Annotated in this window: 44 protein-coding genes, 3 rRNA genes and 1 pseudogene (1 of these 48 running past the window's edge); 35 read left to right on the top strand and 13 right to left on the bottom strand. The window is 71.4% G+C overall.

What is annotated here, in order from left to right; genetic code table 11:
- The 13 genes from eccD to ABD946_RS30505 form a co-directional block, all read left to right on the top strand.
- Positions 1 to 1,126: type VII secretion integral membrane protein EccD (gene eccD, locus ABD946_RS30445; RefSeq protein ID WP_345288772.1), on the top strand; the 1,126-nt coding region annotated here is incomplete at its 5' end.
- A gap of 150 nt (positions 1,127 to 1,276) precedes the next feature.
- Entirely contained in the window at positions 1,277 to 1,567 is a 291-nt protein-coding gene (gene rpsO / locus ABD946_RS30450; RefSeq protein WP_345288773.1) for a 30S ribosomal protein S15, read from the top strand.
- 425 nt (positions 1,568 to 1,992) lie between these two features.
- Entirely contained in the window at positions 1,993 to 4,203 is a 2,211-nt protein-coding gene (locus ABD946_RS30455; protein WP_345288774.1) for a polyribonucleotide nucleotidyltransferase, read from the top strand.
- 98 nt (positions 4,204 to 4,301) lie between these two features.
- Positions 4,302 to 5,681, top strand: a complete 1,380-nt coding sequence (locus ABD946_RS30460; RefSeq protein ID WP_380149487.1) for a M16 family metallopeptidase — start codon at positions 4,302 to 4,304, stop codon at positions 5,679 to 5,681.
- Positions 5,682 to 5,711: 30 nt separating this feature from the next.
- Positions 5,712 to 6,449: a 4-hydroxy-tetrahydrodipicolinate reductase gene (gene dapB, locus ABD946_RS30465; RefSeq protein WP_345288776.1), complete on the top strand. Its 738-nt coding sequence runs from the start codon at positions 5,712 to 5,714 to the stop codon at positions 6,447 to 6,449.
- A gap of 7 nt (positions 6,450 to 6,456) precedes the next feature.
- Complete coding sequence (locus ABD946_RS30470; RefSeq protein WP_345288777.1) at positions 6,457 to 6,918, top strand: tetratricopeptide repeat protein; 462 nt, start codon at positions 6,457 to 6,459, stop codon at positions 6,916 to 6,918.
- Positions 6,915 to 7,637: an FAD-dependent thymidylate synthase gene (gene thyX, locus ABD946_RS30475; protein WP_345288778.1), complete on the top strand. Its 723-nt coding sequence runs from the start codon at positions 6,915 to 6,917 to the stop codon at positions 7,635 to 7,637. Before ABD946_RS30470 ends, thyX begins: the two co-directional genes overlap by 4 nt.
- 238 nt (positions 7,638 to 7,875) lie before the next feature.
- On the top strand, positions 7,876 to 8,775 hold the full coding sequence (gene dapA, locus ABD946_RS30480; RefSeq protein WP_345288779.1) for a 4-hydroxy-tetrahydrodipicolinate synthase: 900 nt from the start codon (positions 7,876 to 7,878) through the stop codon (positions 8,773 to 8,775).
- A gap of 172 nt (positions 8,776 to 8,947) precedes the next feature.
- Complete coding sequence (locus ABD946_RS30485) at positions 8,948 to 10,633, top strand: ribonuclease J (protein ID WP_345288781.1); 1,686 nt, start codon at positions 8,948 to 8,950, stop codon at positions 10,631 to 10,633.
- A 433-nt stretch (positions 10,634 to 11,066) separates the two neighbouring features.
- Positions 11,067 to 12,589: ribosomal RNA gene (locus tag ABD946_RS30490) — 16S ribosomal RNA — on the top strand.
- Between the two features lie 270 nt (positions 12,590 to 12,859).
- Positions 12,860 to 15,981 (top strand): 23S ribosomal RNA (locus ABD946_RS30495).
- 87 nt (positions 15,982 to 16,068) lie between these two features.
- Positions 16,069 to 16,185, top strand: a 5S ribosomal RNA gene (rrf, locus tag ABD946_RS30500).
- The 16S, 23S and 5S rRNA genes sit together here, the layout of an rRNA operon.
- A 62-nt stretch (positions 16,186 to 16,247) precedes the next feature.
- Complete coding sequence (locus ABD946_RS30505; RefSeq protein ID WP_345288782.1) at positions 16,248 to 17,087, top strand: phosphatase PAP2 family protein; 840 nt, start codon at positions 16,248 to 16,250, stop codon at positions 17,085 to 17,087.
- A 25-nt stretch (positions 17,088 to 17,112) separates the two neighbouring features.
- Here the strand turns inward: ABD946_RS30505 and ABD946_RS30510 are convergent, their stop codons facing one another.
- From ABD946_RS30510 to ABD946_RS30520, 3 genes are read right to left on the bottom strand one after another with little or no spacing between them, the layout of a single operon-like run.
- Complete coding sequence (locus ABD946_RS30510) at positions 17,113 to 17,820, bottom strand: response regulator transcription factor (RefSeq protein ID WP_345288783.1); 708 nt, start codon at positions 17,818 to 17,820, stop codon at positions 17,113 to 17,115.
- Positions 17,821 to 17,845: 25 nt separating this feature from the next.
- Positions 17,846 to 19,492: a sensor histidine kinase gene (locus ABD946_RS30515; RefSeq protein WP_345288784.1), complete on the bottom strand. Its 1,647-nt coding sequence runs from the start codon at positions 19,490 to 19,492 to the stop codon at positions 17,846 to 17,848.
- 46 nt (positions 19,493 to 19,538) lie between these two features.
- A complete protein-coding gene (locus ABD946_RS30520) occupies positions 19,539 to 20,597 on the bottom strand; it encodes an SDR family oxidoreductase (RefSeq protein WP_345288785.1) in 1,059 nt (352 codons plus the stop codon).
- A gap of 104 nt (positions 20,598 to 20,701) precedes the next feature.
- Here ABD946_RS30520 and ABD946_RS30525 point away from each other — a divergent pair, with 104 nt between their 5' ends.
- The gene (locus ABD946_RS30525; protein WP_345288787.1) at positions 20,702 to 21,613 is read left to right on the top strand and encodes a LysR family transcriptional regulator; all 912 of its coding nucleotides are present in this window, start codon (positions 20,702 to 20,704) and stop codon (positions 21,611 to 21,613) included.
- An 82-nt stretch (positions 21,614 to 21,695) separates the two neighbouring features.
- Entirely contained in the window at positions 21,696 to 22,844 is a 1,149-nt protein-coding gene (locus ABD946_RS30530; protein ID WP_345288788.1) for a YncE family protein, read from the top strand.
- 11 nt (positions 22,845 to 22,855) lie between these two features.
- Here the strand turns inward: ABD946_RS30530 and ABD946_RS30535 are convergent, their stop codons facing one another.
- The 4 genes from ABD946_RS30535 to ABD946_RS30550 all read right to left on the bottom strand — a co-directional run bounded on the left by ABD946_RS30535 (position 22,856) and on the right by ABD946_RS30550 (position 27,829).
- Complete coding sequence (locus tag ABD946_RS30535; protein WP_345288789.1) at positions 22,856 to 23,713, bottom strand: hypothetical protein; 858 nt, start codon at positions 23,711 to 23,713, stop codon at positions 22,856 to 22,858.
- Complete coding sequence (locus tag ABD946_RS30540; protein WP_345288790.1) at positions 23,710 to 24,258, bottom strand: SigE family RNA polymerase sigma factor; 549 nt, start codon at positions 24,256 to 24,258, stop codon at positions 23,710 to 23,712. The genes ABD946_RS30535 and ABD946_RS30540 overlap by 4 nt, the downstream gene beginning before the upstream one ends.
- Positions 24,259 to 24,447: 189 nt before the next feature.
- Positions 24,448 to 25,002 (bottom strand): GPR1/FUN34/YaaH family transporter, encoded by a 555-nt coding sequence (locus tag ABD946_RS30545; protein ID WP_345288791.1) that lies wholly within the window; start codon positions 25,000 to 25,002, stop codon positions 24,448 to 24,450.
- Positions 25,003 to 25,297: 295 nt separating this feature from the next.
- Positions 25,298 to 27,829 carry a SpoIIE family protein phosphatase gene (locus tag ABD946_RS30550; RefSeq protein WP_345288793.1) on the bottom strand — a complete coding sequence of 844 codons (2,532 nt, stop codon included), beginning with the start codon at positions 27,827 to 27,829 and terminating at the stop codon, positions 25,298 to 25,300.
- Between the two features lie 503 nt (positions 27,830 to 28,332).
- On the opposite strand from ABD946_RS30550, the gene ABD946_RS30555 reads away from it, so the two are divergent.
- The 9 genes from ABD946_RS30555 (at position 28,333) to ABD946_RS30595 (ending at position 41,173) form a co-directional block, all read left to right on the top strand.
- Positions 28,333 to 32,835 (top strand): HAMP domain-containing protein, encoded by a 4,503-nt coding sequence (locus tag ABD946_RS30555; protein ID WP_380149865.1) that lies wholly within the window; start codon positions 28,333 to 28,335, stop codon positions 32,833 to 32,835.
- A 259-nt stretch (positions 32,836 to 33,094) separates the two neighbouring features.
- Entirely contained in the window at positions 33,095 to 33,715 is a 621-nt protein-coding gene (locus ABD946_RS30560) for a response regulator (protein WP_345288838.1), read from the top strand.
- Positions 33,716 to 33,948: 233 nt separating this feature from the next.
- Positions 33,949 to 36,597, top strand: a complete 2,649-nt coding sequence (locus ABD946_RS30565; protein WP_345288795.1) for a DNA translocase FtsK — start codon at positions 33,949 to 33,951, stop codon at positions 36,595 to 36,597.
- A 217-nt stretch (positions 36,598 to 36,814) separates the two neighbouring features.
- Complete coding sequence (locus ABD946_RS30570) at positions 36,815 to 37,657, top strand: helix-turn-helix domain-containing protein (protein ID WP_345288796.1); 843 nt, start codon at positions 36,815 to 36,817, stop codon at positions 37,655 to 37,657.
- Positions 37,658 to 37,729: 72 nt separating this feature from the next.
- Positions 37,730 to 39,178, top strand: a complete 1,449-nt coding sequence (rimO, locus tag ABD946_RS30575) for a 30S ribosomal protein S12 methylthiotransferase RimO (RefSeq protein WP_345288797.1) — start codon at positions 37,730 to 37,732, stop codon at positions 39,176 to 39,178.
- Complete coding sequence (pgsA, locus tag ABD946_RS30580) at positions 39,175 to 39,789, top strand: CDP-diacylglycerol--glycerol-3-phosphate 3-phosphatidyltransferase (protein WP_345288798.1); 615 nt, start codon at positions 39,175 to 39,177, stop codon at positions 39,787 to 39,789. Before rimO ends, pgsA begins: the two co-directional genes overlap by 4 nt.
- Positions 39,786 to 40,262 carry a CinA family protein gene (locus ABD946_RS30585; RefSeq protein ID WP_345288799.1) on the top strand — a complete coding sequence of 159 codons (477 nt, stop codon included), beginning with the start codon at positions 39,786 to 39,788 and terminating at the stop codon, positions 40,260 to 40,262. Before pgsA ends, ABD946_RS30585 begins: the two co-directional genes overlap by 4 nt.
- A gap of 238 nt (positions 40,263 to 40,500) precedes the next feature.
- Positions 40,501 to 40,872 (top strand): helix-turn-helix domain-containing protein, encoded by a 372-nt coding sequence (locus tag ABD946_RS30590; protein ID WP_345288800.1) that lies wholly within the window; start codon positions 40,501 to 40,503, stop codon positions 40,870 to 40,872.
- Positions 40,873 to 40,900: 28 nt separating this feature from the next.
- Positions 40,901 to 41,173, top strand: a complete 273-nt coding sequence (locus ABD946_RS30595; protein ID WP_345288801.1) for a hypothetical protein — start codon at positions 40,901 to 40,903, stop codon at positions 41,171 to 41,173.
- A gap of 150 nt (positions 41,174 to 41,323) precedes the next feature.
- Here the strand turns inward: ABD946_RS30595 and ABD946_RS30600 are convergent.
- Positions 41,324 to 45,957 (bottom strand): annotated as a pseudogene (locus ABD946_RS30600) (ATP-dependent helicase).
- Positions 45,958 to 46,231: 274 nt separating this feature from the next.
- Here ABD946_RS30600 and ABD946_RS30605 point away from each other — a divergent pair.
- The 3 genes from ABD946_RS30605 to ABD946_RS30615 all read left to right on the top strand — a co-directional run bounded on the left by ABD946_RS30605 (position 46,232) and on the right by ABD946_RS30615 (position 49,400).
- Positions 46,232 to 47,764: a S8 family serine peptidase gene (locus ABD946_RS30605; RefSeq protein WP_345288802.1), complete on the top strand. Its 1,533-nt coding sequence runs from the start codon at positions 46,232 to 46,234 to the stop codon at positions 47,762 to 47,764.
- Between the two features lie 79 nt (positions 47,765 to 47,843).
- Complete coding sequence (locus ABD946_RS30610) at positions 47,844 to 48,038, top strand: DUF3046 domain-containing protein (protein WP_345288803.1); 195 nt, start codon at positions 47,844 to 47,846, stop codon at positions 48,036 to 48,038.
- A gap of 21 nt (positions 48,039 to 48,059) precedes the next feature.
- Positions 48,060 to 49,400 carry an AI-2E family transporter gene (locus tag ABD946_RS30615; protein WP_380149837.1) on the top strand — a complete coding sequence of 447 codons (1,341 nt, stop codon included), beginning with the start codon at positions 48,060 to 48,062 and terminating at the stop codon, positions 49,398 to 49,400.
- 50 nt (positions 49,401 to 49,450) lie between these two features.
- Here ABD946_RS30615 and ABD946_RS30620 read toward each other — a convergent pair whose 3' ends face one another.
- A complete protein-coding gene (locus tag ABD946_RS30620; protein ID WP_345288804.1) occupies positions 49,451 to 50,122 on the bottom strand; it encodes an HNH endonuclease family protein in 672 nt (223 codons plus the stop codon).
- 214 nt (positions 50,123 to 50,336) lie between these two features.
- Between ABD946_RS30620 and recA the strand changes: the two genes are divergently transcribed.
- On the top strand, positions 50,337 to 51,449 hold the full coding sequence (recA, locus tag ABD946_RS30625; protein WP_345288805.1) for a recombinase RecA: 1,113 nt from the start codon (positions 50,337 to 50,339) through the stop codon (positions 51,447 to 51,449).
- A 31-nt stretch (positions 51,450 to 51,480) separates the two neighbouring features.
- Positions 51,481 to 52,197 carry a regulatory protein RecX gene (locus tag ABD946_RS30630; RefSeq protein WP_345288806.1) on the top strand — a complete coding sequence of 239 codons (717 nt, stop codon included), beginning with the start codon at positions 51,481 to 51,483 and terminating at the stop codon, positions 52,195 to 52,197.
- Positions 52,198 to 52,210: 13 nt separating this feature from the next.
- Here the strand turns inward: ABD946_RS30630 and ABD946_RS30635 are convergent, their stop codons facing one another.
- The 3 genes from ABD946_RS30635 to ABD946_RS30645 are packed head-to-tail and all read right to left on the bottom strand — an operon-like array spanning position 52,211 to position 53,440.
- A complete protein-coding gene (locus ABD946_RS30635) occupies positions 52,211 to 52,405 on the bottom strand; it encodes a DUF397 domain-containing protein (RefSeq protein WP_345288807.1) in 195 nt (64 codons plus the stop codon).
- Positions 52,406 to 52,416: 11 nt separating this feature from the next.
- On the bottom strand, positions 52,417 to 52,617 hold the full coding sequence (locus ABD946_RS30640) for a DUF397 domain-containing protein (protein ID WP_345288808.1): 201 nt from the start codon (positions 52,615 to 52,617) through the stop codon (positions 52,417 to 52,419).
- The gene (locus ABD946_RS30645; RefSeq protein ID WP_345288809.1) at positions 52,604 to 53,440 is read right to left on the bottom strand and encodes a helix-turn-helix domain-containing protein; all 837 of its coding nucleotides are present in this window, start codon (positions 53,438 to 53,440) and stop codon (positions 52,604 to 52,606) included. The genes ABD946_RS30640 and ABD946_RS30645 overlap by 14 nt, the downstream gene beginning before the upstream one ends.
- A gap of 120 nt (positions 53,441 to 53,560) precedes the next feature.
- Here ABD946_RS30645 and ABD946_RS30650 point away from each other — a divergent pair, with 120 nt between their 5' ends.
- The 6 genes from ABD946_RS30650 to ABD946_RS30675 all read left to right on the top strand — a co-directional run bounded on the left by ABD946_RS30650 (position 53,561) and on the right by ABD946_RS30675 (position 57,519).
- Entirely contained in the window at positions 53,561 to 53,782 is a 222-nt protein-coding gene (locus tag ABD946_RS30650) for a hypothetical protein (protein WP_345288810.1), read from the top strand.
- A gap of 15 nt (positions 53,783 to 53,797) precedes the next feature.
- Complete coding sequence (locus tag ABD946_RS30655; RefSeq protein WP_345288811.1) at positions 53,798 to 54,118, top strand: hypothetical protein; 321 nt, start codon at positions 53,798 to 53,800, stop codon at positions 54,116 to 54,118.
- A gap of 107 nt (positions 54,119 to 54,225) precedes the next feature.
- Positions 54,226 to 55,554, top strand: coding sequence for a ribonuclease Y (gene rny, locus ABD946_RS30660; protein ID WP_345288812.1), 1,329 nt, complete (start codon positions 54,226 to 54,228; stop codon positions 55,552 to 55,554).
- Between the two features lie 107 nt (positions 55,555 to 55,661).
- Entirely contained in the window at positions 55,662 to 56,204 is a 543-nt protein-coding gene (locus ABD946_RS30665; RefSeq protein ID WP_345288813.1) for a hypothetical protein, read from the top strand.
- A gap of 41 nt (positions 56,205 to 56,245) precedes the next feature.
- Positions 56,246 to 56,809 carry a sigma-70 family RNA polymerase sigma factor gene (locus tag ABD946_RS30670; protein ID WP_345288841.1) on the top strand — a complete coding sequence of 188 codons (564 nt, stop codon included), beginning with the start codon at positions 56,246 to 56,248 and terminating at the stop codon, positions 56,807 to 56,809.
- A complete protein-coding gene (locus tag ABD946_RS30675; protein ID WP_345288814.1) occupies positions 56,806 to 57,519 on the top strand; it encodes an anti-sigma factor family protein in 714 nt (237 codons plus the stop codon). The genes ABD946_RS30670 and ABD946_RS30675 overlap by 4 nt, the downstream gene beginning before the upstream one ends.
- A 28-nt stretch (positions 57,520 to 57,547) precedes the next feature.
- Here the strand turns inward: ABD946_RS30675 and ABD946_RS30680 are convergent, their stop codons facing one another.
- Positions 57,548 to 57,671 carry the end of a response regulator gene (locus ABD946_RS30680; protein ID WP_345288815.1) on the bottom strand. It continues 524 nt past the right edge of the window, so the window shows 124 of its 648 coding nt (coding positions 525-648); its start codon lies beyond the right edge, outside the window; its stop codon occupies positions 57,548 to 57,550.

A 57,671-nucleotide genomic window follows, 5' to 3' on the forward strand; every position in this document is an offset into this window, starting at 1 on the left:
CTTCTGGAGCCCGGAGCTGATGCGCTCCTTCGGCCTGATCGGGGCGGGCGTGCTGCTCACCCTGCTCGGCTTCGCGCTCTGGTTCGCCGACCTCCGGCACGACATGCACGGCCTGCCCGGGATCCTGGCCGGCGTCACCGCCGTGGTGCTGGTCGCCTTCGCCGGCGTCCGCGCCCGGGTGTACCAGGACCACGACGCCGCCCTCGCGCTCGGCCTCGGCGCCCTGCCGCACACCCTGATCGCCGGCAGCGGCATCGTCGCGGTGGCCACCGTCGGCGACGGCCCCGGCCGTCTCCAGCTGCTGGTCGGCTGCGTCGCCGTCCTGGTGGTCTCGGTCCTGTTGGTCGGCATGCTCCCGGAGAAGGACTCGGCCTTCGTGGCCTCCGCCTTCCTGGCCGCCTCCGGCACCCTGGCCTCCTTCGCCGCCGTCCTGCTCTCCGACACCCCCGCCACCGACATCGCCGCCGTCACCGGCGTCGCGGCCGTCGCGGCCGTCGGCTTCCTGCCCGCGCTCTCCGCCCGCTTCGCCCGCCTGCCCGTCGGCTTCAACGCCCCCGGCCAGACCCGCACCCGCGGCAGCTCCTACGCCGAGGAGGCCGCCGCCTCCGAGACCGTCCAGTACGAGCGGATCGCCCACCAGGCCCGCCGCGGCCACGAGGTGCTGGTCGGCCTGGTCGGCGGCTGCGCCGCCACCGTGATCGGTGCCTGCACCGTGCTCGGCTTCAGCGACCGGCAGTGGGGCGAGCTGCTGGCCCTGGCCATCGGCATCGCCACCATGCTGCGGGCCCGCCTGTTCCGCTACACCGGCCAGGTCTTCGCCCTCACCATCGCCGGCCTGATCAGCCTGGCGCTGCTGATCATCGGGCTCTCGCTGCACACCCCGCAGTTCATCCTCACCTCCACCACGTCCTCCTCGGTGGACCTGCGGACGGTCTGGCTCTCCGCCTCCATCGCGGCCGGCGCGGCCATCCTCACCGGCATCGCCCTGGTCGTCCCCCGCCTGGGCGTCTCCCCCTTCTGGGGCCGCATCCTGGACATGGTCGACGGCCTGACGCTGGTCGCCCTGGTCCCGCTCGCCCTGGCGGTCCTCGACGTCTACGGCCTGATCCGCGGCGCCACCGGCTGACCGCGACCCGCTGACGAGGCCCCACCGCGCCCGTCGTCACCCCTGCGGCAAGGGGCGGCGGCGGGCGCTGGTACTCTTGGTCAGTCCGAGTTCAGTCAGACCCCTGTGTCGTCTACCAAGGGTCACTCGGAAAACCTTGAAGGAGATGCCGTGGCTCTCGCCGCTGACGTCAAGAAGCAGATCTTCGCCGAGTTCGGCCAGAAGGAGGGCGACACCGGCTCTCCCGAGGTTCAGGTCGCGATGCTCTCCCGCCGGATCTCGGACCTGACCGAGCACCTCAAGTTCCACAAGCACGACCACCACTCGCGTCGTGGCCTGCTGATCCTGGTCGGCCAGCGCCGCCGCCTTCTCCAGTACCTGGCCAAGAAGGACATCGAGCGCTTCCGTACCCTGGTGGACCGCCTCGGCATCCGCCGCGGTGCCGCCGGCGGCGCCCGCTAAGACCGCTGCAAGGGGCGGCTCCCCGACACCGGGGAGCCGCCCCTCGCTGCATACCCGAACGAGAACGGCGCACCCCGCCGCACCGCACGCGTCCTAATGACGAGCTCGGTAGGGTGTGAATTTGTAAAGTGAGGGGCATGCCCGGTCATGGTGCCGACACGACGTCGGCCCGACCCAGGCAACAAACGCACTCACCCAGCGGGGAGAAGGGCCTCAAACGGAGGCCGCCCGCATCCGGAGGAGCGTCCAGACGCGACCGCCGACCAGGCCCGAGAGGCGCCGGTCCTCGGTAGTGGCCCCCGGGAGTCCCCACCGCGGGAAGCCCCGGAGGCTTCGATCGAAGACCGGCCCGAACTGCCCAGGGCCGCCGGCAGACAGCAGCGCTGACGCTCCTCCGGGAACGTACGAAAGAGGAGATCTTCCAGGTGGAAGAGAACGTGTTCTACGCCGAGGCCGTCATCGACAACGGCAGCTTCGGCACCCGCACCATCCGTTTCGAGACCGGCCGCCTGGCCCGTCAGGCCGCCGGCTCCGCCGTGGCCTACCTGGACGACGACACCATGGTGCTGTCGGCCACCAGCGCCTCCAAGCAGCCGAAGGAGCACTTCGACTTCTTCCCGCTGACGGTGGACGTCGAGGAGCGGATGTACGCCGCGGGCCGCATCCCCGGCTCGTTCTTCCGTCGTGAGGGCCGGCCCTCCGAGGACGCGATCCTCACCTGCCGCCTGATCGACCGCCCGCTGCGCCCGTCCTTCGTCAAGGGCCTGCGCAACGAGGTCCAGGTCGTCTGCACCGTCATGGCGCTCAACCCGGACCACCTGTACGACGTGGTGGCCATCAACGCCGCCTCGGCCTCCACCCAGCTCGCGGGCCTGCCGTTCTCCGGCCCGATCGGTGGCGTCCGCGTCGCGCTGATCAAGGGTCAGTGGGTGGCCTTCCCGACCCACTCCGAGCTCGAGGACGCCGTCTTCGACATGGTCGTGGCCGGCCGCACCCTGCCGGACGGCGACGTCGCGATCATGATGGTCGAGGCCGAGGCCACCACCAAGACCATCACCCTGGTGGGCGAGGGCGCCGAGGCTCCGACCGAGGAGGTCGTGGCCGCCGGTCTCGAGGCCGCCAAGCCGTTCATCAAGGTGCTCTGCGCCGCCCAGGCGAAGCTGGCCGCCCAGGCCGCCAAGCCCACCGGCGAGTTCCCGGTCTTCCTGGACTACCAGGACGACGTGCTGGCCGCCCTGACCACCGCCGTCAAGGGCGAGCTGGCCAAGGCGCTCACCATCGCCGGCAAGACCGAGCGCAACAACGAGATCGACCGCATCAAGGGCATCGCCGCCGAGAAGCTCCTGCCGGAGTTCGAGGGCCGCGAGAAGGAGATCGGCGCCGCCTACAACGCGCTGACCAAGAAGATCGTCCGCGAGCGCGTCATCACCGACAAGGTGCGCATCGACGGCCGCGGCGTCACGGACATCCGTACGCTGGCCGCCGAGGTCGAGGCGATCCCGCGCGTGCACGGCTCCGCCCTGTTCGAGCGCGGCGAGACCCAGATCCTGGGCGTCACCACGCTGAACATGCTCCGCATGGAGCAGCAGCTCGACACGCTCTCCCCGGAGACCCGTCGCCGCTACATGCACAACTACAACTTCCCGCCGTACTCGGTCGGCGAGACCGGCCGCGTCGGTTCGCCGAAGCGCCGCGAGATCGGCCACGGCGCGCTGGCCGAGCGGGCGATCCTGCCCGTGCTGCCGACCCGCGAGGAGTTCCCCTACGCGATCCGCCAGGTCTCCGAGGCGCTGAGCTCCAACGGCTCCACCTCGATGGGCTCGGTCTGCGCCTCGACCATGTCGCTGCTGAACGCGGGTGTCCCGCTGAAGGCCGCCGTGGCCGGCATCGCGATGGGCCTGATCTCGCAGGAGATCGACGGCGAGACCCACTACGTCACGCTGACCGACATCCTCGGTGCCGAGGACGCGTTCGGCGACATGGACTTCAAGGTCGCCGGTACCCGCAACTTCATCACCGCGCTGCAGCTGGACACCAAGCTCAACGGCATCCCGGCCTCCGTGCTGGCCGCCGCGCTGAAGCAGGCCAAGGACGCCCGCCTGCACATCCTGGACGTCATGAACGAGGCGATCGACGCCCCGGACGAGATGTCGCAGTACGCGCCGCGCATCATCACGATCAAGATCCCGGTGGACAAGATCGGTGAGGTCATCGGCCCCAAGGGCAAGATGATCAACCAGATCCAGGAGGACACCGGCGCCGAGATCACGATCGAGGACGACGGCACCATCTACATCGGTGCCAGCGACGGTCCGGCCGCCGAGGCCGCCCGCACCACGATCAACCAGATCGCCAACCCGACCATGCCGGAGGTCGGCGAGCGTTACCTGGGCACCGTGGTGAAGACCACGACCTTCGGTGCGTTCGTGTCGCTCATGCCGGGCAAGGACGGCCTGCTGCACATCTCGCAGATCCGCAAGCTCGCCGGTGGCAAGCGCGTGGAGAACGTCGAGGACGTGCTGGCCGTCGGCGCCAAGGTCCAGGTCGAGATCGCCGAGATCGACCCGCGCGGCAAGCTCTCGCTGATCCCGGTCGTCGAGGGCGAAGAGGGCGACGCCGCCCCCGCCGCCGAGTAGTAACGCTTAACCCAGGGGCGCGAGGAACCGCGCGACCAGCCGTGCACTATCCGCACTGGTTGGTCGGCCGCGCAGTTCCTCGCGCCCCTGGTTCGTGCATGGTTCCGACTGAGAGGTACTACCCCGTGGCCCAGGCCAGCGCGGCGCAGCAGCGCCCCGGCTCCACCCGGACCCTGCTCAAGGGCGTGGACGGCGCCGGCACCGTGCGCCGCACCGTCCTCCCCGGCGGTCTGCGGGTCGTCACCGAGACCCTCCCGACGGTCCGCTCCGCGACCTTCGGCATCTGGGTCGGCGTCGGCTCCCGGGACGAGACCCCGGCGCTGAACGGCGCCACCCACTACCTGGAGCACCTGCTCTTCAAGGGCACCGCCCGCCGCACCGCGCTGGAGATCTCCGCCGCGCTGGACGCGGTCGGCGGCGAGATGAACGCGTTCACCGCCAAGGAGAACACCTGCTACTACGCGCGGGTGCTCGACACCGACCTGCCGCTGGCCATCGACGTGGTCTGCGACATGCTCACCGGCTCGCTGATCCGGCCCGAGGACGTGGAGGCCGAGCGCGGCGTCATCCTCGAGGAGATGGCGATGGCCGAGGACGACCCGGGCGACGTGGTGCACGACCTGTTCGCCAAGGTGATCTACGGCGACACCCCGCTGGGCCGCCCGATCCTCGGCACCCAGGAGACGGTCACCAACCTGACCCGCGATCAGATCGCCGGGTTCTTCCACCGCCGCTACAAGCCCGAGCAGCTGGTGGTCGCCGCGGCCGGCAACCTCGACCACGCGACCGTGGTCCGGCAGGTCCGCAAGGCCTTCGCCCCGGTCCTGGCCCGCTCGGCCGGCCACCCCGCCGAGGTCCGCAAGGGCGTCCGCGCGCTGCGCACGGCCGGCAAGGTCGAGGTGCTCAACCGCCCGACCGAGCAGGCCCACCTGGTGCTGGGCGTGCCCGGCGTGCCGCGCCACGACGAGCGCCGCTGGGCCCTCGGGGTGCTCAACGCCGCGCTCGGCGGCGGGATGAGCTCGCGGCTGTTCCAGGAGGTCCGGGAGAAGCGCGGGCTGGCCTACTCGGTCTACTCGTACTCCTCCTCCTACGCCGACAGCGGCCTGTTCGGCATCTACGCCGGCTGCCAGCCCAAGCGGGTCGAGCAGGTGCTGGAGATCTGCCGCGAGGAGCTCGCCAAGGTGGTCGCCGAGGGCATCACCGAGGAGGAGCTGCGCCGCGCGATCGGCCAGATCTCCGGCTCCACCGTGCTCGGCATGGAGGACACCGGCTCGCTGATGAACCGGATCGGCAAGGCCGAGATCAGCTACGGCCAGCACCTGTCGGTCAGCGAGATGCTGGAGCGGATCGCCGCGGTCACCCTGGACGAGGTCCACGCGGTGGCCCGGGACGTGCTCGGCGCGCACCGGCCCTCGCTCGCACTGATCGGCCCGATCAACCAGAAGCGGGCCGACGCGCTCGCCGCCCTGCTCGCCTGACCATCCCGTTGGCCTGAGAGGACATCTGACATGACGTCTGTCGCCGTGATCGGCGCCACCGGCCGGATCGGCTCGGAGGCGGTCAAGGCCGTCACCGCCGCCCCGGACATGGAGCTGACCGCCGCGCTCAACCGCTCCTCCTCGCTGGAGGAGCTCAAGGGCGCCGAGGTCGCGGTCGAACTCACCCACCCCGACGCGGTGATGGCCAACCTGGAGCACTGCGTCCGCAACGGCATCCACGTGGTCACCGGCACCACCGGCTGGACCGAGGAGCGGCTGGCCACCCTGCGCGGCTGGCTGGCCGAGGCCCCCGGGGTCGGCGTGCTGATCGCCCCGAACTTCTCCATCGGCGCGGTGCTGTCGATGAAGTTCGCCCAGCAGGCGGCCAAGTACTTCGAGACCGTTGAGGTCGTCGAGCTGCACCACGACCACAAGGCGGACGCCCCCAGCGGCACCGCCACCCGCACGGCCCAGCTGATCGCCGCCGCCCGGGAGGAGGCCGGCCTGCCCCGGCAGTCCGACCCGACCACCCACGGCCTGCCCGGCGCCCGCGGCGCCGACGTGGACGGCGTCCCGGTGCACTCGGTCCGGCTGCGCGGCCTGCTGGCGCACCAGGAGGTGCTGCTCGGCGACACCGGCGAGACCCTGACGATCCGTCACGACTCGCTGCACCACAGCTGCTTCATGCCGGGCATCCTGCTCGGCGTGCGCAAGGTGGCCGAGCACCCGGGGCTGACCTTCGGCCTCGAGCACTTCATGGAGCTCTGAACACGGCATGACCTCCCGCACCGGCTTCTTCCTGCTCTCGGCGGCGCTGCTGCTGGTCTCGCTGATCTGCATGGGCGAGGGCGTCCAGCTGATCGCCACCGGCAAGCCGCTCGGCATCGGCCTCGGCGTCTGCGCCTTCGTCGTCCCGGCGATCGGGGTCTGGTTCCTGCGCCAGACCATGCGGTTCGGGAAGGCCAGCGAGCGGCTCGCCAAGGAGCTGGAGGCCGAGGGGGGCCTCCCGGTGGACGAGCTGCGCCGTACCGCCGGGGGGCGGATCGACCGGGCGTCGGCCGACGAGGTGTTCGCCCGCCGCAAGGCGGAGGCGGAGGCGGCACCGGGGGACTGGCGGGTGTTCTTCCGCCTGGCGGTGGCGTACGCGGACGCGGGTGACACGCCACGGGCCCGCAAGGCCATGCAGCACGCGATCAAGCTGCACGGGAGCAACGAACCGATTGGGAGCAAGAGTTGAGCAGCGAAGTGAAGTTCCGGGACGACGTGACGGTGCAGCTGGTGCGCAGCGCCGCCGCCGACTCGGACGTCATCTGGGCCGCCCGGGTCTCCACCGCGGGTGAGCAGTCGCTGGAGGCACTGGCCCAGGACCCGGAGAAGTCGGCCGGCCTGATCAACTTCCTGATGCGGGACCGCCACGGCACCCCCTTCGAGCACAACTCGATGACCTTCTTCATCAGCGCGCCGATCTTCGTCTTCCGCGAGTTCCACCGGCACCGCAGCGGCTGGTCGTACAACGAGGAGTCCGGCCGCTACCGCAACCTGGAGCCGGTCTTCTACGTGCCCGGCGCCGACCGCAAGCTGGTCCAGCAGGGCCGCCCGGGCCGGTACGAGTTCGTGGACGGCACTCCCGAGCAGCAGAGCCTGGTGAACGAGCGGATGGAGGAGGCCTACCGGGCCTCGTACACCGCCTACCAGGAGATGCTGGAGGCCGGCGTCGCCCGCGAGGTGGCCCGGGCCGTGCTGCCGGTCGGCCTGTTCTCCTCGATGTACGCCACCTGCAACGCCCGCTCGCTGATGCACTTCCTCTCGCTGCGGACCAAGAAGGAGAACGCCACCGTGCCGTCCTTCCCGCAGCGCGAGATCGAGATGGTCGCCGAGGGCATGGAGGCGGCGTGGGCCGAGCTCATGCCGCTCACCCATGCGGCCTTCGAGAAGCACGGCCGCGTGGCCCCCTGACCTGGGCCGACGGGCATAGGAGTGGCATGTCCGGCATGTCTGGATTGCGGTGATTCTGAGCGCTCCCTAGGCTCAGGTCACGGATTCCGGTGCTGCTCGAACCCCCGAGCGAGTAGCACCGGAATCCCATGCCGGGACCGGAACGGACGGCTGACGGGCCGTCAGTACCACGCCACACCTGTCCGAACCCTGGACCGCTCCGGATACCCCCGGGGTGCCTACGAGTAGTTTTGGACACATGGCTCCGACCTCCACCCCCCAGACGCCTTTCGGCCGGGTCCTGACCGCGATGGTCACCCCGTTCACCGCCGACGGCGCGCTCGACCTCGACGGCGCCCAGCGCCTCGCCACCCACCTGGTGGACTCCGGCAACGACGGCCTCGTGGTCAACGGCACCACCGGCGAGTCCCCCACCACCAGTGACGCGGAGAAGGCCCAGCTGGTCCGCGCCGTCGTGGAGGCGGTCGGTGACCGGGCGCACGTCGTCGCCGGGGTCGGCACCAACGACACCCACCACAGCGTCGAGCTGGCCCGCCAGGCCGAGGCCGCGGGCGCCCACGGCCTGCTGGTGGTCACGCCGTACTACAACAAGCCCCCACAGGAGGGCATCTACCGGCACAACGTGGCGATCGCCGACGCCACCGGACTGCCCGTGATGCTCTACGACATCCCCGGCCGCTCCGGCGTCGCGATCAGCACCGAGACCCTGGTCCGCCTCGGCGAGCACCCCCGGATCGTCGCCAACAAGGACGCCAAGGGCGACCTGGGCGAGGCCTCCTGGGCCATCGCCCGCTCCGGCCTCGCCTGGTACTCCGGCGACGACATCCTGAACCTGCCGCTGCTCTCGGTCGGTGCGGTCGGCATCGTCAGCGTGGTCGCCCACGTGGTGGCCGGCGAGCTGCGCGCCATGCTCGACGCCTTCCGCGAAGGCGACGTGGCGAAGGCCACCGCGATCCACCAGAGCCTGCTGCCGGTGTTCAGCGGTATGTTCCGCACTCAGGGCGTGATCCTCACCAAGGCCGCGCTCGACCTGCAGGGCCACCCGGCCGGGCCGCTCCGCCTGCCGCTGGTCTCCGCCACCGAGGAGGAGATCGCGCGGCTGAAGGAGGATCTCGCCGCCGGCGGGGTACACCTGTAAACGACAAGACGTGCGCGCCCCGGCTCGCCGGGCCTCCCGAGGCCTGCCGCTGGACCGGACCGAAGGCGCGAGGCATCAGACCTGGCAAGTAGGAAACCATCGAAGCACGCACGCCACGTGTCAGCAGGGGAGGACCCCCGGGGCATGTGGCGTGCGTCGTAAGGAGAGTCTTTTGAGCCACCCTCACCCCGACCTCGGCACGCCCCCGGCCCTCAAGCCCGGCGCCATCCGGATCACCCCGCTCGGCGGCCTCGGCGAGATCGGCCGCAACATGACCGTGCTGGAGCACGCGGGCCGGCTGCTGATCATCGACTGCGGCGTGCTCTTCCCCGAGGACGAGCAGCCCGGCGTCGACCTGATCCTGCCGGACTTCAGCTCCATCCGGGACCGCCTCGACAAGATCGACGGCATCGTCCTGACGCACGGTCACGAGGACCACATCGGTGCCGTCCCGTACCTGCTCCGGGAGAACCCCGACATCCCGCTGATCGGCTCCAAGCTGACCCTCGCGCTGATCGAGGCCAAGCTCGCCGAGCACCGGATCCGCCCGTACGTCCTGGAGGTCAAGGAGGGCGACCGCGAGCGGATCGGCCCCTTCGACTGCGAGTTCATCGCGGTCAACCACTCCATCCCGGACGCCCTGGCCGTCGCCGTCCGCACCCCGGCCGGCATGGTCGTCGCCACCGGTGACTTCAAGATGGACCAGCTCCCGCTGGACGGCCGCCTCACCGACCTCCCGGCCTTCGCCAAGCTGGCCGAGGAGGGCATGGACCTGCTGCTGGTGGACTCCACCAACGCCGAGGTCCCCGGCTTCATCCCGCACGAGCGCGACATCTCCGCGGCGCTGCGCAACGTCTTCGCCAGCGCGGAGAAGCGCATCATCGTGGCCTCCTTCGCCAGCCACGTGCACCGCATCCAGCAGGTGCTGGACGCCGCGCACGAGCACAAGCGCAAGGTCGCCTTCGTCGGCCGCTCGATGGTCCGCAACATGGGCATCGCCCGTGACCTCGGCTACCTCAAGGTGCCGGGCAACATGATCGTCGACGTGAAGACCCTGGACGACCTGCCGGACAAGGACGTCGTCCTGGTCTGCACCGGCTCCCAGGGCGAGCCGATGGCGGCGCTGTCCCGGATGGCCAACCGCGACCACCAGATCCGGATCGTCGAGGGCGACACCGTCATCCTCGCCTCCTCGCTGATCCCGGGGAACGAGACCGCGATCTACCGCGTCATCAACGGCCTGACCCGCTGGGGCGCCAACGTCGTCCACAAGGGCAACGCCAAGGTGCACGTCTCCGGCCACGCCTCGGCCGGCGAGCTCCTGTACTTCTTCAACATCTGCAAGCCGAAGAACCTGATGCCGGTCCACGGCGAGTGGCGCCACCTGCGCGCCTGCGCCGACCTCGGCATCAAGACCGGCGTCCCGAAGAACCGCACCGTGATCGCCGAGGACGGCGTCGTGGTCGACCTCGAGAACGGCGTCGCCAAGATCGTCGGCAAGGTGCAGGCCGGCTACGTGTACGTCGACGGTTCGTCGGTCGGCGACATCACCGAGGCCTCGCTGAAGGACCGTCGGATCCTCGGCGAGGAGGGCTTCATCTCGGTCTTCGTGGTGGTCGACTCCAACAGCGGCAAGATGGTGAGCGGCCCGACCATCCAGGCCCGCGGCTCCGGCATCGACGACGGCGCCTTCGCCCCCGTGGTGGCCCGCCTCCAGGAGGCCCTGGAGAAGTCGGCCGGCGACGGGGTCCTGGAGGTCCGCCAGGTCCAGCAGCTGGTCCGCCGCACCATCGGCAAGTGGGTGGCGGACAACTACCGCCGCCGTCCGATGATCGTTCCGGTGGTCGTGGAGGTCTAGACCTCTCGGTTTGACTTGGGGCAGCCCGGTGCGTAACGTTCTCCGGGTTGCCCCAAGCGGCCGAAAGAACTTCTCCGAGTGAAATCGGGAAGGAAAAACGGCCCGAAGAACTCTGGTAGAGTTCGGGAGCGCCGAAAGGCGAAGAGCGAAATCGGAAAGCGAAACTCCGGGAAATCGGAGCGGAAGACATCTGATAAGCTCGAAACACGAACGAAGTGCCCGGAGGGCCCGCTGGAAGGCGGACCGAAGGAAGCCACCGTTCCTTGAGAACTCAACAGCGTGCCAAAAGTCAACGCCAGATATGTTGACATCCCCGGCCTCACCTTCTGGTGGGGTTGGAGATTCCTTTAAAGTAAGATACTAGCGAGGACGCAGTGCGCAGGATCACCCTATTCCGGTGGTTGCTGTGCCGCTCTTCCGAGGTGCGAAAGCATTCACGGAGAGTTTGATCCTGGCTCAGGACGAACGCTGGCGGCGTGCTTAACACATGCAAGTCGAACGGTGAAGCCCTTCGGGGTGGATCAGTGGCGAACGGGTGAGTAACACGTGGGAAATCTGCCCTGCACTCTGGGACAAGCCCGGGAAACTGGGTCTAATACCGGATATGACCTTCTTCCGCATGGTTGAAGGTGGAAAGCTCCGGCGGTGCATGATGATCCCGCGGCCTATCAGCTTGTTGGTGGGGTAATGGCCTACCAAGGCGACGACGGGTAGCCGGCCTGAGAGGGCGACCGGCCACACTGGGACTGAGACACGGCCCAGACTCCTACGGGAGGCAGCAGTGGGGAATATTGCACAATGGGCGAAAGCCTGATGCAGCGACGCCGCGTGAGGGATGACGGCCTTCGGGTTGTAAACCTCTTTCAGCAGGGAAGAAGCGCAAGTGACGGTACCTGCAGAAGAAGCACCGGCTAACTACGTGCCAGCAGCCGCGGTAATACGTAGGGTGCGAGCGTTGTCCGGAATTATTGGGCGTAAAGAGCTCGTAGGCGGCTTGTCACGTCGGGTGTGAAAGCCCGGGGCTTAACCCCGGGTCTGCATTCGATACGGGCAGGCTTGAGTGTGGTAGGGGAGATCGGAATTCCTGGTGTAGCGGTGAAATGCGCAGATATCAGGAGGAACACCGGTGGCGAAGGCGGATCTCTGGGCCATTACTGACGCTGAGGAGCGAAAGCGTGGGGAGCGAACAGGATTAGATACCCTGGTAGTCCACGCCGTAAACGTTGGGAACTAGGTGTTGGCGACATTCCACGTCGTCGGTGCCGCAGCTAACGCATTAAGTTCCCCGCCTGGGGAGTACGGCCGCAAGGCTAAAACTCAAAGGAATTGACGGGGGCCCGCACAAGCAGCGGAGCATGTGGCTTAATTCGACGCAACGCGAAGAACCTTACCAAGGCTTGACATATGCCGGAAACGTCCAGAGATGGGCGCCCCCTTGTGGTCGGTATACAGGTGGTGCATGGTTGTCGTCAGCTCGTGTCGTGAGATGTTGGGTTAAGTCCCGCAACGAGCGCAACCCTTGTTCTGTGTTGCCAGCATGCCTTTCGGGGTGATGGGGACTCACAGGAGACTGCCGGGGTCAACTCGGAGGAAGGTGGGGGACGACGTCAAATCATCATGCCCCTTATGTCTTGGGCTGCACACGTGCTACAATGGTCGGTACAAAGGGCTGCGATGCCGCGAGGCGGAGCGAATCCCAAAAAGCCGGCCTCAGTTCGGATTGGGGTCTGCAACTCGACCCCATGAAGTTGGAGTTGCTAGTAATCGCAGATCAGCATGCTGCGGTGAATACGTTCCCGGGCCTTGTACACACCGCCCGTCACGTCACGAAAGTCGGTAACACCCGAAGCCGGTGGCCTAACCCTTGGGAGGGAGCCGTCGAAGGTGGGACCAGCGATTGGGACGAAGTCGTAACAAGGTAGCCGTACCGGAAGGTGCGGCTGGATCACCTCCTTTCTAAGGAGCACATAGCCGGATGTGAGCGAATGTCTCACACGGTTGCTCATGGGTGGAACGTTGACTATTCGGCACACTAGGTAGGCCCTGTTAGTACTGCTTCGGCGTGGAACACAGGACACCATCTGGTGTGTCGGGCACGTTGTTGGGTCCTGAGGGAACGGAAGTTGCCTCGAGGATGCCGGCCTCATGCGAGGTGTTCTGTAAGGAACATCGAGTTTGGGTGTCTGGTCGTTGTTTGAGAACTGCACAGTGGACGCGAGCATCTGTGGCCAAGTTTTTAAGGGCGCACGGTGGATGCCTTGGCACTAGGAACCGATGAAGGACGTGGGAGGCCACGATAGTCCCCGGGGAGCCGTCAACCAGGCTTTGATCCGGGGGTTTCCGAATGGGGAAACCCGGCAGTCGTCATGGGCTGTCACCCGCACCTGAACACATAGGGTGTGTGGAGGGAACGAGGGGAAGTGAAACATCTCAGTACCCTCAGGAAGAGAAAACAACCGTGATTCCGGGAGTAGTGGCGAGCGAAACCGGATGAGGCTAAACCGCGTTGGTGTGAGACCCGGCAGGGGTTGCCATCGTGGGGTCGTGGGAAAGTTCTTCAGTCGTCTGCCGGCGGCTGGGCGAGTCAGAAACCGTATGGATAGTCGAAGGACATGCGAAAGGTCCGGCGTAGAGGGTAAGACCCCCGTAGACGAAATCTGTGCGGCTCGCTTGAGCTTCTCCCAAGTAGCACGGGGCCCGAGAAATCCCGTGTGAATCTGGCGGGACCACCCGTTAAGCCTAAATATTCCCTAGTGACCGATAGCGGATAGTACCGTGAGGGAATGGTGAAAAGTACCGCGGGAGCGGAGTGAAATAGTACCTGAAACCGTGTGCCTACAAGCCGTGGGAGCGTCGGATGTGCAGCTTGCTGTGCATCTCGTGACTGCGTGCCTTTTGAAGAATGAGCCTGCGAGTTTGCGGTGTGTAGCGAGGTTAACCCGTGTGGGGTAGCCGTAGCGAAAGCGAGTCCGAATAGGGCGGTTGAGTTGCATGCCCAAGACCCGAAGCGGAGTGATCTAGCCATGGGCAGGTTGAAGCGGAGGTAAGACTTCGTGGAGGACCGAACCCACCAGGGTTGAAAACCTGGGGGATGACCTGTGGTTAGGGGTGAAAGGCCAATCAAACTCCGTGATAGCTGGTTCTCCCCGAAATGCATTTAGGTGCAGCGTCACGTGTTTCTTGCCGGAGGTAGAGCACTGGATAGGCGATGGGCCTCACCGGGTTACTGACCTTAGCCAAACTCCGAATGCCGGTAAGTGAGAGCGTGGCAGTGAGACTGTGGGGGATAAGCTCCATGGTCGAGAGGGAAACAGCCCAGAACACCGACTAAGGCCCCTAAGCGTGTGCTAAGTGGGAAAGGATGTGGAGTCGCAGAGACAACCAGGAGGTTGGCTTAGAAGCAGCCACCCTTGAAAGAGTGCGTAATAGCTCACTGGTCAAGTGATTCCGCGCCGACAATGTAGCGGGGCTCAAGTACACCGCCGAAGTCGTGTCATTGCAGCTATAGGGCCAACGCCTGCTGTGATGGGTAGGGGAGCGTCGTGTGCCGGGTGAAGCAGCGGAGGAATCCAGTTGTGGACGGTTCACGAGTGAGAATGCAGGCATGAGTAGCGATACAAGAGTGGGAAACTCTTGCGCCGATTGACCAAGGGTTCCTGGGTCAAGCTGATCTGCCCAGGGTAAGTCGGGACCTAAGGCGAGGCCGACAGGCGTAGTCGATGGACAACGGGTTGATATTCCCGTACCCGCTTTGAAGCGCCAACGCTGAACCAGGTAATGCTAAGACCGTGAAGCCGCCCCGGAGCCTTCGGGCAAAGGGGAGTGGTGGAGCCGTCGAACCAAGTCTGTAGTAGGTGAGCGATGGGGTGACGCAGGAAGGTAGTCCAGCCCGGGCGGTGGTTGTCCCGGGGTAAGGGTGTAGGCCGAGTGGTAGGCAAATCCGCCACTCATTAAGGCTGAGACCTGATGCCGAGCCGATTGTGGTGAAGTGGATGATCCTATGCTGTCGAGAAAAGCCTCTAGCGAGTTTCATGGCGGCCCGTACCCCAAACCGACTCAGGTGGTCAGGTAGAGAATACCGAGGCGTTCGGGTGAACTATGGTTAAGGAACTCGGCAAAATGCCCCCGTAACTTCGGGAGAAGGGGGGCCGGAACTGGTGATGGGATTTGCTCCTTGAGCTGGGGCTGGCCGCAGAGACCAGCGAGAAGCGACTGTTTACTAAAAACACAGGTCCGTGCGAAGCCGTAAGGCGATGTATACGGACTGACGCCTGCCCGGTGCTGGAACGTTAAGGGGACCGGTTAGTCTAGTTTCGGCTAGGCGAAGCTGAGAACTTAAGCGCCAGTAAACGGCGGTGGTAACTATAACCATCCTAAGGTAGCGAAATTCCTTGTCGGGTAAGTTCCGACCTGCACGAATGGCGTAACGACTTCTCGACTGTCTCAACCATAGGCCCGGTGAAATTGCATTACGAGTAAAGATGCTCGTTTCGCGCAGCAGGACGGAAAGACCCCGGGACCTTTACTATAGCTTGATATTGGTGTTCGGTTCGGCTTGTGTAGGATAGGTGGGAGACTTTGAAACCCAAACGCCAGTTTGGGTGGAGTCGTCGTTGAAATACCACTCTGGTCGTGCTGGATGTCTAACCTGGGTCCGTGATCCGGATCAGGGACAGTGTCTGGTGGGTAGTTTAACTGGGGCGGTTGCCTCCTAAAGAGTAACGGAGGCGCCCAAAGGTTCCCTCAGCCTGGTTGGCAATCAGGTGTTGAGTGTAAGTGCACAAGGGAGCTTGACTGTGAGACCGACGGGTCGAGCAGGGACGAAAGTCGGGACTAGTGATCCGGCGGTGGCTTGTGGAAGCGCCGTCGCTCAACGGATAAAAGGTACCCCGGGGATAACAGGCTGATCTTCCCCAAGAGTCCATATCGACGGGATGGTTTGGCACCTCGATGTCGGCTCGTCGCATCCTGGGGCTGGAGTAGGTCCCAAGGGTTGGGCTGTTCGCCCATTAAAGCGGTACGCGAGCTGGGTTTAGAACGTCGTGAGACAGTTCGGTCCCTATCCGCTGTGCGCGTAGGAGTGTTGAGAAGGGCTGTCCCTAGTACGAGAGGACCGGGACGGACGAACCTCTGGTGTGCCAGTTGTCCTGCCAAGGGCATGGCTGGTTGGCTACGTTCGGGAGGGATAACCGCTGAAAGCATCTAAGCGGGAAGCCTGCTTCGAGATGAGCACTCCCACCTCCTTGAGAGGGTAAGGCTCCCAGTAGACGACTGGGTTGATAGGCCGGATGTGGAAGCCCTGTAAGGGGTGGAGCTGACCGGTACTAATAGGCCGAGGGCTTGTCCTCAGTTGCTCGCGTCCACTGTGTTGTTCTGAAACAACGACCCCACCCCGTTTGGTCACGGGGGTGGTGCGGTTGACAGTTTCATAGTGTTTCGGTGGTCATAGCGTGAGGGAAACGCCCGGTTACATTCCGAACCCGGAAGCTAAGCCTCACAGCGCCGATGGTACTGCAGGGGGGACCCTGTGGGAGAGTAGGACGCCGCCGAACAATCATTCAAGAGAAGCCCCCTGACGATTCGTCAGGGGGCTTTTCTGCGTTAACCTTCGCCAATGCAGAACCTGACCCTTACCTGGCAGACCTCCGGCACTGCCGGCGTCGCGCTGTTCGGTGCGGCGTACGCGGCCAAGCGATGGTGGGGGAAGCCGGGGCTGGGGGTGGCCTGTCGGGAGGCGGGGACGCTGCTGGCGCTGTTCACGCTCTGGCAGCTGGTCGGGCACCTGTCGTTGCTGAGCACGGAGCACGCCCTGGACCGGGCGGAGTGGATCCACCGGACCGAGCTGGACTGGGGGCTGCCGGACGAGGCGGCCTGGCAGCGGGCGGCGCGGGAGCATCCGTGGTTGATCTCGGCGTCCAACTACTACTACGCGACGATGCACTTCGGGGCGATGATCGCGCTGCTGGTCTGGGTGTTCGTGCGGCACCGCGCGCGGTACGCCTGGGTGCGGAACACGGTGGTGCTGACCACGGCGGCCTGTCTGCTGATCCAGTTCCTGCCGGTGGCGCCGCCGCGGATGCTGCCGGGGAACGGGTTCGTGGACGTCGCGGCCGAGTACGGGCAGTCGGTCTACGGGGGTGCGGTCGGCGGAGTGGTGGAGGCCCAGCTGTCCGCGATGCCCTCGGTGCACGTGGCGTGGTGCGTGATCGTGGCGGTGGCGGTGGTGGTGATCGCGCGCTCGCCCTGGCGGTGGCTGGCGGTGCTGCACCCATTGGCCACGGTGTACGTGGTCGTGGTGACGGCCAATCACTTCTGGGCGGACGGGCTGGTGGCGGTCGGGCTGCTGATGATCGCCTACCTGGTACTGCACGCGGCCGCGGGATGGCGGGCGACGGGCGAGGAGCAGCCGGCGGCCGTGCGGTGGGAGCAGGAGAAGGAGACGGCCGCCGGCTGAGGGTGGGTGCCCGGGGGCGGACGGCTCAGGAGCTCAGGCCGGCCTGGGCGGCGAGTAGGGCGGCCTGGACCCGGGTGTCCGAGCCGGTGCGGTTGAGGACGCCGTCGACCAGGGTGCGGACCCGGTCGGGGCCGATGCCGAGGCGCAGCGCGATCTCCAGGTTGGGCATGCCGTCGCCGAGCAGGGCGAGCACTTCCCGCTCGGTGGGGTCGAGGGCGGCGATCCGTCGTTCGGCCTCGGTGGTGGGGTCGGCCGGTTCGGCGGGGCCGCCGTCGAGCATCCGGCGGACCACCAGGCCGGTGACGCCGGGGGAGAGCACCGCGTCACCGGCGGCTGCGGCGCGGACGGCGCTGATGAGCTCCTGCGGGCCGTCGTCCTTGAGGAGGAAGCCGGTGGCGCCGGAGCGCAGGGCGCGGGTGACGTTCTCCTCCTCGCCGAAGGTGGTGAGCATGACGACGGCGGGCTTGGGGTCGAGCCGGACCAACTGGTCGATCGCGGCCAGGCCGTCGAGGACGGGCATCCGGATGTCGAGCAGGACGACGTCCACCGGGGTGCGGGTGGCGTGGGCGACGGCCTCGGCGCCGTCGGAGGCCTCGGCCGTGATCTCGATGTCCTCGGCGTGCCTGAGGACCAGGCGCAGGCCGGCCCGGATGCCGGGTTCGTCGTCGGCGAGCAGGACCCGGATGGGGGCGGTGTGCTCGCCCGGCTGGTCGGTCACCTGATGGTCGGTCATGTGCGGCTCCGGCTCTGGTGGTGGGTCAGGGCGCCAGCGGTGTCGTGAATGTGGTGATTTCGGTGAGAGTGCCGTCTTCGAAACAGTAACGGGTCACGTAGAGCCGGTCGCTGCTCGTCAGCCGACTGGTGTACGGGAAGACGCAGCTGGTGGTGCCCTCGGGGCGGGCGGGCTCGCGCCCCGAGGCGGCGGAGCGGACGGAGGGGCTGTCCGGGCCGACCACCGAGACCACCTGGCCCTCCGTCATGCCGGGGTGGACGGCACTGGTCGGCGGCGGGCCGTCGTAGGGGCGGGTCTGCTGGACCAGGCCGAGGCCGAGCAGCAGGATCACGCCGAGCCCGGCCAGGCCGAGGGCGGCGGAGACGGCGCTGGCCAGCTGGCGGCGGAGCCGGGCGGCGGGGCCGCCGGCCAGGACGGGGACCTCGGTGCCGGGGGCGGTGGGTGCGCTGTCGGTCCGGCGGCCGGTGGAGGGCGGTTCGGTGGGCAGCACCGCGCGGACCTCGTAGCCGTCCGGGACGGGGCCGACGGTGAGGCGGCCGTCGAGCACGGCGACCCGTTCGCGCAGCTGGTCCAGGCCGCGGCCGCTGCCGAGGCCGGTGGTGACGGCGGGCGGGACGGGCGGGCGGCCGTTGTGGACCACCACCTCGACGCTGCCGGGGAGCTGTTCGACCGTCACCTCGACGGCGGAGCCCAGGGCGTAGCGGTGGATGTTGGTGAGCGACTCGCGGACCACGCGGTTGACGGCCCGGCGGACCTGGGGGCGGACCTCGGTGAGGTCCTCGCCCTCCCAGTGGAAGGCGACCGGGACCCCGGCCGCGCGGGACTCCTCGACCAGGGCGAGGACGTCGGCCCGGGTGCCGGTGGCGTCGGTGAGCGCGTCGGTGCCGGTGTCCCGGCCGACCGGGCCGAGCACGCCGAGCACCTGGCGCAGCTCGTCCATGGCGTCCCGGCTGGCCCGGCGGAGCTGCTCGGCCTCGTCGCGGAGTTCGGGGGCCTGTCGGTCGAGGGCCAGTTCCAGGCCGCCGGCGTGCAGGGAGATCAGGCTGAGCCGGTGGCCGACCAGGTCGTGCATCTCGGCGGCGATCCGCGAGCGTTCGTGCAGCCGGGACTCGTTCTCGGCGGAGCGCTTGGCCCGTTCGGCGGCGGCGGTGCGTTCGCGCAGGGCGCCGACCAGTTGGTCCTGCTGGCCGGCGGCGGTGCCGACCAGGCCGGGGATGAGCACCGCGACCACGGCCAGCACCCCGCCCTGGGCGATGGCGTACTGCCAGCGGCCGCCCTGCCAGTAGTCCAGCCGGACCTCGCTGGTGAGCAGGGGGAGCAGGGCGGCGGCGACCAGCAGCAGGTCGCGGCGCAGGGCGCGGGCGGCGCGGCGGGAGGTGGTGTAGGCGACGATCGCGGTGAGCATGGCGGCACTGGGGAGGATGCCGACCAGGGCGGCCAGCCCGAGCAGTGCGGCGTCGGGGTAGCGGTGCCGGGCGAGGGAGAGCAGCAGGGCGAGGGCGCCGAGGGCGACCAGGGTGCTGCGGTCGAAGAGCCCGCTGAGGCCGACGCTGTGCAGGGCGGCGAAGGTGGCAAGCAGCACGCAGCCGCCGACCACGGCCTCCAGGAGCCACCGCCCGGGCGGGCGGTGGGCGTCCGGACGGTCGGCGGGCAGCAGCGGTACGAAGCGCATCTCCCGATTGTGCCCGGACCGGAACACCTGGTTCCGGAAGCCGCCGTCAGGGGATCACGCGGCGGCGGCGGAAGTCGGCGAAGATCTCCAGGAACATCGCCTCGGTGTCCACGTACTCGTGGAAGCCGAGCCGACGGGCCTTGGAGCCGTCGGCGAACAGGTCGTAGTCCCAGGAGAGGACGAAGTCGCCGAAGGCCCAGGAGGAGACCTCCGCGTAGGAGTGGGCGAGGCCGTACTTCTCCACCATGGCCTCCCAGAGCGGCTCCTTGTCGGCCATCACCTCGGCCAGCTTCAGCGGGACGCCGGGGGCGACGTCGAGTTCGAAGAAGCGGGCGATGGCCGGCCAGAGTCCGCTCCAGCGGAACAGGTCGCCGTTGTTGACGTTGAACGCCTGGTTGGCGCAGCGCTCCTCGGTGGCGGCCCAGACGGTGGCCTTGGCGAGCAGGCCGGCGTCGGTGACCTCCAGCAGGGAGTCGTAGGCGCCGGGCTTGCCGGGGAAGCGGAGCGGGAGGCCGAGCTCCTTGGAGATCGCGGCGTAGACGGCGATCACCATGGCGAGGTTCATCGGGTTGCCGAGGGCGAAGCCGGTGACCACGGAGGGGCGGATCGCGGTCCAGCTCCAGGGCTGCCCGGCCTGGCGCTGCTCCAGCAGGGTCTGCTGGGCGTGCATGAACTCGGGCGGCATGAAGTTCGGGTCGCTCTCCTTGGCGGGGGTGCGGAACGGACCGAGGTGCGCGCCGTAGACCTTGTAGCCCTGCATCAGGCTGACGTGCCGCAGACCGGCGGCGGCCGGGACGACGGTGTCGAGGACGTTGGTGAGCATGGTGAGGTTGGGGGCGACCAGCTCGGCCCAGCCGGGGCGGTCCTGGTAGGCGGCGTAGAAGACGTGGGTGACCTCGTGCAGGCCGCCGAGCTTCTCCTTGCTGTCGGTGGCGTCGAGCAGGTCGACGCTGATGTGCCGCAGACGGTCCTCGCCCTCGCCGCCGCGGCGGGAGAGGCCGATGACGTCCCAGTCGCCGAGCGCGAGCAGGTGCTCGGTGAGGTTGCGGCCGATCACCCCGTTGGCGCCGACGACGAGGGCGGTCTTGCGGTCGGTGGTGGTCACGGCGGCCTCCTGGCGGATGGTGCGGCGGGTTCGTGACCGATCATCGTCCGGCGGGCGGGCATGAGTCCAAGACCGGTTCCTTCCGCCTGACATAAGCTCAGGTCATGCTGACGCTGCGGCAGTTGGAGTACCTGGTCACCATCGTCGAGCAGGGTTCGTTCACCCGCGCCGCCGAGCTGCTGCACGTCAGCCAGCCCGCGCTGTCGCACCAGGTGCGGGTGATGGAGGGGCTGCTCGGAGGCCCGCTGCTGGAGCGGCTGCACCGGCAGGTGCGGGCCACCCCGATGGGGCGGGCGGTGCTGCCGCACGCGCGGGCCGCGCTGGCCGAGGCGGGGCGCGCGGTGTCCGCGGCCCGGGCGTGCGCGAGCTCCGGTGCGGGTGAGGTGGAGTTGGCGACGCTGTACGGGTACAGCCTGGGGGTGCTGCCCGCGGTGCTGCGGGTCTGGCACCGGGAGCGGCCCGGGGCGGCCGTCCGGCTGCACGAGTACCGGCACGCCGAGGAGTTGGCGGAGGCGGTGGCCGGGGGCGTGGCGGACCTGGCGCTGGGGCCGCGGCCACAGGGGTGGGCCGGGCCGCTGTGGGAGCTCGGGGAGGAGGAGTTCCTCCTGGTCCTCCCGGCTGACGACCCGTCGGGAGCCGTGCCCGGCGGCGAGCTGGAGCTGGCGGCCCTGGCCGAGCGGAGCTGGGTGCACTACGCCGCCGGGAACGGGCTGGCCGAGCTGCTGGACCGGGCCTGCGCGGCAGCCGGCTTCCGCCCGGTGGCGGCCGTCCGCACCGAGCAGACCGCAGCCGGTCCGCTCCTCGCCTCGGCCGGGATCGGCCCGACTCTGGCCGCCGCCCACGCCCTCCCGCCCGGACTGCCCGGCCGGCTGTTCCGCCCGGTGCCGCCGGTCCGTCGGCGGCTCGCGGTGTACGCCCGCAGCGCGCCCGACCCGCTCACGGCGGAGCTGGCCGCGGTGCTGCGGCGAGAGGCGGTGCTGCTCCCGGAGCATGTGCGGGAGCGGCTCACGGGGTGACGGGCGGGTCAGCCGATCGGTGGACCCGGTGGAGGGGGCGGCCGCCGGAGGATGGCAGGGAGGCTGACGGACGGAGGACGGCATGGGTGGCGGCGGCAGGGCGCGCTGGGCGGGGATCGGGCTGGTGGCGGTGGTGCTGGCCGGGTGCGGGCAGGCCGCTCCGTCCACGCCGACCCCTTCGGGCGCCTCCCCTTCGGCGGCGGCCCCGTCGTCCGCGTCTCCCACGGCCGGGCCGTCGGCCGTGCGGGCCGGGGAGACCCTGCTGGTGGCCGACTTCGGGGGTGACACGGTGACCTTCGTGGATCCGTCGGCCGGGCCGGTCGGGTCGGCGGAGGTGGGTTCGGCCAAGGTGGGGACGGCGCCGTGGGGCGTCGCGCTGGGGCCGGACGGGCGGGCCTGGGTGGCGGCGGCCGAGGGGGTGGCCGTGGTGGACACGGCCTCCCGGCGGGTGACGGGCACGGTGCCGTACCGGACCGCGAGCGGGCCGGTGACCACGGGCGAGTACCGCGGCGGCGGCATGGGCATCGCGGTCTCGCCGGACGGCCGGCGGGTGTACGTCGGGGTCAACGTGCCGGGGAAGCCTGGGGTGTTGGAGGTCATCGACACGGCGACCCGGCAGGTCACCGACGTGGTGCCGGTCGGGCGGCGGCCGTTCGACGTGGTGGTGGCCCGGGACGGGCACGAGGTGTACGCCGTCGGGCACGACTCCTTTGACGTCACGGCGGTGGACGCGGGCACCCTGCGGCCGCGCCGGATGGAGGTCGCCCCGTACGGCACCGAGGGCGGGCTGGGCTCCTGGCTGAAGCCGCACTACGCCGAAGTCGCCGCCGACGGACGGCTGTTGCTGCCCTTCGAGGGGGAGCGGCTGGCGGTGCTCGATCCGGGCAGCGGCCAGGTGACGGTCCGTCCGATGACGGCCGACACCCACCAGCACGGCACCGCCCTGGCCCCGGACGGCACCCTGCTGGTGGTCGGCACCGGCCCGATCGGCAGCGGCGACCACGGGCCTTCGCTCACCGTCCGGGCCCCCGACGGCGCCGAGCGGGTGATCCCGCTCGACGGCCCGCACGAGGAGGTCGCGCTCTCCCGGGACGGCCGCACCGCCTACGTCACCGGCGGCTTCTCCCGCCCGGGCGGCTGGGACGGCATCACGGTGGTGGACCTGGCCACCGGAACGACGCACCGTCAGGCGGTGGGCCGGCTGCCGCTCGGGGTCGTGGTGCTGCCCTAGGGTCTGGGCGCTCAGGCGGCCCGGTTGTGGGTGGCGAGCAGCGTGCCGGCGGTGTCCCAGGTGCGCAGGGTGAGTGGCTTGCCGGGCAGTTTGACCGCCGCGACCCAGCGGATCGGCGAGTCCCCGACGGTGAGCGGCTGCACCTCCCAGCCGGTGGCCCCGGGGGTGCCGGCCGTCACCTTGGCGACCTCCGGGCCGACCGGGAGCAGGGCCAGCAGGACCGGTCCGTCGGTGATGCTGCCCAACTCGCCCGTGGGCGTTTCCCCTTGTCCGGCCGGGCCGCCCGGTGCGGGGAGGGAGAGGCGGATGTCCTCGGCCTGCCGCCTGCCGTCCACGGTCAGGTAGAGGTTCAGGACGTCCGTGCCCGGGCGCCAGTGCTCCTCGACGAACGCGGCGTCCGGCTCGGCGGCTCCGGGGCGGGCGGGCCGGCCCTGGTCCTCCCAGATCGCGCGGTACTGCCGGAGCGCGTCCGTCTTCGGTGCCTGCGGCCAGAGCGCGGCCCAGGCCTGCCAGCTCCGCGCGCCCCCGCCGCCCCCGCCGATGCCTTCGGCGAGCAGGACCCGGACGGGGGCGAACGGGTCGCGCGCGGGGGCCGGGGCGTAGGACGACGGGGCCGAGGTGGTACCGGCCGGTGCGACGGTGCGCGGTGCCGTCAGCACGGCGGCTCCGCCGACCACGGCCGCCATGGCCAGCGCCGCCGCCCCGGTCAGCGCGGCCCGGCGGCGGCGCAGCCTGCGCCGGCCGCCGGCCAGCACGGCGGCGGCGGGCACCGGCCCGGGGTGCACGGCTGCGGCCAGTTCGGTGAGGGCCGCCGTCAACCCGGCCGCCCGGCCCGGGTCCTGGTGGTCGGTCAGCTCTTCCGTGGTCACGCTGTTCCTCCGATGCTGGTCAGGCCGGTCAGGTCCGTCACGTGGGTCAGGCCGGTCAGGACGGAGGCGGTGCGCAGCCGGGCGATGCCCTTCGAGGCCTGGCTCTTCACCGTGCCCACCGAGCAGCCCATGGCGAGCGCGGCCTGACCCTCGCTCAGGTCCTCCCAGTACCGCAGCACCACGGCCTGGCGCTGGCGCGGCGGCAGGGCCGCCAGGGCGGTGAGAAGCGCCGCGCGCTCGTCGAGCCGCCCGTAGCCGTCGGGCGCGGCGGTCTCGGGCACGCTGGTGACCAACCGTTCGGGCAGCCGGCGGCGGAAGCGCCGGGCGTGCTCGTTGACCAGGATGCGGCGGACGTAGGCGTACGGGTCGTCGGCGCGGCTGACCTTGGGCCAGGCGACGTACGCGCGCTCCAGGGTCTGCTGGACCAGGTCCTCGCCCGCGTGCTGCTCGCCGGACAGCAGGAACGCGGTCCGCAGCAGCCGGGGCCAGGCCGTGGCGATGAACGACCGGAACTCGGCGTCCCGTCGGTTCTCCGGTTCTCTCATGAGCACCTCCTCACCCTCCCAGAGCCCGGGAGGGGGCCGAACCGTTGCCCGCGGTTTCGCGGACCGGCCTCAGGAGGGTGAAACGGAGCCGGACCACCCCGTGGTGGGGTGGCCCGGCTTCGATGGGGGCGGTGTGGGTCCTGCGGGCGGTGGGGCGCCCGCAGGACCCGGACTACCCAGTGGGGTGGGTCACTTGGTGGGGAGGAGCGCCCGGCCCCAGCCGCTCTCGGCGAGGGCGGCGGTGGCCGAGTACCAGGCCGCGAGGCCCGCGACGGCCGCCAGCCAGGCACCGGCCTTGCCGAGGCCGCCGCTGCCGTTCAGCACGCCGAGCGCGCTGAGCACCAGGGAGAGGAAGAACAGGCCCCAGAGGACGCGCCCCAGCAGGCCCGAACCCCAGGCGGCCAGCGCCAGGCTGAGCACGAGCAGGGCCCAGAGCAGCAGGAAGAGGCCGGTGGCGTTCTTGCTCGCGCCGCCGCCCGCTGACCAGACGGCCCAGAAGGCGCCGAGGGAGGTGAAGGCGGTGCCGGTGAAGCCGTCGCCGCTGCGCAGCTGCCAGAGGCCGGCGACGAACAGGGTGAGGCCGCCGACCAGGTGGGCCAGTCCGGCGGCGTCCTTGACGCCCGCGCCGGAGAGGATGCCGGTGCCGAGCAGCCCGTAGGCGAGGAGGGTCAGACCGAGGGCCAGGTAACCGAGGTTGCCGGCGTCGGCGGAACGGGTGTTCGCCCCGGAGGCTTCGTTGCTCACCGGAGGCTCCTTTCACTCATGGCGTGCCGCTTCAGGGCGGCAGGGAGCTGTGCGTGGAGTGGGTGCGCGTGCCGGGGCCGGGGAGCGCACGGGACAGGGCTGTCCCACGGTGCGGGCGGCGGCGGCGAAGTGATGAACCGGCAGGTCGGAGCTGCCGGCGAGTCCCCTACCGGGGTCTTCCCCGGTGAGATCTGTGTACCCACCCGGTACCGGCTTGTACCCTTGTGAATCCCACAATTTGTCGGGTCGTCAGCTGTGGGGCGGCGACCCTTGACCGTTTCCGGTCCGAGCGTGATCAGCTCGTGCGCTGCTCCGGGACGCGCAGGGTGAGGATGGCCATGTCGTCCGAGGGCGGCTCGGGGGCGAAGCGCTCCACCGCCCGCTGCACCCGGGCGGCCACCGCTCCGGCGGTCAGGCCGGTGCAGCCGGTGAGCACGGCGGCCAGGCCGTCGTCGCCCAGCATCCGCTGCCCCTCCCGGCGTTCGGTCACGCCGTCGGTGACGCAGAGCAGTACCTCGCCGGGCTCCAGCACCACCTGCTCGGCGGTCAGCTCCAGCTCCTCCAGCACGCCGAGCAGCGGCTGCGGGGTGGCGGCCGGACTGACCTGCCCGTCGGTGCGCAGGCGCAGCGGCAGCGGGTGCCCGGCGCAGACCAGGGACAGCTCGGTGCAGCCGTCCTGGCGCGGGGTCAGCTCGCCGTAGAGCAGGGTGAGGAAGCGCGAGCGGCTGCCCTCGTCGAGGATGGCGCTGTTGAGGCGGGAGAGCAGCTGCGGGCCGTCGAGGCCCTCGCGGGCCAGCAGGCGCAGGGCGTGCCGGGCCAGGCCGGTGACGGCGGCGGCCTCGGGGCCGGTGCCGCAGACGTCGCCGATCGCGAAGCCGTAGGTGCCCTCGCGGATCGGGAAGATGTCGTAGAAGTCGCCGCCGACCTCGTTGCCCTCTCCGGCGGCCTGGTAGAAGACCTCCACCTCCAGGCCCGGGATGGTGGGCAACTCGGGTGGCAGCAGGGCGCGTTGGAAGGCCTGGCTGGTGGCGGTGCGCTCGGAGTAGAGCCGGGAGTTGTCCAGTGCCAGGGCGGCCCGGCGGGACAGGTCCTCGGCCAGCTCCAGCATCTCCTGGCGGAACCGCTGGCCGGTGGAGACCCCGAGCACCAGCAGGCCGATCACCCGGTTGCGGGCCACCAGCGGGAGCACCACGGTCTCGCCGAGCAGTCCGGCCAGCTCCGGACTGTCCGTCAGCCCGGCCTGCCGGGCGGTCTCGGCGGGCGCGGACCAGAAGGTCACCCCGGAGTCCCGGGCGGCGTCCGGCGGAGGCGTCTTGTCGAGCAGGTCGCGCAGCCGGTCGATCCGGTCCTCGTCCTGGTGCAGCACGAAGGCGAGGTCGGCACCGGCGTCGGCGCTGGTGTAGACGGCGCACCAGGAGGCCAGCGTGGGGACCGCCATCTGCGCCATCAGGGCCAGGGTCTGGCCGAGTTCGAGGGTGCCGGCGAGCAGGTCGGAGGCCTCCACCAGGAAGGAGAGCGAGCCCCGGCGCAGCCGCTCCAGCTCGGTCAGCCGGGCGCTCTCCAGCGCGAGCGCGACCCGGTCGGCGGCGAACTGCAGGCGCAGCGCGTCCTCGTTGTCGTACCGGCCGGCGGCGGTGGCGGCCACGCCGAGCGAGCCGGTCAGCCGGCCGTCCACCTTGAGCGGGACGGTGATCAGCGAGCGCAGGCCCGAACCGGCCAGCAGCGGAACGACGTTGGGGCGCACCGCGAGGTCCTCGTGGACGGCGGGAAGCCGGGCCGAGTCGTACCGGCCGGCCCCGGACTCCACCGGGATCGGGGCGTGCCGGCGCAGGCCGCCGGGCAGGCCGGTGGCCGCGCGCAGCTCGAACTCGGTCTCGTCGTCGGTGGTCAGCAGCAGGTACGCGGCGTCCGCGTCCAGCAGGTCCCGGGCCCGCTCGACGATGCGCTGGAGCAGCCCGCCCAGGTCGTCCGGGCCGAGGTGGCCGACCAGCAGGTCCAGCGGCTCGGCCCCGGCGGGGGCGTCGACGGCGGTGACGGGGGAGCGCAGCACCGCGCGGTCGGCCTCGCGGACCAGCAGGGCGAGGGTGGAGGGCTCCCCATGGGTGTCGCGGACCCGGACCTGGACGGCGTAGAGCTCGGCCCCGTCGGCGAGGAGGCCGAAGCCGCCCTCCCAGCGGGCCAACCGGAGCGTCTCGGCGAGGCCGAGGCCCGGCGCGGGCCAGTCGACCAGCTCGGCCCAGGCGCGGCCGAGCAGCTGGTCGGCGGGCAGGCGCAGCAGCAGCTCGGCGTCCGGGTTGCAGGAGCGGACGGTGCCCTGCTCGTCGATCCGCACCACGCCGACCAGCACCGGGCCGTCGGTGTCGGGCAGTTCGCCGCCGGGCAGACTGGGCAGCGCGAAGCGGGTGCCGACGTGGTGCTCGGGCAGCGCGAGGCGGAACCACACGGTCTTGCGCCCGGCCGAGTACTCGACGCCCCAGCAGGTGGAGATGGCGGAGCACATCAGCAGGCCGCGGCCGCCCTCGCCGTCCGGGTCGCCGAAGTGCTCGGAGCCGTGCGCGGGGACGTTGGCGAAGGCGGGCAGGCCGCGCTCCGGGTGACGGTCCGTCACCTCGATCCGGACGGTCTCCTCCTCGCGCAGCACGGCCACGTCGGCGGCCGTCCCGGCGTGCACCACCGCGTTGGTGACCAGTTCGGAGACCAGCACCACGGCGTCGTCGACCACCTCGGGCAGGCCCCAGCCGAGCAGGGCGTCCCGGACGAAACCGCGTGCGGCACCGGCCGAGCGGCCCTCCGGCTCGAAGGCGGCGGCTGCGCGCGCGGTGACCACGTGCCACGTCTCCCATCAGCTCCGACTGCCAGGTCCGTCCCCGTCTTCGGGCGGAGCCGGGACCGGTGCAGCGTCCCACCCTACTTACCGGTGGGCACTGTGTGGGGCCCGGGCGCGGAAAGAAGCACCAGAGGGTGATTTAGGCGGCCGGTTTGCACCACCTCGGTGCAGACCCTGTGCAACGGTACGGACACTCGGCGGCGGTGCTGCCAGACTGGGGGGTCCGCAGCACCCGGCCGTCAGGTTACGGTCGAGGTGCGCCGGCGTCCGCCCCGAGTGCGGCGGGCCGGTGGCCGCCCCGGAAGGGGGGTGGCGCGGAGACGGTCACGATGCGGGAGGACCTCGACGTGAGTTCGGCCACCAAGGACGTACCCGGCACCACCCCGGCCGCCGGCCGCAGCGGTGGCCGTCCGGCATCCCGCCCTGCGCCCGGGAGGCGCCCGAACCACAACCGGGGGGCCGAGCCGGCCGACCTGCGCAAGCTGCTGGCCGCGCTCACCGCGATGCGCGACGGCAACTTCCGCCGCCGCCTCACCGTTCCCGGCGACGGCCCGCTGGCCGAGATCGCCGCGGTCTTCAACGAGGTGGCCGAGCGCAACCAGCACCTGACCGGCGAACTGGCCCGGGTCCGCCGGGCGGTGGGCCGCGAGGGCAGGCTGTCCGAGCGGCTGGAGAGCGGGGTCGGCGAGGGCGCCTGGATGGCGGCGGTCGACAACTGCAACGCGCTGATCGACGACCTGGCCCGCCCGATGGCCGAGGTCGGCCGGGTGCTCACCTCCATCTCCGAGGGCGACCTGGACCAGCGGATGGAGCTGCGCTCGATCCACACCAACGGGGCCAGCCACCCGCTGCGCGGGGAGTTCCTCAAGGTCGGCCGGACGGTGAACGGACTGGTGGACCAGCTCGGCGAGTTCACCGCCGAGGTGACCAGGGTCGCGGTCGAGGTGGGCACCGAGGGCAAGCTCGGTGGCCAGGCCAGGGTCCGTGGCATGTCCGGGAGTTGGAAGGACCTGGCGGACTCGGTCAACACCATGGCCGGCCGCCTCACCGCCCAGGTCCGCAACATCGCCGAGGTGACCACCGCGGTCGCCAAGGGCGACCTCTCGCACAAGGTCACGGTGGACGTGGCCGGCGAGATGCTGGAGCTGAAGAACACCGTGAACACCATGGTGGACCAGCTCAACTCCTTCGCCGCGCAGGTCACCAGGGTGGCCCGCGACGTGGGCACCGAGGGCCGGCTCGGCGGCCAGGCCCAGGTGCCCGGCGTGGCCGGCGTCTGGCGTGACCTCACCGACTCGGTGAACTTCATGGCCAACAACCTGACCGACCAGGTCCGCAACATCGCCGAGGTGACCACCGCGGTCGCCAAGGGCGACCTCTCCCGCAAGATCGAGGTCGACGCCCGGGGCGAGATCCTGGAGCTGAAGAACACCATCAACACGATGGTCGACCAGCTCTCCGGCTTCGCCGAGCAGGTGACCAGGGTGGCGCGCGCGGTGGGCACCGAGGGCATCCTGGGCGGTCAGGCGCAGGTCCCCGGCGTGGCCGGGGTCTGGAAGGACCTGACCGAGAACGTCAACTCGATGGCCAACAACCTCACCTCCCAGGTGCGCAACATCGCCCAGGTGACCACCGCGGTCGCCAAGGGCGACCTCTCGCAGAAGATCCAGGTGGACGCGCGCGGCGAGATCCTGGAGCTGAAGAACACCATCAACACGATGGTCGACCAGCTCGGCGCCTTCGCCGACGAGGTCACCCGGGTCGCCCGGGACGTCGGCACCGAGGGCATCCTCGGCGGCCAGGCCAGCGTGCCCGGGGTCTCGGGCACCTGGAAGGACCTCACCAACAGCGTGAACCTGATGGCCAACAACCTGACCAGCCAGGTCCGCAACATCGCCGAGGTGACCACGGCGGTGGCGCGCGGCGACGTCTCCAAGAAGATCACCGTCGACGCCCGCGGCGAGATCCGCGAGCTGGTGCTCACCGTCAACACCATGGTCGACCAGCTGTCCGCCTTCGCGGACGAGGTGACCCGGGTGGCCCGCGAGGTCGGCACCGAGGGGATCCTCGGCGGTCAGGCCCGGGTCTCCGGCGTCTCCGGCATCTGGCGGGACCTGACCGACAACGTGAACTTCATGGCCTCCAACCTGACCTCGCAGGTGCGCAACATCGCCGAGGTCGCCACCGCGGTGGCCCGCGGTGACCTCTCCAAGAAGATCACCATCGAGGCCCAGGGCGAGGTCGCGGCGCTGGCCGGCACCCTGAACACGATGGTCGACCAGCTGTCGGCCTTCGCCGTCGAGGTGACCCGGGTGGCCCGCGAGGTCGGCACCGACGGCATCCTGGGCGGCCAGGCCGGCGTGCCCGGCGTCGCCGGGATCTGGAAGGACCTGACCGACAACGTCAACCTGATGGCCAACAACCTGACCGGCCAGGTCCGCAACATCGCCCTGGTCATCACCGCCACCGCCCGCGGTGACCTCTCGCAGAAGATCGACGTGGACGCCCGGGGCGAGATCCTGGAGCTCAAGACCAGCATCAACACCATGGTCGACCAGCTCTCCGGCTTCGCCGACGAGGTCACCCGCGTCGCCCGCGAGGTGGGCACCGACGGCCGCCTCGGCGGCCAGGCCCGCGTACCGGGCGTGGACGGCACCTGGCAGGACCTGACCGAGTCGGTGAACGAACTCGCCAACAACCTGACCCGGCAGGTGCGCGCCATCGCCCAGGTCGCCACCGCGGTGACCCGCGGCGACCTCTCCCTGCGGATCGACGTGGACGCCTCCGGTGAGCTCGACGAGCTCAAGGACAACATCAACCAGATGATCGGCAACCTGCGCGAGACCACCCGGACCAACCAGGAGCAGGACTGGCTGAAGACCAACCTGGCCCGGATCTCCGGTCTGCTGCAGGGCCGCCGTGACCTCGAAGCCGTCGCCTCGCTCATCATGACCGAGCTGACGATGACCGTCTCGGCCCAGCACGGCGCCTTCTTTCTGGCCCAACCGGCGGGCCGCAACGCCGAGTTGATCGCCGAGGACGACGACGAGAACGACACCGTGCTGCGGCTGATCGGCTCCTACGGCTACCAGCGCCGCTCGATGCCGACCACCTTCCGGCCCGGCGAGGGCCTGATCGGCCAGGCCGCGGTGGAGAAGCGCTCGATCATCCTCAAGGAGACCCCGCCCGGCTACCTCAAGATCGCCTCCGGCCTCGGCGAGGCCAGCCCGGCGCACGTGGTGGTGCTCCCGGTGATGTTCGAGGGCCGGCTGCTCGGCGTGATCGAGCTGGCCACCTTCTCCTCCTTCACCACGGTGGCGCTCGACTTCCTGGAGCAGATCGCCGATCTGATCGGGGTGACCGTCAACACCATCAGCGTCAACACCAAGACCGAGGGCCTGCTGCTGGAGTCCCAGCGCCTGACCGCCGAACTCTCCATGCGATCCGCCGAGTTGGAGGCCCGCCAGGAGGAGCTGGAGCGCACCAACGAGGAGCTCCAGGAGAAGGCCGAGCAGCTCGCCCAGCAGAACCGCGACATCGAGATCAAGAACAGCGAGATCGAGGAGGCCCGGCAGATCCTGGAGGAGCGCGCCGAGCAGCTCGCGCTGGCCTCGCGCTACAAGAGCGAGTTCCTCGCCAACATGTCGCACGAGCTGCGCACCCCGCTCAACTCGCTGCTGATCCTGGCCAAGCTGCTCTCCGACAACAACGAGGGCAACCTCTCGCCCAAGCAGGTCGAGTTCGCCGAGACCATCCACGGCGCGGGCTCCGACCTGCTCCAGCTGATCAACGACATCCTCGACCTCTCCAAGGTCGAGGCCGGCAAGATGGACGTCCGCCCGGCCAAGATCGCCCTGGTCCAGCTGGTCGACTACGTCGAGGCCGCCTTCCGCCCGCTGACCCTGGACAAGAACCTGGACTTCGCGGTGGTGGTCTCGCCCGACCTCCCGGTCACCCTGCACACCGACGAGCAGCGCCTCCAGCAGGTGCTGCGCAACCTGCTCTCCAACGCGGTCAAGTTCACCGACAGCGGCGCCGTCGAACTGCGCATCCGCAAGGCCGAGGAGCGCGACGTCCCGCAGCACGTCCGCGAGCAGCTGCTGGAGAACGGCGTGATCGGCGACGCCGACGAGCCGCTGATCGCCTTCTCGGTCTCCGACACCGGCATCGGCATCCCGCGCAACAAGCTCCGGGAGATCTTCGAGGCCTTCAAGCAGGCCGACGGCGGCATCAGCCGCAAGTACGCCGGCACCGGCCTCGGACTCTCCATCAGCCGCGAGATCGCCCGCCTGCTCGGCGGCGAGATCCACGCCGAGAGCGAGCTCGGCACCGGCTCCACCTTCACCCTCTACCTGCCGCTGCGCAGCGAGGCCCCCGAACTCCCCGGCCAGGAGCGCCTCGCCCTGCCCGGCCCGATCCGGGCCACCATCGCCGTCACCCCGGTCGGCACGCCCGTCCCGGTCAACGAGAACCCGGCCGAGCACTGGGCCCAGGAGGTCCGCGAACTGGCCGAGGTGCGCCGCCGGGGCGCCGCCGAACGCCGCCGCGCGGCCGCCGAGGACGCCCCGACGGTCCGTCAGGAGCCGGCCGTGTCGGTGCCCGCGCAGTTCGCCGGCCGCTTCGCCGGCGAGCAGGTGCTGATCGTCGACGACGACATCCGCAACGTCTTCGCGCTCACCAGCGTGCTGGAGCAGTACGGCCTGACCGTGCTGTACGCGGAGAACGGCCGCGAGGGCATCGAGGTGCTGGAGCAGCACGAGGACGTGGCCCTGGTGCTGATGGACATCATGATGCCGGAGATGGACGGTTACGCGACCACCGAGGCGATCCGGCGGATGCCGCAGTTCGCCGGGCTGCCGATCATCGCGCTGACCGCCAAGGCGATGAAGGGCGACAAGGAGAAGAGCCTCGCGGCCGGCGCCACCGACCACGTGACCAAGCCGGTGGAGGCCGACCACCTGTTGGCGGTGATGCGCCACTGGCTCTCTTCCGCCACGGGCAAGTAACCGCCGGGGGCGCGCTCTCCCACCGCACTGGCGGGTCCGGCCGGGAACGGGGTAAGGTCGCGCATCGTTGCGAACAGTGACCGAATGGTGACGTGGTGCTCAGGCTCCGCCCTGCTCCGCTGTGGGATTCGGCACTGCCACGGTGCCGGATCGCTCGGAGCGGCCTGGCGGGCGAGGGGGTGCGGCTAGCATGACCGGTGCGGTGATGAGCGGTACCAAGACGGCCGCGATCGGCAGACAAGCGGCAGGAGGGCGGGTCGTGGTGCAGAAGGCGAAGATCCTCCTGGTCGACGACCGGCCGGAGAACCTGCTGGCCCTGGAGGCCATCCTCTCCGCGCTGGACCAGACGCTGGTCCGCGCCTCGTCGGGCGAGGAGGCGCTCAAGGCGCTGCTCACCGACGACTTCGCGGTCATCCTGCTGGACGTCCAGATGCCCGGCATGGACGGCTTCGAGACCGCCTCCCACATCAAGCGGCGGGAGCGGACGCGGGACATCCCGATCATCTTCCTGACCGCGATCAACCACGGGCCGCACCACACCTTCCGCGGCTACGCGGCCGGCGCGGTCGACTACATCTCCAAGCCCTTCGACCCGTGGGTGCTGCGCGCCAAGGTCTCGGTCTTCGTCGACCTGTACGTGAAGAACTGTCAGCTCAAGGAGCAGGCCGCACTGCTGCGCCTGCAGGTCGAGCAGGGCGAGGCCACCGTGCTCGGCGAGCTCTCCGCCCGCCTGGCCGCCGTCGAGGAGCAGGCCGAGGCCCTCGGCAAGCAGCTCGGCGACTCCTCCGACACCACGGCCGCCGCCACCGCCGCCCATCTGGAACGCAAGCTCGCGGGCCTGCGCAAGGCCCTCGACGCGCTGCGCCCCGGCGCGAGCTAGTCAGCGGCCTTCGGTAGGGCAGCGGCCTCAGGGGCGCGAGGAACTGCGCGAGTCGGAAGGCGGACCACCGGCAACTGAACCACCGTCAGCCAGTTGCAGGTGCTGCCGTTCCCCTGCGCGCAGTTCCTCGCGCCCCTGAGCGCCTGCCCTGCCGCGAGCGCCAGTTGACGGTGCGACACACGGGTGCTCGAGCACGTGTCCAGTGCCTCGGTGCGCCGGTAGGCTGCTGTCCCATGGCCACACGTACGCCCGGCGCGGCAGCGCGCAACCCGAAGTCCGGGCCGGCCAAGAAGGCACCGGCGAAGAAGGCCGCGGCTCCCGCGAAGAAGGCCGCGACGGCGAAGAAGGCGCCCGCCAAGAAGGCGGCCGCGAGCCGCCCCGCGCCCCCGCAGGCCCCCGCGCGCCGCCCGATACTCTTCCGCGCCGTCCGCGCCGTCTGGCTGGGCCTCGCGCACGCCGTGGGGGCCGTCTTCCGCGGCTTCGGCGACGGCGCGAAGAACCTGGACCCGGCGCACCGCAAGGACGGCGTCGCGCTGCTCCTGCTGGCCCTCGCGCTGGTGACCGCGGCCGGGACGTGGTTCAGCCCGCAAGGGTGGCTCGGGGAGGCGGCCACCGCCGTCGTCTCCGGCCTCTTCGGCCGCCTCGACGTGCTGGTCCCGTTCCTGCTCCTCGCCGTCTCGGTCCGCCTGATGCGCCACCCCGGCGGGCCGGACCAGGACGCCAACGGCCGGGTCGCGGTCGGCCTGAGCGCCTTGGCGCTGGGCGTCCTCGGGCTGGTGCACATCGGCTGCGGGGCACCGGCGATGGGCAGCGGGGCGTCGAAGATCAGGGCCGCCGGCGGGATCCTCGGCTGGGCCTCCTCGACGCCGCTGATGGCCGCGGCCGGGCCGCTGCTCGCGGTGCCGCTGCTGCTCCTGCTGAGCTTCTTCGGGCTGCTGGTGGTGACCGCCACGCCGGTCAACCGGATCCCCGAGCGGCTGCGCCTGCTGGGCGAGAAGCTCGGCGTGGTGGAGCCGGCCGAGCTGCCGGAGGACGAGGCCGCGCCGGACCGCGAGTACTCCACCGCCCCGCCGGAGGACGCCGACCCGGACGCGATGCCGTTCACGGTCGAGGACGCCGGGGACGAGGTGGGCGCCCGCCGCCGGCGCCGTCGCAAGCGGCTGGACGAGCCCGAGCACCAGGCCGCGGTCCCGGACCCGTTCCAGACCCGGGACATCGCCGCCGGCGTGGCCGCCGACCTGGACGGCGCCCTGACCTACGGCGTGCCCGCCTCCCCGGCGGTGGCCAGCATGCTGCACCAGGTCAAGGACCACACCGCCCCGCCCGAGGAGCCCGGGGTCCCGGCCGCCCGCGCCTCGGACGCTCCTGACGGCCACTCACCCGCCCCGGCCCGGATGGAGCAGCTCCAGCTCTCCGGGGACATCAGCTACGCGCTGCCCTCCCTGGAGCTGCTGGAGCGCGGCGGCCCGGCCAAGGCCCGCAGCGCGCTCAACGACGAGGTGGTGGCCCAGCTCACCGGGGTGATGACCGAGTTCAAGGTCGACGCCCGGGTGACCGGCTTCACCCGCGGCCCGACGGTCACCCGCTACGAGGTCGAGCTCGGCCCCGCGGTGAAGGTCGAGCGGATCACCGCCCTGGCGAAGAACATCGCCTACGCGGTGGCCACCCCGGACGTGCGGATCATCTCGCCCATCCCGGGCAAGTCCGCGGTCGGCGTGGAGATCCCCAACCGGGACCGCGAGATGGTGACCCTGGGGGACCTGCTGCGCTCGCGCACGGCCGCCGAGGACACCCACCCGATGGTGGTCGGCATGGGCAAGGACGTCGAGGGCCACACCGTGATGGCCAACCTCGCGAAGATGCCGCACGTGCTGGTGGCCGGCGCCACCGGCGCGGGCAAGTCCTCCTGCATCAACTGCCTGATCACCTCGGTGCTGGTGCGGGCCACGCCGGACGAGGTGCGGATGGTGCTGGTCGACCCCAAGCGGGTCGAGCTGACCGCGTACGAGGGCATCCCGCACCTGATCACCCCGATCATCACCAACCCGAAGAAGGCGGCCGAGGCGCTGCAGTGGGTCGTGCGCGAGATGGACATGCGCTACGACGACCTGGCGGCCTTCGGCTTCCGGCACGTGGACGACTTCAACGCCGCGGTGCGCAGCGGGACGCTGAAGCCCCCGCTGGGCAGCGAGCGGGAGTTGACGCCCTATCCGTACCTGCTGGTGATCGTCGACGAGCTGGCCGACCTGATGATGGTCGCCCCGCGCGACGTCGAGGACTCGGTGGTCCGGATCACCCAGCTGGCCCGCGCGGCCGGCATCCACCTGGTGCTGGCCACCCAGCGGCCCTCGGTGGACGTGGTGACCGGCCTGATCAAGGCCAACGTGCCGTCCCGGCTGGCCTTCGCCACCTCGGCGATGGCCGACTCCCGGGTCATCCTGGACCAGCCCGGTGCGGAGAAGCTGATCGGCAAGGGCGACGCGCTCTTCCTGCCGATGGGCGCCTCCAAGCCGGTCCGGATGCAGGGCGCCTTCGTCACCGAGGCGGAGATCGCCAAGGTGGTGCAGCACTGCAAGGACCAGCTGACGGCCCGCTACCGCGAGGACGTGGTGGTCGGCGGCGGCCCCAAGAAGGAGATCGACGAGGAGATCGGCGACGACCTGGACCTGCTGATCCAGGCGGCCGAGCTGGTGGTCTCCACCCAGTTCGGCTCCACCTCGATGCTCCAGCGCAAGCTCCGGGTCGGCTTCGCCAAGGCGGGCCGGCTGATGGACCTGATGGAGTCCCGCGGCATCGTCGGCCCCAGCGAGGGCTCCAAGGCCCGCGACGTCCTGATCAAGCCGGACGAGCTGGACGCGGTGCTCATCACCTTGCGCAGCTGACGTCACGGTGAATTCACCGACTCCTCACCCGATCGGAGGAGGGGAACCGTGCGCCGTCCGGGTACGTCCCACCGTGCAGCCGTCGGGGCCGGGCTGACCCGCCGTCAGCCCGGCGCCCGGGCACCGCACGTTCGGGCCCACTCCGCTTGAGAAAGCCTCCGGGCCCGCCCCTAGACTGTTCTCTCAGCAGGTGGCCAACGCTCGAAAGGCGCGCTCAGTGACCATCGGCAAGTCCTCGCACCGGTCCTCCGACCCCTCAGCCGTGCCGGAGCCCGCCGTCCCCGCCGCCCCGCCGGTGGCGATCGGCCGGGTGCTCTCGGACGCCCGACGGCAGGCGGGGCTGACGGTCGATCAGGTCAGCGCCGACACCCGGGTCCGGGTGCCGATCCTGCACGCCATCGAGGACGAGGACTTCTCCCGCTGCGGCGGCGACGTCTACGCCCGCGGGCACATCCGGGCCATCGCCAAGACGGTCGGGGTGGACGGCGAGGCCCTGGTGGCCGCGTACGACGCCGCGAACGGCGGCGCCCCGTCCGCCAAGCGCCCGCTCCCGCTGCCGGACGCCGGCCCGATCAAGGTCACCGACCACCGGCGGCCGAACTGGACCGCCGCCATGGTGGCCGCGATCTTCGTGGTGGTCGGGCTGATCGGCTTCAACCTGTTCTCCGGCGAGCGCACCCCGGCCGCCGTCGGCGAGGCCAGCGCCCCGCTCTCCGCCACCGCCCCCGCCTCGCCCACCGCCAGCGTGCAGCCCCCGGCCCCGGCGCCCAGCGCGGAGGCGATCGCCGCCGCCCCGGCCGACAGGGTGACGGTCAAGCTGGTCGCCGAGTCCGGGACGAGCTGGGTCTCGGCGCTGGACGGCAAGGGCAAGTCGCTGTTCCAGAACAACCTGGAGCAGAGCAGCTCGCAGACCTTCACGGACCCGAAGCAGATCAAGCTGGTGATCGGCAACGCAGGGGCCGTGCACCTGTACGTCAACGGCAAGGACCTCGGCCCGGCCGGTGCGGAAGGCCAGGTCAAGCACCTGACCTACACCCCGGGCGACCCGCAGGCCGGGTGATCCGGACGCCGGTTCCCACGACGCGGCCTCCGGGGCGAACGGCACCGGGGGCCGCGCGTTAACCTTGTCCCTATGCCTGAACGCCGTACTGTCGCCCTTGTCACGCTCGGATGCGCCCGCAACGAGGTGGACTCCGAGGAACTCGCCGGGCGACTGGAGGCCGACGGCTGGCAGCTGGTCGACGACGCTTCCGACGCCGATGTCGCCGTGGTCAACACCTGCGGCTTCGTGGAGGCCGCCAAGAAGGACTCCGTCGACGCCCTGCTGGAGGCCAACGACCTCAAGGGTCACGGCCGGACCCAGGCCGTGGTCGCGGTCGGCTGCATGGCCGAGCGCTACGGCAAGGAGCTGGCCGACGCCCTCCCGGAGGCCGACGGCGTGCTCGGCTTCGACGACTACACCGACATCTCCAGCCGCCTCCAGACCATCCTGGCCGGCGGCCACGTGGAGGCCCACAAGCCGCGCGACCGCCGCACCCTCCTCCCGCTCACCCCGGTCGAGCGCCAGGCGGCCGCCGCCGAGGTGGCCCTGCCCGGCCACGGCGCCCCCGAGGACCTCCCCGAGGGCGTGGCCCCCGCCTCCGGTCCGCGCACCCTGCGCAAGCGCCTGGACTCCAACCCGGTCGCCTCGGTCAAGCTGGCCTCCGGCTGCGACCGGCGCTGCTCGTTCTGCGCCATCCCCGCCTTCCGCGGCTCCTTCATCTCCCGCCGACCCTCCGACGTGCTGAACGAGGCGGTCTGGCTGGCCGGCCAGGGCGTCACCGAGGCCGTCCTGGTCAGCGAGAACAACACCTCGTACGGCAAGGACCTGGGCGACATCCGCCTGCTGGAGACCCTGCTCACCGAGATCGCGGCCGTCGAGGGCCTGCGCCGGGTCCGGGTCTCCTACCTGCAGCCCGCCGAGATGCGCCCCGGCCTGATCGACGTGATGACCTCCACCCCGGGCGTCGTCCCGTACTTCGACCTCTCCTTCCAGCACTCCGCCCCGGCGGTGCTGCGGAAGATGCGCCGCTTCGGCAACACCGAGCAGTTCCTCCAGCTGCTCTCCACCATCCGCTCCAAGGCGCCGCAGGCCGGCGCCCGGTCCAACTTCATCGTCGGCTTCCCCGGTGAGACCGAGGAGGACTTCGCCGAGCTGGAGCGCTTCGTCACCGAGGCCGGCCTGGACGCGATCGGCGTCTTCGGCTACTCGGACGAGGACGGCACCGAGGCGGCCACCTTCGACGGCAAGCTGCCCGAGGACCTGGTCGCCGAGCGGGTGGCCCGGCTCACCAAGCTGGCCGAGGAGATGACCGCCCAGCGGGCCGAGCAGCGGATCGGCACCGAGGTCGAGGTGCTGGTCGAGTCGGTCGAGGACGGCGTGGTGGAGGGCCGCTCGGCCCACCAGGCGCCGGAGACGGACGGTCTGACCACCCTGCTGGGCGCCGACGACGCCAAGGTGGGCGAGTACTACCGCGCGACCGTGGTCGGCACCGAGGGCGTGGACCTGGTCGCCGAGGTGCTCGCCGGAGCCGGCGCATGAGCAGAGGGGCGGGCGCCGCCCCGGCCAAGCCGGCCGGCTCCGCCCCGCCCGTGCCCTCGCTGTGGAACATCGCGAACGTGCTGACCATGCTCCGGCTGGCGATCGTGCCGGTCTTCGTGCTGCTGCTGTTCGCGGATGGCGGGCACGACCCCAAGTGGCGGGCGGTGGCCTGGGCGGCCTTCGCGGTCGCGATGATCACCGACGTGTTCGACGGGGAGCTGGCCCGTCGCAAGGGCCTGGTCACCGACTTCGGCAAGATCGCCGACCCGATCGCCGACAAGGCCATCATGGGCTCCGCCCTGATCGGCCTCTCGGTCCTCGGGGACCTGCCCTGGTGGGTCACCGCGCTGATCCTGGCCCGCGAGCTCGGCATCACCCTGATGCGCTTCTGGGTGATCCGCTACGGCGTCATCCCGGCCAGCCGGGGCGGCAAGCTGAAGACGCTGACCCAGGGCATCGCGGTCGGCATGTACGTCCTGGAGCTGACCGGCTGGCTGGCCACCGCCCGCGCCGTGGTGATGACCGCGGCCGTGCTGCTGACCCTGGGCACCGGTCTCGACTACGTCCGGCAGGCCGTGGTGCTGCGCCGCAGCGGGGGGACTTCGTCATGACGGACCGTCAGCCGGCCGCCGAGGTGCACCGGGCCCTGCGCGAGCACGGCGCCACCGTGGCGGTGGCCGAGTCGCTGACCGGCGGCCTGCTCTCCGCCGCCCTGGTGGACGTGCCCGGGGCCTCCGCCACCTACCGCGGCGGGGTCACCGCGTACGCCACCGAGCTCAAGGCCTCGGTGCTGGGCGTGGACGAGGGCCTGCTGGAGGTGCACGGCGCCGTCCACCCGGTGGTGGCCCGTCAGATGGCCGACGGGGTGCGGCGGCTGCTGGGGGCGACGTACGGACTGGCCACCACGGGGGTGGCGGGCCCGGAGGAGCAGGACGGGAACCCGGTCGGAACGGTGCACATCGGGCTTTCCGGACCCGACGGAGCACGCACGGCTTCGCTTGGGTTGTCAGGGACACGTGAAACAATTCGACGTGACACCGTCGTCGCCGCCCTCGACCTCCTGCTGGACCGCCTAGCGCGTTGAGCGCCTCCACGGACCGGCTTCATGGAAAAGCACCTGAACAGGCTCCGTTGACAGCAGGATCGTGTTACATCAGATACCCCGAGTGGGCACTAGTCAGGTAGTCGGGCGGGGAACAACAGGGGAGGGGGCAGCCTTGCAGCCCAGAGTGAACACGACCACGGTCCCCGCACGCGATGCGGACGAGGCGGTACGGTGGGGTCGTGACATCTCGATCCGCAGTCCGAGGAGGGAGGCACCGATGATCCTGCTCCGTCGCCTACTGGGCGATGTACTGCGTCGGCAGCGCCAGCGCCAGGGCCGCACACTCCGAGAGGTGTCGGCGGCCGCCAGGGTTTCGCTCGGCTACCTCTCCGAGGTCGAGCGGGGACAGAAGGAGGCCTCCTCCGAGCTGCTCTCCGCCATCTGCGACGCACTCGACGTCCGGATGTCCGAGGTGATGCGCGAGGTCAGCGACGAGCTCTCGCTGGCCGAACTTGCGGCGATGGCCACCCTCTCCGAGGGTGAACTGCTGAGGCCGGTGCTCGAACCCGTGTCGCTGCCGTCACCCGGCGTCGACCGGATGAGCTCCATCTCGCCGAAGGCCGCCGCCGTGGACGTGGTGGCGGCATGACACCGGCCTCCCACCGAGGAGGCCAGTGATGCGAAGCGTACGGTCCCTGCGGGCCACCGCCGTGAGGTGGTGGCCCGCAGTGCTGCTCGGAGCCGCCGTGGTCGGCGGCGGTGTCCTGCACGCCGGCCCGGCCGCCCTGGCCGTCCTGGCGGGCGGTTGGGGCCTGGCCCTGATCCCGGTCCACGCCGACCGGTCACTTCCCCGGAAGGGTGAAGACGTCACGTCCGACGGCCACGCACCTGACGGAGTACGACCGGATCCGCCCAACGGCCCCGGTACCGTCAACTCCCCCGGACCGTGACGAAGGTGGTCACCCCGGGGGCGCGAGGAACTGCGCGAATCGGAAGGCGGCTCACCGGCAACTGAACCGCCGTCAGCCAGTTGCACGTGCTGCCGTTCCCCTGCGCGCAGTTCCTCGCGCCCCTGCGGGGCGCAACCAGGGTCGCCACTTTCAGCTCCGTAGGCGGTAGCCGCGGGGGGACGCGTGGAAGCCCGCGTCCTCCAGGAGGCGGCCCAGGGGGGCCGTGAGGGCCGGGGCGCCGTTGATCCGCTCGACCGTGGCGCTGGTGCCCAGGGCGCCGCCGCGGACGGCCTCGGCCAGTGCGGCGAAGGCGGCCGGCTGCTCGCCCCAGGCCAGCAGGGACTTGCCGCCGCGCTCCACGTACAGCGCGGGCTCACCGTCCAGCAGCACCACCAGGGCGCCCGCCTTCCGGGCGGGCCGGTGCGTCTTCTCGCCCTCGCCCGCCGGGGGCTCGGGCCAGGGCAGTGCGGCGCCGAAGGCGTTCGCCGGATCGGCCGCCGCCAGCACCAGGGCCTGCGGGGCCTCGGCCGCGGGGGCGGCCGTCCACTCGCCGCCGCCCAGGCGCTCCAGCCGGGAGCTGACCGAGCGCACGCGGTCCGCCGCGCCCTCCATGGCGAACTGGGCGCCGCCCAGGCCCTCCACGAAGTAGCCCCGGCGGGCCCGGCCGCGCTCCTCGAAGGCCGCGAGCACCCGGTAGACCCCGGCGAAGCCGCCGGGCACCCGCTCGGCCGCCACCGCGCCCCGGGTGAGCACGCCGTGCCGGTCCAGCAGGGCCTGGGCCTGGGCGGTGGCCCGCACCGTGGGCTCGGTGGCCAGCGCGGGCAGCAGCGACCAGCGCCCGGCCGCCGTCGGCGGGCCGGAGCGGGCCGACGGGCGGGCCAGGCCGCGGGAACCGCCGCCGTAGCGGCCGCGCGGGGCGGCCCGGGGCGCCCGGTGCGCGGTGGACCCGGCGGTGCGGCCGGAGCCGAGCAGCGCCCGGAGCGGGGCCAGGGTGTCGTTGGTGACGTACCCGGCCCAGGTCAGGTCCCAGAGGGCGGCGAGCAGCTCGCCCTCGGGCAGCTCCTGGCCCGTCAGCTCCCGGGCCCGGTCGGTCAGCTGACGGAAGAACAGGCCGTAGCCGCCCGCCAGGGCCTCCAGCAGGGCGCCGTGCACCGGGGTGAGGGCGGGCGGCACCGGCTCGGGGCGGAGCAGGTCGGCGGTCTCCGGGAGGTGCAGGGCCAGCCAGCCGTCCTGGCCGGGCAGGGCGCCGGCGCCGGACCAGCCGACCTCGCCGGCCGCCATCAGCTCGTCCAGCATCCCGGGGGAGTAGTCCAGCAGCCGGGCCGGCAGGATCAGCTTCTCCAGTGCGGAGGCGGGCAGCGCGGTGCCCTGGAGCTGCTCGACCACCCGGAGCAGCCCGTCCGGCCCGCGCAGCCGGTGCCCGGCCAGGTGCTGCCACTGCGGCAGGAAGGCGGCCAGTGCCCGGGGCGGGACGGCCTCCACCTCCTGGCGCAGAGCGGCCAGCGAACGCCGGCGCAGGCGGCGCAGCACCTCGGCGTCGCACCACTCGACGGTGCCGGTGTGGCCGTCCCCGGGCCGGAACTCGCCCTGGACCAGACGGCCGGCGGCGGTCAGGCGGTGCAGCGTGCCGGTGACCACGGCGGTGCCCAGGCCGAAGCGGGCGCCGGCCTCGGCGGCGGTGAACGGACCGTGGGTGCGGGCGTAACGGGCCAGCAGGTCGCCCAGCGGGTCCTTCACCGGCTCGGTGAAGGCCTCCGGGACGCCGACCGGCAGCGGGGTGCCCAGCGCGTCGCGCAGCCGCCCGGCGTCCTCGATCGCGGCCCAGCGCTGCTCGCCGCCGATCCGCACCAGGACGGCCCGGCGGGCGGCCCGCAGCTCGGCCGCCCAGCCGGGCTGCGCCCCACGGGCCGTCAGCTCGGCCTCCGAGAGCGGGCCGAGCAGGCGCAGCGCGTCGGCCACGCCCTCGGCGTCCTTGATCCGCCGCTCCGGGGTGAGCCGCTGCAGCTCGGCCTCCAGCTCGGCCAGCACCTGAGGGTCCAGCAGCTCGCGCAGCTCGGCCTGGCCGAGCAGCTCGGAGAGCAGGCGGGAGTCGAGCGCGAGGGCGGCGGCGCGGCGCTCGGCCAGCGGCGAGTCGCCCTCGTAGAGGTACTGGGCGACGTAGCCGAAGAGCAGGGAGCGGGCGAACGGGGACGGCTCCTGGGTGGTGACCTCCACCAGCCGGACGGCGCGCGACTCCAGATCGCCCATCAGCTCGACCAGGCCCGGTACGTCGAAGACGTCCTGGAGGCACTCGCGGACGGCCTCCAGCACGATCGGGAAGGAGCCGTACTCGGCGGCCACCTCCAGCAGCTGGGAGGCGCGCTGGCGCTGCTGCCAGAGCGGGGTGCGCTTGCCCGGGCTGCGCCGGGGCAGCAGCAGGGCGCGGCCGGCGCACTCCCGGAAGCGGGCGGCGAACAGCGCGGAGCCGCCGACCTGGTCGGTGACCAGCTGCTCGATCTCGGTCTTGTCGAAGAGCGTGGCGTCGGCGCCGACCGGGGCGTCGTCGGTGACGGGCTTGTCGCTGGGGAAGTCCAGCAGGTCCGCGTCGGGGAGGCGGAGCACGATCCCGTCGTCGGCGTGCATCACCTGCGGGTCCAGGCCGTGCTTCTCGCGCAGGCGGGCGCCGATGGCCAGCGCCCAGGGGGCGTGCACCTGGGCGCCGAACGGGGAGTGGACGACGATCCGCCAGTCGCCCAGCTCGTCGCGGAAGCGCTCGACCACGATGGTGCGGTCGTCGGGCAGGTGGCCGGTGGCGGTGCGCTGCTCGGCCAGGTAGCCGAGCAGGTTCTGCGCGGCCCAGTCGTCCAGGCCGGCGGCCTTGAGGCGGGCGGTGGCCCGATCGGGCGTCAGGGCGCCCAGCTCGCGGACGAAGGCGCCGAGGGCCCGGCCGAGCTCCAGCGGGCGGCCGAGGCTGTCGCCCTTCCAGAACGGCAGCCGGCCGGGCACGCCGGGGGGCCGGGGTGACCAGCACCTTGTCGTGGGTGATCTCCTGGATCCGCCAGGAGGTGGTGCCCAGGGTGAAGACGTCGCCCACCCGGGACTCGTAGACCATCTCCTCGTCCAGCTCGCCGACCCGCCCCCCCGCCCTTCTTGGGGTCCGCACCCGCGATGAAGACCCCGAACAGGCCGCGGTCGGGGATGGTGCCGCCGGAGGTGACGGCCAGGCGCTGGGCGCCGGGGCGGCCGGTGACGGTGCCCGCCACCCTGTCCCAGACCAGACGGGGCCTCAGCTCGGCGAAGGCGTCCGAGGGGTAACGGCCCGCCAGCATGTCCAGCACCCCGTCGAAGGCGGACTGCGGGAGGGTGGCGAACGGTGCGGCCCGGCGGACCAGGGCCAGCAGCTCGTCCACGTCCCAGGTGTCGAGCGCGGTGATCGCGACCAGCTGCTGGGCCAGCACGTCGAGCGGGTTGCGCGGGACGCGCAGGGACTCGATGCCGCCGGAGCGCATCCGCTCGGTGACCACCGCCGACTGGACGAGGTCGCCCCGGTACTTGGGGAAGACCACGCCGGTGGAGACCGCGCCCACCTGGTGCCCGGCCCGGCCGACCCGCTGCAGCCCGGAGGCCACCGAGGGCGGGGACTCCACCTGGACCACCAAGTCCACCGCACCCATGTCGATGCCCAGCTCCAGGCTGGAGGTGGCCACCACGGCGGGCAGCCGGCCGGCCTTCAACTCCTCCTCCACCAGGGCGCGCTGCTCCTTGGAGACCGAGCCGTGGTGCGCCCGCGCGATCACCGGTGGGGCCCCCGCCGCCGCTCCGGAGCCGCCCATCAGGGCGGCGGGGCCGTGGGCCTCGGGGAGCGGCTCGCCGGTGGCCCGCTCGTGGGCGATCTCGTTCAGCCGGTTGCACAGGCGCTCGGCGAGGCGGCGGGAGTTGGCGAACACGATGGTGGAGCGGTGGGCCTGGACCAGGTCGACGATCCGCTCCTCCACGTGCGGCCAGATCGAGGCCTGGGGTGACGGGTCGTCAGTGCCCTTGCCGGCGGGCAGTTCGTCCAGGTCGGCGACCGGGACCACCACGGAGAGGTCGAACTCCTTGGCGGCGGGCGGCTGGACCACCCTCGCCCCGCGCTGCGGGGAGAGGAAGCGGGCCACCTCGTCGACCGGGCGGACGGTGGCGGACAGGCCGATCCGGCGGGCCGGGCGGTCCAGCAGCTCGTCGAGGCGCTCCAGGCTGAGCGCGAGGTGCGCGCCGCGCTTGGTGCCGGCGACGGCGTGCACCTCGTCCAGGATCACCGTGTCGACGCCGCGCAGTGCCTCGCGGGAGGCGGAGGTCAGCAGGAGGAAGAGCGACTCGGGGGTGGTGATCAGGATGTCCGGCGGGTGCGTCGCGATCCTGCGGCGCTCGGCGGCGGGGGTGTCGCCGGAGCGGATGCCGACCTGGACCTCGGGCTCGGGCAGGCCGAGGCGGACGGCCGCCTGGCGCAGGCCGGCCAGCGGGGAGCGGAGGTTGCGCTCGACGTCCACGGCCAGGGCCTTGATCGGCGAGATGTAGAGCACCCGGCAGCGGCGCTTCGGGTCCGCCGGGGGCGGGGTGTGGCTCAGGTGGTCCAGCGCGGACAGGAACGCGGCGAGCGTCTTCCCCGACCCCGTCGGCGCCACCACCAGCACGTCCGATCCGCTGCGGATCGCCTCCCAGGCCTGCGCCTGCGCGGCCGTGGGCGCGTCGAACGCCCCCGAGAACCACGCCCTGGTCGCCGGGGCGAACCCCTCCAACGGATCGCTCAGCTCAGTCCGCGCCATGCCCCCATGGTGCACGGCCCCTGTGACAGCACCGGGCTGCGCCCCGCAGGGGCGCGAGGAACTGCGCGCAGGGGAACGGCACGTGCTGCAACTGGCTCGCCTGCCCCGACCTCGCACTGGGCCGCCTTCCGTACTCGCGCAGCTCCCCGCGCCCCCGGGGTGACCGACGACCCGCGCCCCGGAGGTGACCACCCGTGTGCCCCAGTGCGACCGGGCGTGATGCGAAATGGGGTCATATCGTGATGAATCGGACCCGACGAGCGGAGGTCGTGCGATGGAACGGCTGGGTCTCGCCGTACGGACGCGGAAGGTGCGGGTCCGGGTGCTGTTGGGGGTGTTGATGGTGGCCCTGCTGATCGGCGGGGCGGTGCCGTTCGTGGCGGGGCCGGGCCGGTCGTACCTGAGCTACCTGGTGCTGGCGGACCGTCAGGACGCGGACGGCGCCCGCATCGCGGCCGATCGCGCGCGGCAGGCCGGCGGCCGGGTGGTGCAGGAGTACCCGCAGATCGGTGTGGTGCTGGCGTACGCCCCGGGCGGCTTCGCGGAGCGGCTGCGCGGGGCGGAGGGCATAGCCGCGGTGGGGGCGACCAGGACGACGGGGGTGCCGGGCCCTCCCGGGGCGCTGGAGGGGGAGGGGGAGTTCGGCCCGGCGGTGCGCGGCGACGCGGTGGACGCGGTGGAGGCCGCGGGGGCGGGGGCGGGGGAGGGCGACGGGGCGCTGACCCCGGATCCGGGCGAGTCGGCGGACTGGAACCTGGCGATGATCGGCGGCGGCGACCGTGCGACGGCGGCCGGCGCCCGCCCGGCGGCGCTGGTCCGGACCCCGGGCGGTGCGCGACCGGGCGGTCAGGAGCTGCGCCGGGTGCTGGTCGCGGTGCTGGACTCGGGGGTGGACGACACCCACCCGGACCTGCGGTCGGCGGTGGACCCGGCGGCCTCGGCCTCCTGCGCGGACGGACGCCCGGACGCCCGGTTCGGGGCGTGGCGGCCGGACCGGGGGGTGGGGGAGAGCGGGCACGGGACTCACGTGGCGGGGATCGTCGGGGCGTCCCGGGACGGGAAGGGCGTGACGGGGGTGGCGCCGGGCGTGCGGATCGCCGCCGTCCGGCTGCTGGGCCCGCTGGGGCAGTACTACGCGGAGAACATCGTCTGCGGGATGCTCTGGTCGGCCGACCACGGGGCCAGGGCGATCAACGACAGCTACTTCGCCGACCCCTGGAAGTACAACTGCCCGCAGGACCCGGACCAGGCCGCGCTGATCCTGGCGGTGGGCCGCGCGGTGGCGTACGCGCAGCGGCAGGGCGCGGTGGTGGTGGCCTCGGCGGGCAACGACGGGCAGGACCTGGGCGCGGTCCGGCACGACCAGCGCAGCCCCAACGACCGGCTCTCGGGTCCTGGGCAGAATCGTTTCCTCGGCCCGGAGTGCGTCCGCCTCCCCGGTGAGCTCCCGGGCGTGCTGACCGTCGCCGCGGTGGACCGCAACGGCCTCCCCTCCGGGTACAGCAACTACGGCCGCGGCCGGATCTCGATCGCGGCCCCCGGCGGGGAGCCGGACGGCGGGGCCGAGGGCGCGATCGTCTCGGCCTGGCCCGGCGGCCAGTACGCCGCGCTGGCCGGCACCTCGATGGCGGCCGCCCACGTCACCGGTGCGGTGGCGGTCGCGGCGGCGGCCCACCCGGGGTGGAGGCCGGAGCGGCTGACCGCGCTGCTGGCCGACGCGGCCGCCGGGAACTGCCCGTACGCGCCGGGTGCCTGCGTGGAGCGGCAGTTCTTCGGCGCGGGCGTGCTCGCGCTGCCGGCCGGCTGAGCCGGGGACCCGGGCCGCGGCCCCGACCGGCCGGGGCCGCGGCCCGGAGCGCGCCGGCCGGCTCCGGGATACTGGGGCCATGAGGCTGACCGAGTTCTGGCGACGGATGTACGAGCACTTCGGCGAGGCGTACGCGGAGTCGTTCGCCCAGGACCACCTGATGAGCGAGCTGGGCGGGCGGACGGTCCGTCAGGCGCTGGACGCGGGTTGGGAGGCGAAGGAGGTCTGGCGCGTGGTGTGCAGCACGCAGGGGGTGTCGACGTTGCTCCGTTGAGCTTTGGGTAAGACTGGGCGGGTGGCCGAGAACCGGGAAGACCAGCACCCACCCCAGGAGACCCTGACCGAACCAGCGGCACCCGTGGCCGGCGAGGCGCCCCCGCCCGACGCCGGGGAGCCGCTCGACCCCGCCGGCAGCGGGGCCGGCGGAGGCGCCGCCGAGTCGGTGGCGCACTCGATCTGGGGCAAGGGGATGCCCCGGTGGCTGCCGCGGGCGATGGTGATGGCGCTGGTCCTGGTCGGGCTGTTCCAGCTCGCCGACTGGGCGTTCCGCCAGCTCATCGACCTGCTGGTGATGCTGCTGGTGGCCTTCTTCCTCTCGCTGGCGATGGAGCCGGCGGTGGACCGGATGGCCGCCCGCGGGGTGCGCCGGGGCCTCGGGACCTTCCTGGTCTTCATCGGCCTGGGGGTCGCCATCGCGGGCTTCCTGACCGCGCTCGGCACCCTGCTGGTCGACCAGGTGGCCAAGATCGCCGGGGACCTCCCGCACCTGGTGCAGAACCTGATCGACTGGGTGAACCGGACCTTCAACCAGAACCTCTCGCTGGACCAGCTCCAGGAGAAGTTGCTGAAGGACTCGGGCAACATCGAGAAGTACGCCCAACAGGCGGCCGACAACGTCTGGGGCGTCTCCAGCACGCTGATCGGCGGACTGTTCCAGATGTTCACCGTCGGCCTGTTCACCTTCTACTTCACCGCCGACGGCCCCCGGGTGCGGCGCACGGTCTGCTCGCTGCTCCCCCCGGCCAAGCAGGCCGAGGTGCTGCGGGCCTGGGAGATCGCGCTCGCCAAGACCGGCGGCTACCTCTACTCCCGGGCGCTGCTGGCGGTCGCCTCGACCATCGCGCACTGGATCATGTTCTCGGTCCTGGGCCTGCCGTACGCGGCCGCGCTCGCGGTCTGGGTCGGCGTCATGTCGCAGTTCGTGCCGACCATCGGGACGTACCTGGCCGGCGCGCTGCCGGTGCTGGTCGCGCTGACCGTGGACCCGATGGACGCGCTCTGGGTGCTGGTCTTCGTGATCGTCTACCAGCAGGTCGAGAACTACCTGCTGCACCCGAGGATCACCGCGAAGACGGTGGACGTGCACCCGGCGGTGGCCTTCGGCTCGGTGATCGCGGGGGCCGCGCTGCTCGGCGCGGTCGGCGCGCTGATCGCCATCCCGGTGGCGGCCACCCTGCAGGGCTTCGTCGGCACCTACGTGCGGCGGTACGAGGTGCAGACCGACCCGCGGATCGACCGGGGCGCCGACCGCAAGGGCCGGCGGGCCCGGCGGCGGGAGGCGGCGCGGCGGCTGCACCGGATGGTGCGCGGCGAGCGGAACTCGCACCGGGACGGGCACGAGCACCGGGACGACTAGGAAGCGGAGTTGACGGGCGGTCACCTGACGGGTGGCCGCCCGTCGGCGTGTCAGGCGCAGGTGTCGAGCATCTCGGTGAGCCTGGCGGCCTCGGGTTCGGTGACGTTGAGGCGGTACAGGTGCTTCACGTCGATCCAGGCCCGGGAGTAGGTGCACCAGTAGGCCGGGTCCGGCGGGGACCACTGGTCGGGGGACTTGTCGGCCTTGGAGCGGTTGGAGGCGGCCGAGACCGCGATCAGCTGGGAGTGCTCCAGGTCGTTGGCGAAGGCCTTGCGGGCGGCGGTGGTCCACTCGTCGGCGCCGGAGCGCCAGGCGTTGGCCAGCGGGACCACGTGGTCGATGTCGACCTGGGCGGCGGCGGTCAGCACCTTGCCGTCGTACGGGCTGAGCCAGACGCCGGTGCCCGCCCGGCAGAGCTCGTCCTGGGTGACGCCCTCGCCGTCCCGGGCCAGCACCACCTCGCGGGTGTCGCACTCGCCGTACTGCTTCACCCAGTGCGGGAACTTGGCGCGGCTGTAGCCGGCCATCGAGTGCGGCTCGGCGACGGTCAGCTCGGCCAGTTCGTCGCGGGCGTGCTCGGCGGGGGAGGGCTCGGGGATGGCCCTCGCGTGGACGGCGGGGGTGTGGACGGCGGCCCCGGCGGGGGTGGCCGCGGGGGCCAGGAAGGCGGCCAGGGCGAGGAGGACGGCGGCGGTGCGGCGCCGTCCGACGGTGGTGATCATGCGTCCACAGGTAGCGGTTCAGGGCGCTGACCTGGTGGTTTCACGCGGTCGAGGGCGTGGCGGCGGGGCGGTTGACTTGATTCGAACAGATGTTCCCTATACTGGCTCGCGGCGAGTTTTCCACAGGCCGAGCCCGTTTGGGGCGGATTGTCGGTGGGACGCGCTAGCGTCGAGGACGATGAAGCGCACAGGACAGAACCCGAGGGTGGAAGCCATGGCAGGTACGGACCGCGAGAAGGCTCTTGAGACCGCACTCGCCCAGATCGAGCGGCAGTTCGGCAAGGGCTCGGTGATGCGGCTCGGCGAGAAGGCCAACGAGCCGATCGACGTGATCCCGACCGGTTCGACGGCGCTGGACGTCGCCCTCGGCGTCGGCGGCATCCCGCGCGGCCGCGTGGTGGAGATCTACGGCCCGGAGTCCTCCGGCAAGACCACCCTGACCCTGCACCTGGCGGCCAACTGCCAGCGCCAGGGCGGCACGGTGGCCTTCGTCGACGCGGAGCACGCGCTCGACCCGGAGTACGCCAAGAAGCTCGGCGTGGACACCGACGCCCTGCTGGTCAGCCAGCCGGACACCGGTGAGCAGGCGCTGGAGATCACCGACATGCTGATCCGCTCCGGCGCGATCGACCTGGTGATCATCGACTCGGTGGCCGCCCTGGTTCCGCGCGCCGAGATCGAGGGCGAGATGGGCGACTCGCACGTCGGCCTCCAGGCCCGTCTGATGAGCCAGGCCCTCCGCAAGATCGCCGGTGCGCTGAACCAGTCGAACACCACCGCGATCTTCATCAACCAGCTGCGCGAGAAGATCGGCGTCATGTTCGGCTCGCCGGAGACCACCACCGGTGGCCGCGCGCTGAAGTTCTACGCCTCCGTGCGCCTCGACATCCGCCGGATCGAGACCCTGAAGGACGGCACCGAGGCGGTCGGCAACCGCACCCGCGTCAAGGTGGTGAAGAACAAGGTCGCCGCCCCGTTCAAGCAGGCCGAGTTCGACATCCTCTACGGCATCGGCATCAGCCGCGAGGGCGGCCTGATCGACATGGGCGTGGAGCACGGCTTCATCCGCAAGTCCGGCGCCTGGTACACCTACGAGGGCGACCAGCTGGGCCAGGGCAAGGAGAACGCCCGCAACTTCCTGCGCGACAACCCGCAGCTGGCCGACGAGATCGAGGTCAAGATCAAGGGCAAGCTCGGCATCGGCCCGAAGCCGGCCGAGGCCGAGGGCGAGGCCGCCCCGGCCGCCGCCGCGGGCGCCGAGGACGAGGCGGGTGGCGCCGCGGCGAAGAAGACCGCGGCCAAGAAGACGGCGGCGGCGAAGAGCTGAGCCGGTCTTGACGCACGACAGCACGACCGGGATGCCGGACTCGGAGGACGAGTCCGGCATCCCGGCGTTCGACGGGATGCTCCGCGCCTCGGACCTGACGGGTGGTCGGAGGCGCCGGCGGACGGCGATGGCGGCCGAGTCCGCCGAGTCCGCAGAGCCGGGCGGGGGTCCTGACTGGATGGCCCCGCCCACCGAGGGCCCGGCCCCCGAGCCGGAGTTGACCAAGGAGGAGCGGAAGGCCGCGCGCAAGGCCCGCAAGGAGCAGCGCGCCGCCGAGGAGGCCGACCCGGCCGAGCGGGCCCGGGCGATCTGCCTGCGCCTGCTCACCGGCGCCGCCAAGACCCGCAAGCAGCTCGCCGAGGCACTCGCCAAGCGGGAGATCCCGGAGGAGGTGGCCGAGCAGGTCCTCGACCGCCTCCAGGAGGTCGGCCTGATCGACGACGCCGCCTTCGCCGAGGCCTGGGTGGAGTCCCGCCACAACGCCCGCGGCCTCGGTCGCCGGGTGCTCTCCCAGGAGCTGCGCCAACGCGGAGTCGCCCCCGAGTTGGCCGAGCGCGCCCTCGCCCAGGTGGACGAGGACGGCGAGGAAGCCGCCGCCCGCGATTTCGTCGAGCGGCGGCTGCGCACCATGCGGGGCCTGGACGACCAGGCCAAACTCCGCCGCCTGGTAGGCGCCCTGGCCCGCCGCGGCTACGCGGAGGGGCTGGCCTTCCGGCTCGCCAAGGAGGCGCTGGAGGCGGAGCGCTGAACCCAACAGCGCGTCAGTTGGTGGGGAATTCGCCGGTCCTGGTGGCGGTGACGAAGGCGGTCCAGGCGTCGGGGGTGAAGCGGAGGCGGGGGCCGTGGGGGTCCTTGGAGTCGCGGACGGTGCCGGGGTGGGCGTCGTCGTGCTCGATGCAGTTGCCGTCGTTGCCGCCGCTGTGGGTGCTCTTGCGCCACTGCTCAGTGCTGGCCATGCGAGGTCTCCCTAGCGGGTGGTGGTGGGGAATTCGCCGGTCTTTGTGGCGGTGACGAAAGCCGTCCAGGCGTTGGGGGTGAAGTGCAGGCGGGGGCCGTGGGGGTCCTTGGAGTCGCGGACGGTGCCGGGGTGGGCGTCGTCGTGCTCGATGCAGTTGCCGTTGTTGCCGCCGCTGTGGGTGCTCTTGCGCCACTGCTCAGTGCTGGCCATGCGCGTGTTCCTCCGCCGCCGATTTGAGTTGGGCCAGGGACGCCTCCGGCGGCAGAGCGTCGGCCCGGACTAGGTCGAACGATAGCTTGCAGTCCGCGAACGAGCCTGGGGCGTCGAGCAGTTCACCCGTGTGAGGGCCTTCGACGTACGCAGCGGGCGGAGAGTCGGCAAAAGTCATCAGACTCAGTGACCCTTCGAGCAGAGCATGTGCTCCGCTTCTGATCGGCATCACCTGGAGGATGATCCGGCCGTCGGCGACGAGCTGAGCGAGATGGGTCAGCTGTTCGTGCATCGCGGCGGAGCCGCCCGTCGGGCGGAGCAGCACGGCCTCCTCGATGACCACCCAGAACAACGGTCTTGTTGGACCGCTCAGGATTGCCGCCCGTTCCATCCGACGGTTGACCAGATCCTCGTTCGCAGATGCGGAGCGGAGCGGCTGGGCGGACCGGAAGACCGCCCGTGCGTAGTCAGGAGTCTGGAGCAGGCCAGGCACGAGCAGTGGAGCGTACTCGCTGATCGTCACGGCCATCGCTTGGAGCTCGGCTGCTGCCGTGAAGTACTCCGCGAAGCGCGGCCGGGTCACCATCGGGTACAGCCGGGCGAAGTGGCCGTCGGTGCCGAGCGCCGTGTCGAGGCGTTCCGACAGGTCCTCCTGCGGGCGTCGGACGGCCGCTTCTATCTGGCCGATGTAGTTGCCGGAGCAGAAGACCAGCTCGCCCAAGGCGCTCTGGGACAGACCCCTGGCCTCGCGGAGGCGGCGTAGCTCCGAGCCGTAGAAGGCGCGCGGGGACTCGGCCGGGTCGAGGTCCTTCGGGTTGGTCATCCGTCAGCTCCGTTCTCACGCACCGTAGTTGTTCGGTCGCAGGGCCTGGTCAGGCTACTGCCGGGCCGTCGAGTCTGAGGGTGGAAAGCCGGAGACCGATCGAAGGGGAGCCACCAAACCATGAGCGAGCGTCAGAACGGCGGCGCATGGACGCCCGAGCCGGGGCAGACCGCCTACCTCCGCGCAACCCGCGAGGCGGTGCGGGTGATGGACTTCCTGGCCGGGGAGGTCTACGTCCGCCCCTTGCGCGGCGGGGTTGAGCGCACGCTCCACCCGGTCGAGCTGATCCCGCCGGACGACCAGCCGGGCGGGTTCCGGGCCTGGACCGCCGAGCGCGGCTGAGCGGGGGCGGCGGAGGTGAGCGAGGTCGAGTACTACCCCGTCGACCACCCCGGTCTGCCGTGGGAGGCCACCGCGCCGGTGGACGAGCACGGCGACGTGGCCGGCTTCGTGCTGGCGCGGGCCGGTGCGTGCCGCATCGCGGTGGCGAACGTCGCGGACCGGCACCAGGTGCTGCTGGTCGAACCGCAGGAGCTGCGCTCGCTGCGGGACGCCCTGCTGGCCGGGAGGTTCGACCACCTGTGGGAGGCGGGCGGGCACTGGCCGGACCGGCCGTCGGTGGCGGAGCGGCCTCGGGGAACCGAACCCGTCCCGTCCGCGTCCCAGCTGCCGACGTGACAGAACGTCAGCTTCCGGGCCTGTCGGTTCGAGAGCGTATCTTGACCGTTTCGTGACCCCCGCTTAGCCTCACAGAAATGCGGTTGAGCGGGACGGGAGCGGACCCTATGTGGATCGTGACGGGGTGCCTCGGGGTTCTGCTGTTGGCGCTGCTGCTGCTGGCGTTCCGGTGGATGCGCGGCACCGAGCGGCGGGCGGTCGGCGCGGTCGGGCTGGTCGAGGCGGAACTCGGCAGTCGCCGGGCGGAGTTGGCTGCCCGGGAGGCGGCGGTGGCCGAGCGTGAGGGCGAGCAGCGCCGTGAGCTGGAGCGGCTGGCGGGGCTGACGGCCGAGGAGGCCAGGGCCGAGGTGCTGCGGGTGGCCGAGGCGGCGGCCCGCCGGGAGGCCGCGGTGACCGTCCGGGAGATCGAGCGCGCGGCCCGGCGGGACGGCGAGGACCTGGCCAGGGACATCGTGGCGAACGCCGTGCAGCGGGTGGCGAGCGAGCAGACGGCGGAGACGGTGCTCTCGGTCTTCCGGCTCCCCGCCGAGGACTTGAAGGGCCGGATCATCGGCAAGGAGGGGCGCAACATCCGCGCCTTCGAGGCCGTCACCGGGGTCAACCTGCTGGTGGACGAGACCCCGGGCGTGGTCCAGCTCTCCAGCTTCGACCCGGTCCGCCGGGAGGCCGCCCGGCTCACCCTGGAGACCCTGGTCTCGGACGGCCGGATCCAGCCCGCCAGGATCGAGGCGGTGCACGCCCGCAGCCTGCGCGAGGTGGAGCGGCTCTGCGTGCGGGCCGGGGAGGACGCCCTGCTGGCGGCCCAGGTCGGCGAGATGGAGCCGGAGTTGGTCCGCACCCTGGGCCAGCTGCGCTACCGCACCTCCTATGGACAGAACGTGCTGGCGCACCTGGTGGAGTCGGCCCGGGTGGGCGCGGTGCTGGCGGCCGAGGTGGGGGCGGACGCGGCGCTGGTGCGGCGGGCCGCGCTGCTGCACGACATCGGCAAGGCGCTCTCCTCGGACGCGGTCGGAAGCCACGCCCTGGCCGGGGCCGACTACGCACGCCGCTGGGGCGAGCAGGCCGAGGTGGTGCACGCGATCGCCGCCCACCACGGCGAGGTGGACCCGCAGACCGTCGAGGCGGTACTGGTGCAGGCCGCCGACGCCTGCTCCGGCGGCCGGCCGGGCGCCCGCAAGGAGTCGGCGGAGAACTACGTCCGGCGGCTGGCCCGGCTGGAGGAGATCGCGGTGGCCCAGCCCGGGGTCACCAAGGCCTATGCGATGCAGGCGGGCCGGGAGGTCCGGGTGCTGGTCCAGCCGGAGCAGGTGGACGACATCGCGGCCCAGGTGCTGGCCCGGGAGATCGCCAAGCGGATCACCGAGGAGGTCAGCCTCCCCGGCCAGGTCCGGGTCACGGTGATCCGCGAGACCCGGGCGGTGGAGGTGGCGCGGTAGCGGCCGGGGGCCGCGTCGGAAAAATCACCGGCCGCCTTTGAGTGTTCCCCGGCTCCCCTCCGTACTGATGGGTGACTACCCGTCGGACTCCGTGGGGGAGACCACTCATGCGCACGATTCGCCGCACCGCCCTGCTCGCCGCTCCGGCCGTGGCCGGCCTGCTGCTGCTCACCGCCTGCGGTTCGGAGGGCACGTCCGGAGCCGCACCCGCCGCCGCGCCCACGGCTGCGGCCACCACCGCGCCCCCCGCCGCGGACAAGGCGGTGCTCAAGGGCTCGCTGGCCGTCGGCCGCCCGGCCGGCTTCGGGCCGACCGTGCTGGACGGCCTGGGCTACACGCTGTACCGCTTCGACAAGGACACCGCCAAGCCCTCGGCCTCGAACTGCGACGGCGACTGCGCGGCCAAGTGGCCGCCGGTGCCGGTCAACGCGCAGGGCACCCTCCAGGGAGTGGACAGGGCCCTGGTCGGTACGGTGACCCGGGCGGACGGCACGCAGCAACTCACCCTGGGCGGCTGGCCGCTGTACCGCTTCGCCGGGGACAAGGCGCCGGGCGAGACCAACGGTCAGGGCGTCGGCGGCACCTGGTTCGCGGCCGCCCCGGACGGGAAGAAGGCGGCCGCCACGTCCGGCGGTGGCGGCGGCTACTGATGACTCCGCCGACCCTGGTGCTGCGCGAGGAGGAGGGGCGCATGCGGCGCGATCGGACGGCCTCCGGCCCGCCTCACCGACCGGCGGCCCAACCGCCGGACCGGGACGAGGAGTTGGTCCGGGCCCTGCACGAGCGGCACGCCGCCGCCCTGATGAGCTTCGTGCTCCGGCTGGTCGGCGGCGACCGGCACCGGGCCGAGGACGTGGTGCAGGAGACGCTGGTCCGGGCCTGGCGCAACCTGCACCGGCTCGACCCGGCCGCCGACTCGTTGCGCCCCTGGCTGGTGACGGTGGCCCGCCGGATCGTCATCGACGGCCACCGCAGCCGCCTCGCCCGGCCGTCCGAGGTCGGCGACGCGGTGCTCGACGTGATGCCGGCCGAGGACGAACTGGAGCGCGCGCTGCGACTGATGGCCATCTCCGACGCCCTGGACGCGTTGACCGAGCCGCACCGGCAGGTGATCGTCGAGACCTACCTGAAGGGGCGTACCGTCAACGAGGCGGCCGTCGAGCTCGGGATCCCGGCGGGCACCGTCAGGTCCCGGGTCTTCTACGCGCTGAAATCGCTCAAGAACGCTCTCGAGGAACGAGGGGTGACATCGTGACGTCCCCGCAGGAGCAGCACCTCGACGTGGGTGCCTACGTCCTCGGGCTGCTCGAACCGGAGGAGATGGCGCAGTTCGCCACGCATCTGGCGGGGTGTGCCCGGTGCACCGCCGAGGCGGACGAACTCTCCGGGCTGGAACCGCTGCTGGCGGAGTACGCGGAGGCCGTCGGCCCCGCCGTGCCGACGGCCGACGACGGCCGGCTGCTGGAACGGCTGACCGCCGAGGTCACGGCCGGCCGGCGGGCGGCGCGCACCAGGAGGCTGTTCCTGGTGGCGGCGGCCGTGGCGGTGCTGATCGGCGGGCCGCTGCTCGGCGCCTCGCTCGGCGGCTCGGAGGAGGCCCGTCCGGTGGCCCGCTCCACCAGCCCGGCCCAGGAGTTGATGGACCACGGGGTCCGCCACTCGGCCACCGACGCGTCGACCGGGGCGGTCGCCACCGTCGCACTGGAGGACCGCAAGTGGGGCACCCACGTCGCGCTCCAACTGGCGGGAGTGCGGGGGCCGCTGAGCTGCTCGCTGATCGCGGTGGGCCGCTCCGGCGAGCAGCAGACCGTCACCAGCTGGGCCGTCCCGCCGGCCGGCTACGGGCTGCCGGGCCAGCCGGACAGCCTGATCACCCACGGCGGGGTGGGCCTGCCCTCCGGCCAGATCGACCACTTCGAGGTCCGCACCAGCGACGGCACCCGGCTGGTGGCCGTCCCGGTCTGAGTCCGGGAACGGCCACCAGCCGGGCCGGTCAGACGCCGACCAGGCCCGCCTCGTACGCCAGGATCACCAGCCGGACCCGGTCGCGGGCGTCGAGCTTGGCGAGCAGACGGCTGAGGTAGGTCTTGGTGGTGGCGGGGCTGATCACCAGCTGC

The organism is Kitasatospora albolonga, assembly GCF_039535905.1.
Taxonomy (GTDB): Bacteria; Actinomycetota; Actinomycetes; order Streptomycetales; family Streptomycetaceae; genus Kitasatospora; species Kitasatospora albolonga.

Excerpts from the sequence above, each read along its gene's own strand:
- ABD946_RS30605 (WP_345288802.1), top strand. The coding sequence starts at position 46,232 with ATGGAACGGCTGGGTCTCGCCGTACGGACGCGGAAGGTGCGGGTCCGG.
- recA (WP_345288805.1), top strand. The coding sequence starts at position 50,337 with ATGGCAGGTACGGACCGCGAGAAGGCTCTTGAGACCGCACTCGCCCAG.
- ABD946_RS30540 (WP_345288790.1), bottom strand. The coding sequence starts at position 24,258 with ATGAGAGAACCGGAGAACCGACGGGACGCCGAGTTCCGGTCGTTCATC.
- rimO (WP_345288797.1), top strand. The coding sequence starts at position 37,730 with ATGCCTGAACGCCGTACTGTCGCCCTTGTCACGCTCGGATGCGCCCGC.
- ABD946_RS30595 (WP_345288801.1), top strand. The coding sequence starts at position 40,901 with ATGCGAAGCGTACGGTCCCTGCGGGCCACCGCCGTGAGGTGGTGGCCC.
- ABD946_RS30645 (WP_345288809.1), bottom strand. The coding sequence starts at position 53,440 with ATGACCAACCCGAAGGACCTCGACCCGGCCGAGTCCCCGCGCGCCTTC.
- ABD946_RS30635 (WP_345288807.1), bottom strand. The coding sequence starts at position 52,405 with ATGGCCAGCACTGAGCAGTGGCGCAAGAGCACCCACAGCGGCGGCAAC.
- pgsA (WP_345288798.1), top strand. The coding sequence starts at position 39,175 with ATGAGCAGAGGGGCGGGCGCCGCCCCGGCCAAGCCGGCCGGCTCCGCC.
- ABD946_RS30640 (WP_345288808.1), bottom strand. The coding sequence starts at position 52,617 with ATGGCCAGCACTGAGCAGTGGCGCAAGAGCACCCACAGCGGCGGCAAC.
- ABD946_RS30510 (WP_345288783.1), bottom strand. The coding sequence starts at position 17,820 with ATGACCGACCATCAGGTGACCGACCAGCCGGGCGAGCACACCGCCCCC.
- ABD946_RS30460 (WP_380149487.1), top strand. The coding sequence starts at position 4,302 with ATGGTTCCGACTGAGAGGTACTACCCCGTGGCCCAGGCCAGCGCGGCG.
- ABD946_RS30620 (WP_345288804.1), bottom strand. The coding sequence starts at position 50,122 with ATGATCACCACCGTCGGACGGCGCCGCACCGCCGCCGTCCTCCTCGCC.
- ABD946_RS30585 (WP_345288799.1), top strand. The coding sequence starts at position 39,786 with ATGACGGACCGTCAGCCGGCCGCCGAGGTGCACCGGGCCCTGCGCGAG.
- dapA (WP_345288779.1), top strand. The coding sequence starts at position 7,876 with ATGGCTCCGACCTCCACCCCCCAGACGCCTTTCGGCCGGGTCCTGACC.
- ABD946_RS30610 (WP_345288803.1), top strand. The coding sequence starts at position 47,844 with ATGAGGCTGACCGAGTTCTGGCGACGGATGTACGAGCACTTCGGCGAG.
- ABD946_RS30630 (WP_345288806.1), top strand. The coding sequence starts at position 51,481 with ATGCCGGACTCGGAGGACGAGTCCGGCATCCCGGCGTTCGACGGGATG.
- ABD946_RS30525 (WP_345288787.1), top strand. The coding sequence starts at position 20,702 with ATGCTGACGCTGCGGCAGTTGGAGTACCTGGTCACCATCGTCGAGCAG.
- ABD946_RS30565 (WP_345288795.1), top strand. The coding sequence starts at position 33,949 with ATGGCCACACGTACGCCCGGCGCGGCAGCGCGCAACCCGAAGTCCGGG.
- ABD946_RS30650 (WP_345288810.1), top strand. The coding sequence starts at position 53,561 with ATGAGCGAGCGTCAGAACGGCGGCGCATGGACGCCCGAGCCGGGGCAG.
- ABD946_RS30670 (WP_345288841.1), top strand. The coding sequence starts at position 56,246 with ATGCGGCGCGATCGGACGGCCTCCGGCCCGCCTCACCGACCGGCGGCC.
- ABD946_RS30555 (WP_380149865.1), top strand. The coding sequence starts at position 28,333 with ATGCGCGACGGCAACTTCCGCCGCCGCCTCACCGTTCCCGGCGACGGC.
- ABD946_RS30530 (WP_345288788.1), top strand. The coding sequence starts at position 21,696 with ATGGGTGGCGGCGGCAGGGCGCGCTGGGCGGGGATCGGGCTGGTGGCG.
- rny (WP_345288812.1), top strand. The coding sequence starts at position 54,226 with ATGTGGATCGTGACGGGGTGCCTCGGGGTTCTGCTGTTGGCGCTGCTG.
- dapB (WP_345288776.1), top strand. The coding sequence starts at position 5,712 with ATGACGTCTGTCGCCGTGATCGGCGCCACCGGCCGGATCGGCTCGGAG.
- ABD946_RS30665 (WP_345288813.1), top strand. The coding sequence starts at position 55,662 with ATGCGCACGATTCGCCGCACCGCCCTGCTCGCCGCTCCGGCCGTGGCC.
- ABD946_RS30470 (WP_345288777.1), top strand. The coding sequence starts at position 6,457 with ATGACCTCCCGCACCGGCTTCTTCCTGCTCTCGGCGGCGCTGCTGCTG.
- ABD946_RS30515 (WP_345288784.1), bottom strand. The coding sequence starts at position 19,492 with ATGCGCTTCGTACCGCTGCTGCCCGCCGACCGTCCGGACGCCCACCGC.
- ABD946_RS30590 (WP_345288800.1), top strand. The coding sequence starts at position 40,501 with ATGATCCTGCTCCGTCGCCTACTGGGCGATGTACTGCGTCGGCAGCGC.
- ABD946_RS30505 (WP_345288782.1), top strand. The coding sequence starts at position 16,248 with ATGCAGAACCTGACCCTTACCTGGCAGACCTCCGGCACTGCCGGCGTC.